The sequence below is a fragment of the Ruminococcus sp. 1001136sp1_2201st1_G3_2201SCRN_220225 genome (assembly GCF_040924365.1).
In the GTDB taxonomy this organism is placed as follows: Bacteria; Bacillota; Clostridia; order Lachnospirales; family Lachnospiraceae; genus Blautia_A; species Blautia_A faecis.
This window is the reverse complement of the sequence record NZ_JBCOME010000017.1, coordinates 1-41,968: the sequence shown is the minus strand read 5'-3', so window position 1 is coordinate 41,968 and position 41,968 is coordinate 1. Positions and strand designations below refer to the sequence as shown.

General features: G+C 43.8%; 29 protein-coding genes, 3 pseudogenes and 1 riboswitch. Of the genes and pseudogenes, 6 read left to right on the top strand and 26 right to left on the bottom strand.

Going from position 1 to position 41,968, the window contains the following annotated elements; genetic code table 11:
• The coding region (locus AB5642_RS07630; RefSeq protein WP_368371523.1) for a protein kinase at positions 1 to 647 on the bottom strand (647 nt) is incomplete at its 3' end.
• Positions 648 to 878: 231 nt separating this feature from the next.
• Here AB5642_RS07630 and AB5642_RS07625 point away from each other — a divergent pair.
• Together AB5642_RS07625 and AB5642_RS07620 are read left to right on the top strand one after the other, a co-directional pair.
• Positions 879 to 1,304, top strand: coding sequence for a helix-turn-helix domain-containing protein (locus AB5642_RS07625; protein ID WP_148463803.1), 426 nt, complete (start codon positions 879 to 881; stop codon positions 1,302 to 1,304).
• Positions 1,305 to 1,617: 313 nt separating this feature from the next.
• Positions 1,618 to 1,690, top strand: a riboswitch (Fluoride riboswitch).
• Positions 1,691 to 1,743: 53 nt separating this feature from the next.
• Positions 1,744 to 2,967, top strand: coding sequence for a sodium:proton antiporter (locus tag AB5642_RS07620; protein WP_173718530.1), 1,224 nt, complete (start codon positions 1,744 to 1,746; stop codon positions 2,965 to 2,967).
• Positions 2,968 to 3,035: 68 nt separating this feature from the next.
• Here AB5642_RS07620 and AB5642_RS07615 read toward each other — a convergent pair whose 3' ends face one another.
• Complete coding sequence (locus tag AB5642_RS07615) at positions 3,036 to 3,917, bottom strand: Rpn family recombination-promoting nuclease/putative transposase (RefSeq protein WP_173718531.1); 882 nt, start codon at positions 3,915 to 3,917, stop codon at positions 3,036 to 3,038.
• A gap of 276 nt (positions 3,918 to 4,193) precedes the next feature.
• Between AB5642_RS07615 and AB5642_RS07610 the strand changes: the two genes are divergently transcribed.
• Positions 4,194 to 5,390, top strand: a complete 1,197-nt coding sequence (locus AB5642_RS07610) for an iron-containing alcohol dehydrogenase (RefSeq protein WP_173718532.1) — start codon at positions 4,194 to 4,196, stop codon at positions 5,388 to 5,390.
• 66 nt (positions 5,391 to 5,456) lie between these two features.
• Here the strand turns inward: AB5642_RS07610 and AB5642_RS07605 are convergent, their stop codons facing one another.
• The 5 genes from AB5642_RS07605 to AB5642_RS07585 all read right to left on the bottom strand — a co-directional run bounded on the left by AB5642_RS07605 (position 5,457) and on the right by AB5642_RS07585 (position 12,550).
• Complete coding sequence (locus AB5642_RS07605) at positions 5,457 to 6,452, bottom strand: D-alanyl-D-alanine carboxypeptidase family protein (protein ID WP_226821653.1); 996 nt, start codon at positions 6,450 to 6,452, stop codon at positions 5,457 to 5,459.
• A 255-nt stretch (positions 6,453 to 6,707) separates the two neighbouring features.
• The gene (locus AB5642_RS07600; protein WP_173718533.1) at positions 6,708 to 9,215 is read right to left on the bottom strand and encodes a glycoside hydrolase family 3 N-terminal domain-containing protein; all 2,508 of its coding nucleotides are present in this window, start codon (positions 9,213 to 9,215) and stop codon (positions 6,708 to 6,710) included.
• A complete protein-coding gene (locus AB5642_RS07595) occupies positions 9,215 to 10,060 on the bottom strand; it encodes a carbohydrate ABC transporter permease (RefSeq protein WP_148463496.1) in 846 nt (281 codons plus the stop codon). Before AB5642_RS07595 ends, AB5642_RS07600 begins: the two co-directional genes overlap by 1 nt.
• Positions 10,057 to 11,019, bottom strand: coding sequence for a carbohydrate ABC transporter permease (locus AB5642_RS07590; RefSeq protein WP_148463497.1), 963 nt, complete (start codon positions 11,017 to 11,019; stop codon positions 10,057 to 10,059). Before AB5642_RS07590 ends, AB5642_RS07595 begins: the two co-directional genes overlap by 4 nt.
• A gap of 163 nt (positions 11,020 to 11,182) precedes the next feature.
• Positions 11,183 to 12,550: an ABC transporter substrate-binding protein gene (locus AB5642_RS07585; RefSeq protein ID WP_173718534.1), complete on the bottom strand. Its 1,368-nt coding sequence runs from the start codon at positions 12,548 to 12,550 to the stop codon at positions 11,183 to 11,185.
• A gap of 161 nt (positions 12,551 to 12,711) precedes the next feature.
• On the opposite strand from AB5642_RS07585, the gene AB5642_RS07580 reads away from it, so the two are divergent.
• Positions 12,712 to 13,452 carry a helix-turn-helix domain-containing protein gene (locus tag AB5642_RS07580; protein WP_148463499.1) on the top strand — a complete coding sequence of 247 codons (741 nt, stop codon included), beginning with the start codon at positions 12,712 to 12,714 and terminating at the stop codon, positions 13,450 to 13,452.
• On the opposite strand, the pseudogene AB5642_RS07575 reads toward AB5642_RS07580, so the two are convergent.
• Positions 13,434 to 13,553, bottom strand: a pseudogene (locus tag AB5642_RS07575) (DUF6783 domain-containing protein); the annotation flags it as partial. The gene AB5642_RS07580 and the pseudogene AB5642_RS07575 overlap by 19 nt on opposite strands.
• Between AB5642_RS07575 and AB5642_RS07570 the strand changes: the two are divergent.
• A pseudogene (locus AB5642_RS07570) lies at positions 13,503 to 13,631 on the top strand (DUF6783 domain-containing protein). The pseudogenes AB5642_RS07575 and AB5642_RS07570 sit on opposite strands and share 51 nt — an antisense overlap.
• Before the next feature lie 118 nt (positions 13,632 to 13,749).
• Here the strand turns inward: AB5642_RS07570 and AB5642_RS07565 are convergent.
• From AB5642_RS07565 to AB5642_RS07490, 16 genes are all read right to left on the bottom strand, one after another.
• Positions 13,750 to 16,593, bottom strand: a complete 2,844-nt coding sequence (locus AB5642_RS07565; RefSeq protein ID WP_173769695.1) for a cellobiose phosphorylase — start codon at positions 16,591 to 16,593, stop codon at positions 13,750 to 13,752.
• Between the two features lie 50 nt (positions 16,594 to 16,643).
• The gene (locus tag AB5642_RS07560) at positions 16,644 to 19,061 is read right to left on the bottom strand and encodes a N,N'-diacetylchitobiose phosphorylase (protein ID WP_173718536.1); all 2,418 of its coding nucleotides are present in this window, start codon (positions 19,059 to 19,061) and stop codon (positions 16,644 to 16,646) included.
• A gap of 155 nt (positions 19,062 to 19,216) precedes the next feature.
• Positions 19,217 to 19,909 carry a 50S ribosomal protein L1 gene (gene rplA / locus AB5642_RS07555; RefSeq protein WP_118577943.1) on the bottom strand — a complete coding sequence of 231 codons (693 nt, stop codon included), beginning with the start codon at positions 19,907 to 19,909 and terminating at the stop codon, positions 19,217 to 19,219.
• A 56-nt stretch (positions 19,910 to 19,965) separates the two neighbouring features.
• A complete protein-coding gene (gene rplK / locus AB5642_RS07550) occupies positions 19,966 to 20,391 on the bottom strand; it encodes a 50S ribosomal protein L11 (RefSeq protein WP_117852954.1) in 426 nt (141 codons plus the stop codon).
• A 68-nt stretch (positions 20,392 to 20,459) separates the two neighbouring features.
• A complete protein-coding gene (nusG, locus tag AB5642_RS07545) occupies positions 20,460 to 20,975 on the bottom strand; it encodes a transcription termination/antitermination protein NusG (protein ID WP_173718537.1) in 516 nt (171 codons plus the stop codon).
• 16 nt (positions 20,976 to 20,991) lie between these two features.
• A complete protein-coding gene (gene secE / locus AB5642_RS07540) occupies positions 20,992 to 21,216 on the bottom strand; it encodes a preprotein translocase subunit SecE (protein WP_173718538.1) in 225 nt (74 codons plus the stop codon).
• A 25-nt stretch (positions 21,217 to 21,241) separates the two neighbouring features.
• On the bottom strand, positions 21,242 to 21,391 hold the full coding sequence (gene rpmG / locus AB5642_RS07535) for a 50S ribosomal protein L33 (RefSeq protein WP_117853039.1): 150 nt from the start codon (positions 21,389 to 21,391) through the stop codon (positions 21,242 to 21,244).
• A gap of 222 nt (positions 21,392 to 21,613) precedes the next feature.
• Positions 21,614 to 22,204: a 4'-phosphopantetheinyl transferase superfamily protein gene (locus AB5642_RS07530; RefSeq protein WP_237925824.1), complete on the bottom strand. Its 591-nt coding sequence runs from the start codon at positions 22,202 to 22,204 to the stop codon at positions 21,614 to 21,616.
• A 273-nt stretch (positions 22,205 to 22,477) separates the two neighbouring features.
• On the bottom strand, positions 22,478 to 22,780 hold the full coding sequence (locus tag AB5642_RS07525; RefSeq protein WP_118577945.1) for an STAS domain-containing protein: 303 nt from the start codon (positions 22,778 to 22,780) through the stop codon (positions 22,478 to 22,480).
• A gap of 28 nt (positions 22,781 to 22,808) precedes the next feature.
• Positions 22,809 to 31,799, bottom strand: a complete 8,991-nt coding sequence (locus tag AB5642_RS07520; RefSeq protein WP_368371522.1) for an amino acid adenylation domain-containing protein — start codon at positions 31,797 to 31,799, stop codon at positions 22,809 to 22,811.
• 12 nt (positions 31,800 to 31,811) lie between these two features.
• Positions 31,812 to 33,557: an MATE family efflux transporter gene (locus AB5642_RS07515; protein ID WP_180006282.1), complete on the bottom strand. Its 1,746-nt coding sequence runs from the start codon at positions 33,555 to 33,557 to the stop codon at positions 31,812 to 31,814.
• 302 nt (positions 33,558 to 33,859) lie between these two features.
• Entirely contained in the window at positions 33,860 to 34,846 is a 987-nt protein-coding gene (locus tag AB5642_RS07510; RefSeq protein WP_148463505.1) for an ABC transporter ATP-binding protein, read from the bottom strand.
• On the bottom strand, positions 34,843 to 35,814 hold the full coding sequence (locus AB5642_RS07505; RefSeq protein ID WP_173717009.1) for an ABC transporter ATP-binding protein: 972 nt from the start codon (positions 35,812 to 35,814) through the stop codon (positions 34,843 to 34,845). Before AB5642_RS07505 ends, AB5642_RS07510 begins: the two co-directional genes overlap by 4 nt.
• Positions 35,815 to 35,959: 145 nt before the next feature.
• Positions 35,960 to 37,540, bottom strand: a complete 1,581-nt coding sequence (locus tag AB5642_RS07500) for an ABC transporter substrate-binding protein (RefSeq protein WP_148463506.1) — start codon at positions 37,538 to 37,540, stop codon at positions 35,960 to 35,962.
• A gap of 143 nt (positions 37,541 to 37,683) precedes the next feature.
• The gene (gene opp4C, locus AB5642_RS07495) at positions 37,684 to 38,553 is read right to left on the bottom strand and encodes an oligopeptide ABC transporter permease (RefSeq protein ID WP_173718543.1); all 870 of its coding nucleotides are present in this window, start codon (positions 38,551 to 38,553) and stop codon (positions 37,684 to 37,686) included.
• Positions 38,554 to 38,572: 19 nt separating this feature from the next.
• Positions 38,573 to 39,529 carry an ABC transporter permease gene (locus AB5642_RS07490; protein ID WP_118577950.1) on the bottom strand — a complete coding sequence of 319 codons (957 nt, stop codon included), beginning with the start codon at positions 39,527 to 39,529 and terminating at the stop codon, positions 38,573 to 38,575.
• Positions 39,530 to 39,561: 32 nt separating this feature from the next.
• On the opposite strand from AB5642_RS07490, the pseudogene AB5642_RS07485 reads away from it, so the two are divergent.
• A pseudogene (locus tag AB5642_RS07485) lies at positions 39,562 to 39,621 on the top strand (hypothetical protein); the annotation flags it as partial.
• Between the two features lie 5 nt (positions 39,622 to 39,626).
• Here AB5642_RS07485 and AB5642_RS07480 read toward each other — a convergent pair.
• Entirely contained in the window at positions 39,627 to 40,907 is a 1,281-nt protein-coding gene (locus tag AB5642_RS07480) for a serine dehydratase subunit alpha family protein (protein ID WP_173718544.1), read from the bottom strand.
• 191 nt (positions 40,908 to 41,098) lie between these two features.
• Complete coding sequence (locus AB5642_RS07475) at positions 41,099 to 41,836, bottom strand: SDR family NAD(P)-dependent oxidoreductase (protein WP_173718545.1); 738 nt, start codon at positions 41,834 to 41,836, stop codon at positions 41,099 to 41,101.
• Positions 41,837 to 41,968 lie beyond the last annotated feature (132 nt).

Sequence of the window (41,968 nt, the reverse complement as noted above, 5' to 3'; positions counted from 1 at the left end):
GTACAACGCTGGACGATCCTGCCCATTCTTCCGCTGGCAAGTTTCCTGGAGGGATGTTCCCCAGTCAGCATAATGTTCAGCAGAACTCCCAGTGCATAAATATCCGCACGCCCATCAGACTGGGAGAGCCCATACTGTTCCGGTGCTGCAAAGCCTGTGGTTCCAAGAATCTGTGTATCTTCTCTGTTTTCATTTTTATAAATTCTGGAAGCATCAAAATCGATAAGAACCGCTTCGGTTCCACGTATGATCACATTATCTGGCTTTACATCTCTATGTACAACTCCCAGGGAATGGAGCACCCACAAAGCCATGCACAGCTGGCGGGTGATCTGCTTTGCCTGTGCCGCTGTCAAAAGTCCACCCTGTAAAATCTCCCCCAGCGTATCACCTTGCACATATTCTTCCAGAAGAGCTGTTTTTCCCTCCTTTTCCCCCACCTCCATGATCTGGGGCAGATTGGGACAGGATACCGTAAGAAGCTTCCGGTACACTTCACTGCTGCCGGAAAAATGTCTGAAAATATAGCGGTTTCCGCTTGCCCTGTGGCGTATCAAGGTTACTTCGCCCCGCTCGCTTTTTTTGATCAATGTGACCCTGTCATATTCGTCACAAACTGCGCCTAAAAGACTGTCATAAATTTCCATATTTCTCCTTATCACCAACTATCATTCCCCAAATGGACATATCACCTGCACGCTATGAAAATCAGATGTTCCTCGCCAATGGCACTCCCACAGCTATGGAATACTGCCAGAGGGCAGCAACCACTATGCTGACTGCATATTGTTTTTCAGAATTTTTTATAGTATAGTTTTATTTGATTGTATTGTTAAAATTATTTTAACTTATTGACAAATTATTGTAAAGGCGCGAATATGAAAAAGAAAAATACAGATGGTTTACAGCAGGAGCTTATGGATTCCCCGGATCTGAGCCAGTTTCTGTCCCAGAACCAGGAGCAATTTGAAAATAAGAGTGTGGCAGAATTATTAAACCGTCTGTTCGAAAAGAAGCATATCTCTAAGGCAGCGCTTGCCAAACAGGCCGGTATGAGCGAAATATATCTCCATCAGATTTTCGCAGGCCGCCGTAATCCATCGCGGAATCGTCTTCTGTGCCTGTGTTATGGGCTTGAAGCGACGGTTGACGAAACCCAGGAACTGCTGAAGCTTTGTGGAATGGCACAGCTTTATCCGAAATTAAAGAGAGATGCCATTATTTATTATGGATTGCTTCATAGGCTTAAGTTGTTTGAAATTAATGATAAACTATTTGAGGAGAATGAAGAGACGTTGTTTTAATTCTCTTCCCCCAACGCCTAATGATACAAAACTTAGATTCTACATGTTACAAAGCACGTTGTTGTGCACAGGTTACTGTTCACTGGTAACATTCCGCGAGGTGTTTTTCGTGAACAAAGTTCATAGAAAACCCGAGAATTAAGTTTGCGCAGCAAACGCTACTTCTTGTGCTTGTCACAAGAAGGTTCGTCTTTCTGTGCATCGCGGAGCGGTTACTGGTCACAGAGTGAGCAGTAACGTGCACAGCCGAAGTTGTTATTTGATTTATAATTTCTTCTTGCCACCACTTTTATAATGTGCTATTATACCACCAGAAACAAAGGGGAATGAATGTCTCCCCGGGATCATCCCGAACCGCTTATTAAGCTGATGACTTCTGTGATAACAATTGTCGCAGGAAGCATCAGCTTTTCTGCGTAAAAAGGAGGAATTTATAACAATGTTAACATCTCTGGCTTTTATTTTTCTTGTGGGACTTTCCTTGGCTGCTATTTGCCAGGCACTGAAACTGCCGCGTATTATCGGTATGTTGATCACCGGTATTTTACTGGGACCTTATGTGCTGAACGTATTGGATCCGTCGATTCTGTCCATCTCATCGGAGCTGCGGCAGATCGCGTTGATCATTATCCTGCTGAAAGCGGGACTTTCCCTGAATCTTGCCGATCTGAAGAAAGTGGGACGTCCTGCCATCATGATGGCCTGCATTCCTGCAACTTTCGAAATCCTGGCTTACTTTTTGCTGGCACCGTATTTTCTGGGAATTACCAGACTGGAAGCGGCTGTGATGGGCGCTGTAATGGGTGCGGTATCCCCGGCTGTAGTTGTCCCAAGAATGGTACAGTTGATGGATGAAAAATACGGCACAGCCAAAAGCATTCCCCAGATGGTCCTGGCAGGCGCTTCCTGTGATGATATTTATGTGATCGTGCTGTTTTCCACATTTTCTACTATGGCACAGGGCGGCAGCGCACATTTGAAAGATTTTATCAACATTCCGGTTTCCATTATCCTGGGTATTGCACTTGGAAGTGTGGCTGGTTATCTTCTTTCCTTGTTTTTCGAAACTGCTTATGCGCACAGTCATATGGTGCGAAACAGCATGAAAGTGATCGTAGTAATGGGCGTGGCTTTCCTGCTTATGTCCATTGAGACATGGCTGAAGCCTGTGGTTTCCGTCTCCGGACTTCTGGCTGTGATAAGCATGGCTTGTGTTTTGAAGCTAAAATGCACCGCCTCCGTTTCTGCCCGCCTTTCCCAGAAATTCGGGAAACTATGGCTGGCTGCTGAAGTCCTGCTTTTTGTACTTGTAGGTGCTTCTGTAGATATCCGCTATACCTTAAAAGCCGGTCCTGCTGCCCTGGCCATGATCTTTGCAGCACTTCTGATCCGTACCCTGGGCGTTTCTCTTTGTGTTACCGGAACAAACCTAACATGGCGGGAAAGACTGTTCTGTTCCATTGCCTACCTTCCGAAAGCAACCGTACAGGCAGCGATTGGGTCTGTTCCAATGGCTATGGGACTTTCCTGCGGGCAGATCGTGCTTTCTGTGGCTGTACTGGGAATTCTGATCACTGCACCACTTGGAGCAATCGGGATGGATTGCAGTTATAAGAAGCTGCTTTCCAGGGAAATCGATAAAAGCCAGATATTCTCTAGCTAACATATAACGATACAGGAAAAGTGGAACATTCTGTTTATTAATTTTAAAGAATGTTCCACTTTTATTTTTTACTCTATTCCAAATTCTTCCATCAGATGTTGACAAAATTCTGGGTCTTTTGCTATTCTTTTACAATCTTCTATGCGATTTTCTTCTAATAATTTATCTATCAATCGTGCCATAGAACTTCTTCCCTCTGCTCTTCCCTCCGCAAGACCCTGGGTTCTGCCCTCAGTAAGTCCCTGGGTTCTGCCCTCTGCGAGTCCTAATTCACGTGCCGCCTCTTTTTCCATTTCCATTTCTTCCCATCTCTGCATATATCTCACACTCACTTCCTCACTGGATTTGATACTGCATATACGCTTCTGCATCTTATGTATTCTTTCGCTTTTACAGCCATCTGCCATGTCCTGAGTGGTATGTTCAATATAATGAAGCAATTCTACCAGCTCCGGACTTACTTCATCTGGATTTTCCCCATGGGTATTCAGAAAAATGCGGGTAGCGCCATCCTCAAGCGATACAGATGGATCCTCTTTACAGGTCATCTCAAATGTATACATATATTTTCTCTTCCCAAACAAATCAAACGGAGCTATCAGAATAATATAGATATCATTCATTTTGTTAAAATCACGTTCACCGGGTTTTAATAATTTCGCATCAATAATACTTTCGTAATATCTGCTTCTTTTGGGAAGATTCTTCGTATTCGTCCCCTGTACCTCTGTATCATATACAACTTCATCTGTATCCTTTGCCCACACATCCACTTTAGCAAAACGATACGCTGGTGAAATCCGTGCTTCTTTTTCTGTCTGGGGTAGGTGCTTCAAAACTACATCTTTTCCAAGAATAATTTCCAATACATCCCGCATATTCTGCGGATCTTCCATCGCCTCAGCAAACAGAAAACGGTCCAGCAGGTTCAAATCCTTTAGATCTTTCATCTATCAGTTCTCCTTTTATTATATAGTTTTCTATATTGGAAGTAAAGAATAACTGTGCACCGTTTTTCTGTTTTTCCTCTATAACCATACCTTACAAAATCACAGCTTAAAAGTAAAGTTTTATCGTTCGAAAAATTATCCCATAAAATTACAAAATCCGCTCTGGTCATTTACATTTCCAGCATATATAATGATGTCAGATGCATAAGACCGCTCACAGAACACTTTTTGCAAAGAATCGCAAATTTATTTTCATATTTTACGGAGGCATTTCCCATGATAAATTTTGATTTTTACACTCCTACCAGAGTTCTTTTCGGTGCAGACCGGGAAAACGAGGCTGGCAAACAGGTTGCCGCATTTGGTGGGCATAAAGTTATGATCATTTATGGAAAAAAAGGAGGACATGTTGAATCATCAGGATTATTGGAACGTGTACATCAGAATCTGAATGGAGCCGGACTTTCCTATATAGACTTTAGTGGCGTGGTTCCCAATCCTCGCCTTTCCCTGGTAAAAGAAGGGATCCGCATTGGACGGTCGGAAGGTGTTGACTTCCTTCTGCCAATTGGAGGCGGCAGCGTAATTGATACAGCAAAGGGAATCGGTTACGGAATCGCCAATGATTTTGAAATAGAAGATCTGCTTTACGGTCGTGTAAAAACAGATAAAAATCTGCCAATCGGTGTTATCCTTACAATTGCAGCTGCCGGTTCTGAGATGTCTTCCTCCATGGTTCTCACCATTGAAGACGGTATGATGAAACGTTCCTATGGGCACGACTGCTCACGCCCCAGATTTGCTATTATGAATCCTGAGCTGACTTACAGCCTTCCGGCGTATCAGACAGCCAGCGGCGCAGCTGATATTATGATGCACACTATGGAGCGTTATTTTACCCCTACAGACACAGATACCAGCCTTACTGACCGGATTGCAGAGGGACTGATGATTTCCGTTCGTGATGCCGCCCAGGTTGCTGTAAAAGATCCTGAAAACTATGAAGCCCGGGCTACTCTCATGTGGGCCGGAAGCCTTTCCCATAACGGTCTGACCGGTGCCGGAAGGGTATCTGATTTCGCCACACATAAGATTGAGCATGAACTCGGCGGTATGTTTGATGTAGCTCACGGAGCCGGACTTGCATCTGTCTGGGGAAGCTGGGCGAGATATGTGTATAAGACAAATCCGGGAAGATTTGCACAGTTTGGTGAGAAGGTTTTCGGAATTGATGCTTCCCAGACCAGCGATTCTGATATTACGGATACTGTTCTCGCATCCATCACTGCCTGGGAGACTTGGTGCCACTCTATAGACATGCCAACCACCCTCACTGAACTTGGCATTTATCCAACCGATGCCCAAATCGAGGAAATGGCTGAGAAATGCGTTTTCGGCAGAAACGGACACATTGGCTTCTTCCAGCCGTTGACGAAAGAAGATATTGTGGCAATCCTGCAAATGGCGAAATAACACCAGCCTGACTCGAAACACAGCATAGAAAAAGAGCATTCACTTCCTCACTGGATTTGTCATTTCTTATTTCTGTGCCACCGCTTCGCCCAGCCGGTTATATATTGTTTTCGCGTCCAGAATATGTGGTACTCCCGTAGCGTCCGCCGCGGCGCCTGCAGTTACCAGAATGTACTCCCTGCCATATATCTGTGCAAAGCTTGCCAGACAATGCCCTGCCTCAGAGGTATACCCGGTTTTGCCACCTAGAATTTCCCCGCCGGTTACCGATGTATCCGACATATTTTTAAACATGGTACTGTAATAGGTAATTCCATCCGGATGTACATTGGTAGCTGGCGTAGAATGGAAATGGCTTTCTGCCACTTCACGGAAAGTATCATTATGTAACGCATACTTAAGTAGCAGCGCAATATCATATGCTGTACTATAATGCTCTGGATCATGTAATCCCGTACAATCCATAAAATGGGTATCCTTCATCCCAATGGACTTGGCCTTCTTATTCATCTTTTCCACAAATGCTTCTTCTGAGCCGGATGCTTCATCTGCCAAAGCCAGACAACATTCTGCTCCGGAAGGCAGCATTACGCCGTAGACCAGATCACGCACTCTCACGCTCTCCCCTGGCTGAAAGCCTGCCTGTGTGGCATCCTGTCCATCCAGAGCATAAAAAATATTCTCACTTAAAGTAATCTCATGATCCAGATCTGAAAATGCTTCCAGCGCCACAATTGCAGTCATGATCTTCGTCATGGATGCCGGATAAATCCGCTCTTCCCCATTTAGATTTCCAATGACCTTTCCGCTTTTTACATCCATTAAAAGCACATTTGAGCTGTTCACTCCCGACACATCCAGTTCCGTCGCAGGCGGTCTGTCGAAAATCCCGAGCACTCCCGACACTTTAGCACTAAGTCCTCTATCCCAACAAAACGCCAAAGCCAACACTGCCAGAATCAAAACTTCCACCAGCGCACTAATCAAAACCCGACGTCTCTGTTTCTTTCTACGAATTCTCCTCTTCCGCTCCATCTGCGCCCGTTTGCTTCGCTCATCCATTTAGACTCTCCTTCCATTTTCCACTGCTTTTATACGCTCTTCTTACTTTCGTCTATTTCTATACTCTGCCACAGCAAAGCACCATCTTTCACCTCAAGCTCCATTCCAGATTTTCTTTTTGTATCGCTGGTATTTTCCATACTACCACATCTCTCTTTATAATTTCTATAAAAATGAAAAAAAATAAGAGCAAAGTACACATACGCATACCTTGCTCAGTCCTTTTAGTCAAGCGAATATTCGCAATCCGCTTCACTACTTGCTCATAACCAAATAACTGCTTCGCAGTTTATCAATTAGTTTCAATACCCTTCTGGCACAGATACGAATTTCTTCTTCTGAAAGCTTCCCACTTCTGTAACCATCCAGAATACTTTTATGATCATTCTCACTTCCTGGCATGATAATATCATTTCCGGCAGCTGTGCACTTCCATGGAATACTTCCGTCCTCGGGTTCCGTAGTATTCCAGTCCGACATGATCACGCCCTCAAATCCCCACTCATCACGCACAATTCTGGTACACAGATCCTTGCTGTTTGCGGCATGTACCCCATTTACCAGATTATAGGAGGACATAATTGCCGCAGGTTTACTCTCCTTTATGGCAATCTCAAATCCACGACAATAAATCTCACGAAGGGCCCTTTCAGAAAGATGAACATCTACTCCCATACGATTATCTTCCTGATTATTGCATGCAAAATGCTTAATCGTTACCCCGCATCCTGCTTTACTCTGAACCCCTTTGGTAACTGCTGCGGCCAGACTTCCTGCAAGCAGCGGGTCCTCTGAATAGTATTCAAAGTTTCGTCCGCACAGGGGATTTCTGTGAATATTCATTCCCGGTGCCAACCAGAGATTGACGCCAAATTTCTCCATTTCCTCAGCTATCATTTCTCCAAACTCTTTCAACAGCTGCCGATTCCAGGACTGCGCCAAAGCTGTACCAACCGGAAAAGCAGTACAGTACTGATAATACGTATCTGCATTTTGGTGAGGCTTTTCTGTTACCAGAAATCCATTTTCCAAAGAACCAAGAACACCGATTCCATAAACAGAATCATTCTCGCGATTTACCTCATAACTTCTTTGCAGTCTGATACCAGCTGGTCCGTCTGCCATGATCAATACCGGAACTCCATATTTTTCATAAAGAGCTTCTGAAGTTTCGCCAGCTGAACCAGGCACTTTAATCCCTGCTGCTCCAAGATTGCTGCTAATACCACCAGTATTTCCGTATAAAAGTGGGATCAATTCTTCTACAGGCAGCTCTTCTGCCAGAATTTCCAGCGAGTTTCCCATGACCAGAGACTCTCGGTCAACATTTCCAGCCTTTTGTTTTCTCTGCAATGCTTCAAACTGTATGGTGGGAAAATCAGCATTTCTACTTTTCTCCAGCTGCTTTTCTGCAGCCTTTACATTCTTTGAAGCTTCCAGTTTTTCAGATAATTCAACCAATGCTTCCAGTTTCTGCGTCTGCTCCAGAACTACATCCTGGTTCACATTTATAAAAGCCTCCAGCTTCAGATTGGCTGAATTATTTCCAATCCAGAGACCATACTTTCCTGTTTCCACGATCCAGGCATTTGCATCCTCAAAAAAGCTTGCAATAGTTTTTCCATCAAACAGGATCTTTAACTCCTGTTTTTCTCCCGGCTTTAATACATTTGTCTTTGCATATCCAACCAGGCGATGGTATTCTTTCTCTATCCTGCCCCGGGGAAGTGATACATACACCTGTACAACTTCTCTTCCTGCAAAAGTATTTCCAATATTCTCTACAGATACATTTACTGCAATCTTATCCTTGTCAATTTCAATACTGCAAAACTGAATCTTAAAATCTGTATAAGAAAGACCGAAGCCAAAAGGAAAAAGTGGCTTTACACCAAAACTATCGAAATACCGATAGCCCACATAAATTCCTTCTTTATATTCTTCCAATTCCAGATTTCCATTCAGATAACTAAAATTCTCTGCAAATGGCACATCCGCATATTTTTTTGCCCAGGTTGTTGTAAGCTTTCCGCTTGGAACAGCTTCTCCAAGAAGGATCCTTGCAACCGCACGTCCCCCCTCCTGTCCAAGCTGGGAAATATTGAGGATACCTTTTATCCACTGCGCTTTTTCCAGAATATCTGTAAGCTCCACAGGACCACCGGCATTTATAAGCAGAACAATAGGCACACTTCTGCTGTTTAGAAAAAGAATATCTTTCTCTTCTCGTTCACTAAGATAATAGTCACCTTTTTCAAGACGACGATCTTTTCCTTCACCAGAAATACGGCTGATTACATAAACAACAATTTCAGCTTCCTGGATATCCATTTCAGAAACAGGACGCCCCTCCGGCATGATAAATGGATTGGATGCATAGGCATCAAAAGGATTATTTACATGCTTTGCTTCTTCAAGAATTTTCTCTTTCCATATAAGTCTCGCTTTCTGATAGCGATGTTCATAATCATCCAGCCAGTCCCTGCTGGTGATCCGAATTCCGGATTCTTCCATTCCTTCGTAAATGGTAATATTCTGCCTGTTATTTACATCTCCGGAACCAATCCCCCCTTTTACAGTTTTATCCGCACCGATGCCCAGAAGGGCAACCGATGCAGATAATGAAATGGGAAGAATATTTTCATTTTTCAATAGAACAATGCCTTCCTCTGCCGCTTTTTCTGCAAAAGAGCTATGCTTTTTCTCGCAGACAGATATTTCCGGATTCAAAGTCCCACTGTGCTTAAACTGTGTAAACGCCATTACTCTTTGACACCACCAAGGGTAACACCTGCAATAATATACTTGGAAAGAAGCAGGTACACAACAATGATCGGCACGATCGCAACTGTGATCATCATGTAAATTTTACCCATATCAAAATTCATATAATCAGCACCACGAAGAGTAGCGATCAGAATCGGCACCGTCATTTTACTCTTGGACTGGATGATCAGGGCCGGTACAAAGTAGTTGTTCCAGGAACCAACAAATGTAAAAATCGCCTGAACTGCAATTGCAGGCTTCATAATTGGAATCACAATGCGATTAAAGGTATGGAATTCTCCGGAACCATCGATTCTGGCAGCCTCCACAAGAGAAAGCGGCAGAGACGACTGCAGATAACTGTACATAAAATAAAATACAGCTGGAGATGCAATGGAGGGAATGATCAGCGGCAGAAGGGAATCATATAATCCCATCTTCGTAACCAGACGAAGGAATCCCATTGCAGTAACCTGCGTTGGCATTACAAGAATTGCCATGATAAATGTAAAAGCAACCTTTCTTGCCTTAAACTCATAAGCATAAAGACCATATGCCGTAAGGGATGAAAAATATGTACAAAGTGCGGCACTACAGGAAGATACGATCACACTGTTCAAAATTCCCCGAAACATTGGAAAGCTTCCGTCGTTTGCCACGTTTTTCAGATTCTCAAGGAAATATTTTCCTGGAAGTGCTGAGAAACCTTTCTGCAGATCCCCATGAGATCTGGTTGCATTAATTATCAATACGTAAAAGAAGAACAGGCACATAAAAGACAGAAGAATCAGTACGATATGTGCGAAAACTGTTCTGAATTGGCTTCCTGCTTTCTTCTTCATCTTCTTAATCTTCTCCTTTCTTCCTTAGCACGTTTTTTTGCAGCCTTTTTGGAACCATCCGGATCATTATCATTGGTCATGCGATATACGATGAAGCATAAAATACCACTGATAATAAACAGGTAAACAGATAATGCACCAGCCATACCATAGTTCTTACTCTTCAGATGACTGTTCAGGAACATGATCAGCGTCATAGACGTTCTATCTGGATTACCCTGTCCATTTGTCAGGATCTGTGGTACATCAAACATCTGAAGACCACCAATTATAGATGTGATCAATGTATATGCAAGAATCGGTCTGATCAGCGGCAATGTAATATAATAGAAACGTTGAATACTATTGCAGCCATCCAGGTCAGAAGCCTCAAAAATATCCATACTGATACCCATAACAGCCGCCATCAGCATAATCGTTGTATTTCCAAACCACATAAGGAAGTTCATAAAGCCAATTAATGATCTTGTTCCAACTACAGATCCCATAAAATCAATAGGGTCTTTAATCCATCCAAGAGACATCAGAATAGAATTTATTGGTCCGTTTGTAGAAAACATAGTAAAAAATAAAAGTGCAAATGCAGATGCCATAATCAGGTTCGGCAGATATATTACCACTTTAAAAAACTGTTTTCCTCTTATTTTCAAACGGGCATCTGTAAACCAGGCTGCCAGAACTAACGCAACCACAATCTGCGGCACAAATCCGATCAGCCACAGAATCAATGTGTTTGCTCCATATTTAAACATATCGGATTTCAGCAGACTGATGTAATTTGCCATTCCAATAAAATTGGGTCCGATTTCTTTAATTCCAGAACGGAAATATTCAAAAAAGCTGTAACGGACCGTATCAACCAATGGAATCAAAGAAAAAATCAAATAGATTATAAAAAAAGGAAGGATAAACAGGTAGCCCCATTTTCCATAATTAATGCTTTTCTTGTTTTTCTTCATAACAGTTCTCCTTTACACACATCTTACAGAACAGGAGAGAATCCTATGTTACAGGATCCTCTCCACGTTCCTTATACCAATTTTCAAATGTCACATGGACATTATTTTTTTAATAGTATTCTGCAAGATGTTTTTGCAAACAAAATCCTCAGAACTATCTACATTATTCCGGCCATTTAACCTCAGAGATCTCAGGATAACGCTCTTTAATAGCAGTCTCGAAGTTTGCTTTTGCTTTATCAAAGTCAACATTTCCCTGGAAATAATCACTGAAGGAATTCTGGATCAGTTCTACGCATCCCTGGTCATAGGCAGAAAGCGGAGCAATCTTAATGTTCTCTGCAACAGGTGCGAAATATGTAAATGGATTCTGTCCGCCAAGGAACTCAGAAGAGAAGTTTGCATCATCTGTAGCAGCCTCTGCCATACCACTCTTTGTATTTGTGAAATCTGAATAATCCTTAGAAATCTTTAACAGGTTGTCTTTGTCTGCAGTCATAGCAAGGATAATGTCTTTTGCATGCTCTGGATTATCAGTACCTGTTGCTGCATGAATGTAAGAACCGCCCCAATTGTATTCCTGTGGAGGATTTGTAACTGCCCATGAACCTGCATCGCCATCCCAGTTTGGACTTAATGTAAAGTCGATTCCCCATGCCGGGAACAGAAATGCAAATACTTTTGACTGAGAGCCCATAGCTTTGTTCCAGTCATCGTTCCACTGTCCTTTTACAGTCGGGTTAAGGAAACCTGCATCCAGCCACTCTTTTGAATCATTTACCCAATCCATAATCTTCTGGTCAACTGTAATGGTTGTCTCACCAGGCTGTACCCAGGACTGTGTGATGCTGTTTCCATATAAACGGAAGGTATCTGCATAAGAAGCAAATGTGTAGTAACCTTTCTCCTTCAGTTGAGCAGCAGTCTCTTTCATTGTATCCCAGTCTTTTACTTTCTCGCCTACTTCTGCCGGATCATCTGTTCCAAAAACTTCTTTTGCAATATCACGACGGTATACCAGGGTTCCTGGGCAGCACTGCCATGTAGAACCTCTCTGTACTCCGTCAGAGTCAGAAGCAGTTGTTCTTGTGAAATCGTACTGATCTGCAAGATCTGTATCCGGGTCAATTCCAAGATCTGTAAGCGGCATTGCTACATCTGCATCTTTGTCTGTATATTTGAAAACATAATCGGTCTCAGTTAAGAAAATATCTACTTTATCATCATCAGATGCATCAGCCTGATTCAGAAGCGCCTCATCAAGCTTCTGCTGGTAAACACCATCCTGGTTTGGGTTGATGATCCAATGGATCTCAGTTCCGTCTTTTAAGGTTGTAACAGTTCCATCGCTGGAAGTGGACTCAACTTCTGGATAAATAGCCTCCAGACGTGTACGGAACTCATCGTTCCAGGAATAGATGTTAATAACCTTTCCCTCTTCTCCTTCTGCATGTGCTACGGTTGCTGTTGCAGCCATACCGGTAACTGCCATAACAGCTGTAAGTAACATAGATACTGCTCTCTTCTTCATATAAAAGATCCTCCTTTTTTGAGCATTTTCTTAATGCTGTATCTCTTTGGTGCAATAAATATACCATTTTTATTTTTGACATTATATTATTTCTCTTAACAAAATATCAGATTCATGTCATAATATAAAAAATGACACATTTTTGTTTTGGAGGGGATTACATGGCAATATCAAAAGACTGGTACAACACAGAATTTGAAGAAAACGAAACTGAATCCAAGCACAGGCCGCCTTCTGTTGAATATTCCTTTTATACGGCAGTAAAAACCGGAGATATGGAAACTGTCATACAGAACTGTAATGCAGATTCTTTTACGAATCTGGAGGGAACCGGAGTCCTTTCCAGAAACCCTGTCACGAATCTGAAATACCACTTTGTGGTTACAGCTGCGATGCTTACCAGATATTGCATTGACGGAGGAATGGAGGCAGAGCAGGCCTACCGGCTTAGTGACTTTTACATTTTAAAAATGGATTCCTGCACTTCCCTGCGACAGATTGCAGACCTTCACCACACTATGGCAAAGGATTTTACCGGAAAAATGATCCTGCAAAAAAAATTATCCGTACTTTCCAAGCCAGTTATGCAGTGCATTGATTACATCTATGCTCATATAAAGGACCGTATCACCATAGAAGACCTTGCCTGCCACACCGGTCTTTCCCAGAATTATCTATCCAGGGTATTCAAACAAAATCTTGGAATTTCCATCAGTGACTACATAAGGGAGAAAAAAATAGAAAAAGCCACACATCTTCTTCGCTACTCGGACAAAGCAGTAGTTGACATCGCCAATTACCTATCCTTCTCTTCCCAGAGTCACTTTATTCAGGTATTCGAAAATTTCACTGGTCTGACTCCAAAAAAATACAGGGATAGGTATTATAAATCCATGTGGTAAGCTGACCTAGAGCGTGTTTGAAAAAAGCTTTCTGCATGATGTGCGTTACAATTTGTGGAAGATTTTGTCCGGATGAAGGCGCCGTAGCGGGCTACGGCAACTGAATTCGGGCAAAATATACCGCAAAGTGGGGCGTGCAGATTGCGGGAATGATTTTTCAAACAGGCTCTAGCACGTAAGGCTCCTGCAATGCATAATTCTCCGCCTTACATAAAAAGACCGGATATTCAGGAATAACCTTTATTTATGCATTGTTATTCCTGAATATCTGGTCATTTTTCTAATTCTTTATCCAGATTAGTTCAAAATAATATTAATTTCATGTACTTTTTCCAAAGTCAGTTTTTCTATTTCAGAGCGCTTCAGGCGAGCCTGCCTGCCGCCTTCTGCCGACAGCAAAGTACCATCACAAAAGGCTTCTTTTATCTGCACTTTATTCCATTCTTTTTTCTCCCTGTTAAAAATATGAATGGAAAATTTCCTTCCGGCAAATTCTATTTTCAAGGAAGCTTTTCCTTCCTGATCGTACTGCTCAGGCATAAGTGCAGGTGCTATCACCATATCGCCCAGCTGGCCTTTTACTCCAAAAACTTCTGTTATCATGGTCAGCATATACCAGCTTGCAGCTCCGGTCAGATATGCGTATAAGCCTCTTCCCTGATTATCGAAATATTCCGGGATTCCCGGGTACATTTTGCTGCGTTCAAAATCCATTGCAGTATCAAGCAGAGTCTGAAGAACTTTGTATCCTTCTTTGGCGTGACCGGTTTTGTACAATGCATTGGCATACATAACTGCCATATGGGAAAAGACGGCACCATTTTCCTTTTCTCCATATGCAAATCCAAACATTCTTCCCAGGTCAAATTTTTCCTCTTTGAAATCTGTATTCAGGCGGTAGCCGCCGGCTTTCCTGTCATACAGATATGCATCTGCACTCCTGCAGATTGCCTGTATCTGTTCCTCTGTAGCGGTACCACTCATGACAGCAAATACCTGTCCGGTAAGCATCATTCGGGTGTTACACTCTGCACCAGCTTTATTGTCGGTTTCATCTGAAACCGCGCTATATTCTACTTTTCTTCCATGATTATCATAATATCCATTAAACCAGCCTTTATCCCCATCCTGGATCCATTCATTTTTCCGAATATTTTCCACGAGCCAGTCTGCTTTTTCTTCCAGATTGCTGCATACCATTTTCAGAGAAAGCACTACTTTATTTCCACTGAGATTATGGGCACTCAAATCAGTATATTGCTTCAAAACCTTCTGTTTTTTCTCAGGGTTTTCATATAACTGTTTTCCACAGGCAAACAGACATTCCATTTCTTCTGCAAGCTCAATCCTGTTAATTCCCTGAACACTCTCTATTTCTCTAAGCACATAAGCGATATCCTTCAAATTTCCGGCATAAGCACAGGTAAAGGCCACACTCTCACCTTTTTCCCAGGCCATGTCTAAGGCATCATTCCAGTCTGCTCCATGCAGACACATTTCATTATGATCTCCCACATCAAAAAATGCGCACAGATTTTGAAGAAGAATATGTTCCAGAACAGTTCCATGATATATTTCATTAGCATCTGTTTTCTGTAAATTACCATAACTGCTGTTCCATTCTTCATCATGAGCTGTTCCGCGTTTTGACTGAAGATCCTTAAAATATGGAATCTTCTCAAATAAAACATCAAGATCCCCGGTCTGATCCAAATAAAGCTTCGTAGTTACAAACGGCCAAAAGCTATGATCCATCCATACACGGGTAATATTATTCCTGTCTGCAATAAATTCTCCCTGACCACTTCCTATAATTGTGGCATTTGTTCCATCAATACGAACACCTCCATAATTATCAATGATCATCTGTCTTACCTCAGATGGCTCCATGATCAACAAGGCAAGGCAATCCTGCCATAAATCGCGCCAGCCGCGTCCCCCTTTTCCATAATCATGATAGGGGAGAAAAGAACATCCATAAATTCTTCTGAGGATTGGCTGGAAACAGATCCATTTCAGATAATTATCCGCATCTTCGCTTCCAGTTTCAAACGCTACATTAACCTTCCGAATCCAGTGTTCTTTTACTTCTTCCAGCATATTCCGTACCTGGGAGCGGGTCCTGCAGCCAGAAGTCAACGACTCTATCCATTTAGAAGCTTTTGCCGGATCTATTGCCTTTTTATCTGTATTCTCCTTTCTTGGGAACTGCTGCTCACCGGCATCTGCAATCCCACATAGTAAAATATAACCAGCTGTTTCCCTTGGTTTCAGTGTTTTCCGGCTGAATCGGATGCCTCCAACAGCCTCTTTTCCCTGAAGTTCTGTTCCAGAGGGTTTTCCGGGCTTATTAATTCTTACTGCCTCTGGATTCAGAAAGGTTCCGCCTTCTCCTATAAACTCCTCCACTGTAGGATAAAATGACTCTGGCTTCTCTCCGTTTTCATCTGAACCGTATACAAAATATGTAGTATTATTTTTCTGATGTCCCCGCTCGTCAAAGGACAAAACCGGGGTTACTTCCACACCATAATCGGTGGTCCGAATTCGGTGAAGAAGGGAGGTAACATGGCGGTGATCTCGAAGATTATCTGCACTTCTTCCATATACCGGAATTGCACCTGTTGGCACAATTTCCACTTTTTTTTCGGAAATATTTGTGATTTCCACATATTCTACTTCCATGTCCCCGGAAATTGTAACAAAAGAAGTTACTTCTGCCTGAAGACCATATTTTTGTGACTTTCGAGAAATCTTCTGCCACATAAAACCAGCTTCCAGTGTGCTTTCGTCCTGCTTATCTGTAAATTTCTGAAATTCCTGTTCTGCGGAATTTCCACAGACAGACCAACAGCCCAGAAGCTTCGGATCTGCTCCAGACAGAGCAGTATCACCTGCTTCTGTGTTTTTATATACCTGACACCAGAAATTTCTGGTATTTCGGTTATTATGCAGGTTTTCAATACTTACAGGCTCAAGAAGGAAATGATTCTGATCTGTTTTGCTGTCACCTCCCAGATTAGGGGTGATACTGGATTTCAGTCCTTTTTCTCCCGCCAGAGGCAGATACAGACCGCTATAATTTTCCGGATCATGTATAATAAAGCTTCCGTTTTTATCCTGAAATTCTATATGTTTCATCAATGTTTCTCGCTTTCTGCCTGCGTCCACCCACCAGGCCTACTAAATTTTTATGACAGATACAATTCAACCTCAGTTTCAGCAGTCAGCTTATCCTGTGGGATATAATTATCTTTTAACTCTTCACCGTTTACAGTAAGTTTCTTAAATCCACTCTCTGCATGTCCCGGATTTTGCACTTTAATGTGCAGGTGACAGCCGCGGAAATCTTTTTCGACTTCAAATCCATCCCATTCCTTCGGTATGGACGGTGCGATACGAAGACCATAGAAATCAGGACGCATTCCAAGAATACCTTCCACACATCCTACCATAACAGTAGACGCAGTTCCAGTAAGCCAGTGTACATGAGAACGGCCAAAATTCGGACTTGCTTTCCCCTCTGTAAACTGACCATAGCAATATGGCTCAAGTCTGCGGATCTCCGCCTTATCATTCTGTGCAGCCGGAGCATTTTCCATAAAGTAGCCAAATGCTCTTTCTCCATGTCCCATTAATGCTTCTGCCAGAATGATCCATCCCTGTGACTGAGAAAAAATCCCTGCATTTTCTTTTGTTCCTGCATTATAAATTACAGCCAGTGCACCGTCAAAAGCATGTGCGTGGTATGGGGGATCCATGAGAATAGCACCATACTCTGTATTCAGTCTTTTATAAACCTGCTCAAGTGCCAGTTCTGACTGCTCCTTTGTTGCAAGCCCACTGATCACAGCCCAGCTCTGGGGATTCAGCCACATATTTGCTTCCGGATCTGTACGCTGTCCGATTATTTCTCCTGCTTCTGTAAAACCGCGGATAAACCGGTCTTCATTCCAGCAAAGCTTTTCAATCAGTTTCCCAAGCTCTTCCTGGCTTTTTTCCAGATATGAGATATATTCTTCATCTTTTTCGTAAGCCGCAAACTCCTTCAAAATGGTCATTGCATAATAAAACTGCAAAGCTACAAAAGTAGATTCTCCATCTTTTCCAAGCCTCAGGCAGTCGTTCCAATCTGCATAAAGTCCCGCCGGCATTCCATGTTTTCCAAGATGTTCCATCGAGAACTGGATCGCACGTTTCAGATGCTCATATACTGTTCCTTCATCTTTATTTGCAAATGGGATTACCTCATCAATAAAATCTACATTTCCTGTCTCTGACACATACTTATATACAGTTGGAAAAAGCCATAAAGCATCGTCAGCGCGATATGCCGGATGCCCTGTTTCCTGTACATAGGAAGCATCGTCTGGCGTATCCTCATGTCCTGGATTATGGGTGAATTTAACAAGAGGCAGACCACCACCATTATCTACCTGGGCAGACAACATGAAACGGATCTTATCCGCTGCCATTTCAGGTGCCAGATGGATCACGCCCTGAATATCCTGCACAGTGTCGCGGTATCCATATCCATTGCGCAGACCACAGTAAGTAAAGGATGCTGCTCTGGACCAGATAAAAGTCATAAAACAGTTGTAAGCGTTCCATGTGTTGATCATGGTATTAAATTCATTACTTGGAGTTTTTATCTGAAAATGTGAAAGCTGTCCATGCCAGTAACTGATCAGTTCTTCCAGTTCCCTTTCGCAAACCTGCTGGCAATTTTGGTCATAACGCGCAACAATCGCTTCTGCCTCGTCATTCTTTTTCATACCTACAAGAAAAGCCATCTCTTTCTTTTCTCCCGGGGCAAGCTTTAACACTGCTGTCAATGCACCACAGCTGTTTTCATTATAATTTCCCTCACAATTAAGCTTGCCGTCAATTACTCCTACCGGGTTTCCATAACCGTGATATCTCCCCAGAAATGCTTCTTTTTCACCGCACCAGGAATCCACTGGCACGCCGGCCAGACCCAGGAACCGATTTGTCACATCTTTGTTATCTACCTTTTCCCCTTCATCAAGACGATCCAGATTTGCATGGATCATCTGGCGTACACGGTTTCCTCTGAAAACAGTTTTGGTAATATACTGGGAATACTGCAGATTTACCTGATCCTGCTCATAGTTGCTGTTGTTGGTAAATTCCGCATATCCGGTTACATTAATTTCTCTTTCCTTATCAGAACAGTTCTCCACACAAAGGCTCCACACCTCATAAGACTGTCCCAGAGGTACATAATACCGAACCTCAGAATGAATACCGCTGTAATCTGCCATCATCCTGGTATAAGCAGTACCGTGGTGACATTCACTTTTATATTTTTCAAGATCCTTTCCTACAGGCTGCCATGACGCTGACCAAAAATCTTTCGTTTCATTGTCCCTCAGATAAATATATCTTCCCGGCTCGTCAAACTGATTAAAAACATAACGTAAAATTCTTCCGTTAGCACCAGACTTTACAAAGCTGTATCCGCCTGCATTATTGGACACAATGGCACCATATTCAGGATCTCCCAGATAGTTTACCCAAGGCGCTGGTGTATCTGGTCTGGTAATCACATATTCTCGTTTCTTATCATCAAAATATCCATATTTCATCCCTGCACACTCCTCCTGGTCTTTATATTGACCCGATTTTCCCATATGATATCTCATATGATAAAAAACATATACCAAAACTCACTATAAAATATCAAAATTATGACATGAAAAAAAGCACCCACCTCGCGGTGAGTGCTCTTCATTTTCATCTATTAAGCTAACTTGATCGGGTTGATCTTCACTCCAGGACCCATTGTCGGAGCAATAACAACGCTCTTTAAATACTGTCCTTTCAGTGTGCTAGGTCTAGCCTTTACAATAGCTCCAATCAGCGTCTGGAAGTTGTCGCTTAACTGCTCCTCAGTAAAGGAAGCTTTACCGATCGGCACATGGATAATGTTTGATTTGTCAAGACGATACTCAATCTTACCAGCTTTGATATCATTGATAGCTTTTGTAACATCCATAGTTACTGTACCAGCCTTCGGGTTAGGCATTAAACCTTTCGGTCCAAGTACACGACCAAGACGTCCAACAACACCCATCATATCTGGAGTTGCAACAACAACGTCGAAGTCAAGCCATCCCTCGTTCTGGATCTTCGGAATAAGGTCCTCAGCGCCAACGAAATCAGCACCTGCAGCCTTAGCTTCCTCAGCTTTTGCATCCTTAGCGAATACAAGAACGCGAACAGTTTTACCTGTACCGTGTGGCAGAACTACTGCACCACGGATCTGCTGATCTGCATGACGTCCATCGCAGCCTGTGCGGATATGAACTTCGATAGTCTCGTCAAATTTGGCAACAGCAGCTTTTTTAACTAAGCTGATAGCTTCATTAGTATCGTATAATGTTGCGCGGTCAACTGCCTTAGCAGCCTCCACGTATTTCTTTCCTCGTTTCATTTCTATAACCTCCTGTGGTATTTGCGGGGAAAAGCCCTCCCACTTACTATTTGTGATTAATCAACTACTTCAATTCCCATACTTCTTGCAGTACCAGCAATCATGCTTGCTGCTGCTTCGATGGATGCTGCATTTAAGTCTTTCATCTTAAGCTGAGCGATCTCCTCAACCTGAGCTTTTGTAACTTTAGCAACTTTTGTTTTGTTCGGTACGCCGGAACCGGATTTGATATTTGCAGCTTTCTTAAGAAGAACTGCAGCCGGCGGAGTTTTGGTTATGAAGCTGAAACTTCTATCTGCATAAACAGTGATTACTACAGGAATGATCATACCATCCTGATCTGCTGTTCTCGCATTGAACTCTTTTGTAAACTGAACGATATTTACACCGTGCTGTCCAAGAGCCGGACCTACAGGTGGTGCTGGAGTTGCTTTACCAGCGGGAATCTGTAATTTGATATATCCTGTTACTTTCTTTGCCATTTTCGGCACCTCCTATGTGGTATTGGCGGGGGTATGTCCCTCCCACGATATTGTGTTACCTTTGTCTGTTACATTTTCTGAACTTCTGCGAAACTGATTACAACCGGTGTTTCGCGTCCAAACATCTCTACATTGATCGTTACAAGCTGCTTCTGCGGATTGATGGCAGTCACAACACCTGTAGTCTCTTTCCAGGCTCCGCCTGTTACAACAACGGTATCGCCCTCGACGAAATCAACGCGGACAGTCTCATCTTTGATGCCCAGCGGCTTCATTTCTTCTTCTGTGAGCGGTACAGGCTTGGATCCCGGACCAACAAACCCAGTCACTCCACGGGTATTCCGGACAACATACCAGGTATCGTCGTTCATGACCATGTTGATAAGAACATAGCTTGGGAACATTTTTCTCTGGACCTGCTTGGAAACACCATTACGCATCTCCACAACGTCTTCCAGAGGAACCCGTACTTCCAGAATCTGATCCTCAAGATGTCGGTTTTCAATTGTCTTCTCAATGTTGGCCTTTACCTTGTTCTCATAACCGGAATAGGTATGGACAACGTACCATTTTGCTTCTGACATACAATCACCTTTGTCCTTATTTGATTAAAAGATTAATGCATTCCAGAATGCCTGCATCCATCACACTGATGATCACACCGAGAATTACGGTTATGACAATAACAACAACTGACTGTTTCATCAGTGTATCGCGGTCTGTCCAGACAATTTTGTTGAACTCTGCCTTCAGCCCCTGGAACCAGGATTTCTTCGGCTCCTTAGCCTTGGCGGTCTTGCCTGCAGATTTTTCTTTTTCTTGCATAGCCTAACCTCACAATCTAAAGTGACTATTTTGTTTCCTTGTGCATTGTGTGTCTCTGGCAGAACTTACAATATTTCTTGGTTTCCATTCTCTCAGGATGGTTCTTTTTCTCCTTGGTCATATTGTAGTTACGCTGCTTGCACTCTGTACATGCTAATGTAATCCTAACGCGCACAACTTCCACCTCCAGTGTTTTCATTTGCATGGTCTTAAATCAGCCTTTTCGGTGTATCCGCCACCGTTTTTCGGCATAAAAAAAAGACCTAACTTCCATGTCGCTTGTACAGTTTACCACACAGCGGACATATCCGTCAAGTCTTTTGCATATAATTCTTAAGGATTTTTTGACTAAAAATAAGCTCCAATCCATGCTGGATAGCAGCAAAAGGCAGTAGTGTCACAGAAGCTCTGTAAAGCCCTTGGGCGGCAAAGAAAAATCACTTTCCATGCACACTGAGAAAATATAATTCTCAAATTCCATTGTCCTGAAAAAGCCTGGTCTTTTCGGTGATTTTCCCAGAACAAAGCCCTGATCTTTTCGAATGATCTCGAAAGAATCAAGCGGAAGGCTCATCCCCCTGCCTGTCATTTTCATATAACTTTCCTTTAAGGTCCAAAGTGTAAAAAAAGCTTTGCCCGGGTCAGAAGCAGCTTCTATATATTCCCGCTCTGTCGAATGGAAATAATGCTCCGCAATTTCCAGAGGCGCATTGACATTCCGCTCAATGTCGCATCCCACTTCACCATCCGACACTACTCCTACCACATATTCTCCAGCATGGGAGATATTAAAATGGAAATGGTCCGCCAAAGGCTTCCCATTTTCGGAATATTTCAGGCTGCTTTCGGAAAGTCCGTTCCCATTCAGGATCTTTCGGATCATAATTCCTGCTCCCAGACTCCTTTTGCGGTCATCCGGCTGAAGATACCGGATGACCTTCTTTCTTCTCTCTGGTCCAACTTGTTCCAAAAGGCTTTCATTCTGCAAGGGATCCTCAAGAGTATTGATATTGATTCTATATAATTTTATCATTTCTTACTATAAAAGAACCGGATAGTAACCGTGGATTCCCTATGTCTACTCCAGACAGATTACTGTTCACTCTAATCACAGCAATACGCTTCGCCATGCACAGAAATCATGCATTCACATGATTTCGCGCCGCAATTCTCGGGTTTTCTGTGAACTTTGTTTACAAAAACACCTCGCGGAATGTTACCTGTGACCCGCAATACGTTTCGCCATGCACGAATTCAACCTTTATTTTTTCTCAATATTGATCTTCTGGTCAAATCCGGTAAGACTGAAAACATCGTACACTTCATCAGAAACATTTACAATCCGGAAGCCTTCCTTGCCTGCCATCTTCTTATAAGCGGCGATTACCAGACGAAGTCCGGCGGAAGAGATATATTCCAGGTTTGCAAAGTCAAATACCAGGCTGGTTGTACCAGGATCAAGTGCTGACAGCTCCTTTTCCAGCTGCGGTGCAGTCTGGGTGTCAAGCCATCCTGTGATCTCCATAGTTACCTTGCTGCCCTCTGTCTTACTTACAATTTCCATTACAATTTCCTCCTTTAAGTTGCGTAAATCAATCAAAGAATGCAAGTCTGTCAAGTGCCTCAATAGCGCTTTCCAGATATCTGTCATCTGTAACCGGCCATTTGTAATCCAGTCTGTAAAGAACCTGTGCTGTAAACCGGTTGCTGTAATCCAGGGTATAGATCTCATTTTCATTATGAGCCGTATACGCGATCAGTCCGGAAACAACATCCGAATCATCACTGTTCTTTGCAAATTCTTTTACTGCAGCCTCAAACTCTTCATCACTTACAATGTCAATGTCAAATCCATGGCTCCGCATTGCATAGATCAGATCCGCCATATAGATATGGTGGCTGTTGCAGGCGTGGAATACGGTAAATCTCCGGTCTGTCTGCACCAGTTTCAACACTGCAAGTGCAGTAGAATCAATTGGTGAAAATTCTGTAACTTCGTGCATAGCCCCAATTGGGAATTTACCAACTGCCTCATATCCTCTCAGGCTTCGCAGGAATCCGTTTGTAATAAAGTTGATCTGGAATTCACCATCTGAATTTCGGCTCATCAGATTTCCTACACGGATAACCTTTCCGTCAAGCCCACTGGAAACAGCTTCCAGTACAGCTCTCTCTGCAAGGAATTTTGTGCGGATATATTCATTTGTGATGTTCTGTCCAATATACAGATCGTTTTCATTAAAGACTCTGGACATTGGCGGAACACCATCGGAACCTTCTCCGGCAACAGAAACAGTAGAAATCTGGATCAGTCTGCGTCCACTATTTTTACAGAATTCAATCAGATTTTCCACTCCGTGTACATTTATCTTCTCCAGTACATCACCAGCTGCAAAATGCTTTACGCAGGCTGCGCAGTTAATAATGGTGTTAAATTTGTAATCTGCAAATTTCTCCACCTGTTCTTTCGAGGTAATATCGCCATCCACACAGATAATACGCTCTCCAAACAGTTCCTGGCACGGATTATCGAAGTAATACATCAACATATGCATCATTCGTTTCTCCATGGACTCATATTTACCCTTACGTACCAGACAGTAAACCTTACCGTCATAATTATCCAGGTAAGCCTTCAGAACATGAATTCCCAGGAAGCCGGTTGCACCTGTGATCATGATATCACCAATTTCTTCCTTTGTCACCTGGTTTACGTTTTCTTCCACATTTCCGCTGATCACGCTCTGAATCCGGTTATAATTGTAGCTGGAGAATTCGTTCTCACTCTGCGGATTTTCAAATGCCTCACTGTTATCCACGATTGCAGAAAGCTCACGGATGGTCGGATATTTGAAAATGTCTGCATATACAATGGAAATATTCTTGGAAAGGCACATAACAGCAACTTTTGATGCAGTAAGTGAGGAGCCTCCAAGTTCGAAGAAGTTATCCTCAATTCCTACTTTTTCAATGCCAAGTGCTTTTTCAAATATCTCGCAAAGTTTAATCTGGACAGCGGTAACAGGCTCCACATAGGCTGTGCTTGCTGTGGTGGTTACTTCTGGTACCGGAAGCGCCTTTTTGTCTATCTTTCCGCCAGGAGTCACCGGCATTTTCTCAAGATGGACAAAGAAGGATGGCATCATGTAATCCGGAATCAGCGGGTTCAGGAACAGTTTCAGCTCATCTTCCGGAATGATTTCACCAGTATAATAAGCTGTGATATATTTGTTTCCGCCTTTTTCGATCACTATAACAGCAGCATTCTTCACCTTATCGTGCTTCAGAAGAGCTCCTTCGATCTCACCAAGTTCAATACGATATCCTCTTATCTTTACCTGGGAATCGATTCTTCCGATATATTCAATATTTCCGTCACCTTTCATGCGGACCATATCACCGGTTCTGTAAAGACGTTTGTCCTCGTCACATACGGAGAACGGATTTTCCACAAATACGGAAGCCGTCTTCTCAGGAAGATTGTGATATCCTCTTGCAATCTGACGTCCGGCATGGCAAAGCTCACCAGAAGCGCCTACCGGAAGCCGTTTCATATTTTCGTCCACAATGTAGCTGCGGATATTCCGCTGTGACTTACCGATCGGGATGTTGTCGTACTGTTTGTCAACCCAGAACTCTGTGGAGGAAACAGTATTCTCCGTTGGACCGTAGCCATTGATCATCTGGTAAGTTCTATCCCGGTAATATTTGAACTTCTCACCACCCAGGGTGACAAATTTCAGGCTCGGAGCATCGTCAAGAAGCTCTGCAACCAACTCGCCCATCTGAGTTGGGAAGGTAGCTGTGGTAATTTTTTCTTCTTTTATGAATTTTCCAACAGCAACCGCATCTTTTCGTATGCTCTCTGGCAAAATGTACAGTACTGCGCCTGCAGTAAGCGGAGCAAACAGGTCGATCACGGATGCATCGAAGCAGAAGCTTGCAAACTCTGCCACAATATCATCTGGTGTCAGTTTTCTTGTCATAAGGATATACTCGATCAGGTTCAGCAGGTTCCGCTGTTCAAGCATAACACCTTTTGGTTTTCCGGTGGAACCGGATGTGTAGATCATATAAGCCAGGTTCTCTGGTTTCGGAGCTGTGAGCTCTACAGAAAGTGCAAAGTCTTTGGATTCTGCTGCCACGTCATCCAGGCTGATCACATTCTGGTCGTAGAAGCCTACCAGACTGCGGTAACGGTCTATTACAAGCAGGTTTTCTGCCTCGGAATCCTTCAGCATGTACTCAATTCTACTCTGCGGATATTCCGGATCCAATGGAACATACGCACCGCCGGCTTTCATAACACCGATATAAGCTACGGCATATTCCTTTGTTCTTCCGCACAGAATACCTGCAACCTTTTCCCTGCCAAAGCCATTTTCCGTAAGCTTCTGAGCAACATAATCTGACATATGGTCCAGTTCTTTATAGGTAAGCTCGCCCATTCCGTCTTTTACCGCCGGTCTGTCCGGATATTTTGCAACAGCTTCCCTGAACAGGTCTACAAAGGTCTTTCCGGCATGGGAAGGATCATCTTCCATTTTGGTTTCTTCCTCAAACATCAGTCTGATGTCTGCCGGCTCGTATTCTCTCAGGATTCCATCTGCCGTTGTTTCCAGGTTATCTGCAAGGTATTTGATGGTTTCCTCGTTGTACATGTCGCCTCTGTACTCAATCTCAAAGACAAACTTATTTCTCTCAATTGAAATACTGATGGAAACAGGTGCCTTTGCCGCATTCAGCTGAACAGGTTCTTCCTGCGCATATTCCCCGCCGATATTATCAAAGGCGAAGTTGTCGCCCTGATAGATCACCATGGCATCTGCCTTGATGTTGAACTCATGGCTGATCTGGGAGAACGGATAAATATCGTTGTTCATGGAATTAATCAGCTGCTGCTGGACAGCATTCAGGCAATCCGCAGTGCTTCCTGAGAAATCACAGTAAACGGGAAGAGTCTTTACCAGCATACCCACGGTATCGGAAAGTCTGGAATCGTTTCTGCCGTGGTAAATAGTGGTAAATACCGCATCCTTCCTGAAATTGTATTTTCCAAGAGTAATACCAAAAGCAGAGATAAAGAATACATTCTCTGTAATTCCGTGCTTCTTACAGAATGCCTTCACGTCCTGTACGGAGAACTCACTGGTCTCACGATGATACATCTCTGCGGTTGGAGCTGCTCCGCTCTTGTCTGGATAGAAGTTGATGCTTCCGCCCGCATTTTCAAAAACGGATTTATAGTAGTTCTCTGCATTCTTATAAGCATCACTTGCCAGAGCATCCCTGTTATCAAGGGCCAGATCATAGGAAGTATACTCTTCCACTTCCAGCTTTTCTCCGCTGTAAGCCCTGTTAATGTCGTTCAGGATAATGCCCAGGGAGGTACCATCTGCAACAATATGATGAATGTCAAGGAACAGATAATTTCCATCACAGGTTCTGTGAATCTCAAAGCGGAAAAGCTGTTCATTAAACAGCATGTACGGACGAACCAGAGTTTCCCGGTTCATTCCATTTATAATCTGCGTCTTATAAGTGAAAGCATCATTACGTTTCTGAAGGACTTCTCCTTCGTCGCTCATAAAGAGACGGGTTTTCAGGTAAGGATGAGCTGCAACGGTGCTGTCAATTGCTTCTGCCAGCTTATCCAGGTCAACCTTTTTGTCAAGCTTCAGAAGATATGGAATGTTGTAAATGGTGGATCCCATATTGGCTGTACACTCGATGAAAATTCCCTCCTGAGTATTGGTGAGAGGATAATTTTCCTGGATTTCCCTCTTGGTTTCTTTTCCGGCAGTCTTCACAAAGCTCTCTAACATCTGAATGGTTGGGTGATCCTTGATGTCAGATGTTTTTATCACAATGTCAAAAGCTTTGGAAATAAGGATATTCAGCTTAATAGCAGTGATAGAGGTCAGTCCTGCCTCGTAAATATCTGTGGTAATGCCGAATTCGGTATAGCCAAGAACCTCAGCAATACAGTCAAACAGCTTCTGCTGAGTCTCATTCTCCGGTTTCACGATTTCTTCCACTTTTCGCTCTGGCAGTGGAAGGGCTTTTTTGTTTACCTTCTGATTCTGGTTCAGCGGAATCTTGTCGATCTGCATGGTAACTGCCGGAACCATGTATGGAGGCTTGGTTTCTTTGATGAAATCATTTAACTTATTTATGTCAACCTGACCGTCAGATACTACATAAGCTGCAATATATTTTCCGCCGCCATTTGGATCGTCAAAAGCCACTACGGTTGCATCCTTTATGCCTTCGTATCTTCTTATGACCTCCTCAACCTCGGAAAGCTCAATTCTAAAGCCTCTGACCTTAACCTGGGAGTCTTTTCTTCCAATGATCTGGATGTTTCCATCCGGAAGATATCTGGCAACATCACCGGAATGATACAGGACTTCATAACCTTCTGCATCGTCATAAATATTCTTCGTATAAACTTCCGAAGTTTTCTCCGGTTTATTCAGATAGCCTCTGGAAACCTGCCATCCGGAGATCATCAGTTCACCGCAGGCACCGTATGGAAGCAGATGACCAAACTTATCGGCTATATAAAGCTTGAAATTATCAAGCGCTTTTCCGATTGGAATATTTGAATAATATTTATCCACTTCAAATACAGTTGTAAAAATTGTGCACTCTGTAGGACCATACGCATTAAAGAATTTATAATCCTTCGGCGGTTCCATAGGAACAAGCTTCTCTCCACCTATGGAAAGATATTGCAGACTCTCGCAGCTCATTTCCATCGCAAACTGTCTTCCCACCTGTGTAGTCATAAAGGAATGGGTAACGCCATTCTCTTCAAAATAACGCTGAAGTGCAATAAAATCAAGACGGATTTCTTCCGGAATAATGTGAAGCTCTGCACCGTTTGCAATTGCACCGTAAATATCCATCATGGAAGCATCAAATCCAAAGGACGCATAAGCTGCTATTTTGGAGCTGTGATCTACCTGGTAATACTTTTTGTACCAGTGGCAGAATGCAGTGATATTTCCATATTCCAGCATACAGCCTTTCGGCACGCCGGTGGAGCCGGAAGTGTACAGTAAAATAAACAGATCATGAAGCTCTGGCTTCTTAAGTTCCACATCACGCTCTTCCAGCTGTGGGATCTCATCTGTAAATAAAACAGGTCCCTGATAGCCGTCTACCAGCGGCAGAAGCTCTCTGTCTGCGATCAAAAGCTTAGCAGCAGAATCCTCCAGCATGTACATCAGGCGGTCTTTCGGGTAAGTAGGGTCAAGAGGCTGGTATGCCGCACCGGCTTTGATCACGCCCATTGGTGCGATGGCCATGTATTCGCAGCGGGGGATCAGAATGGAGACTACATCCTCCCTGCCGATTCCCTGGGATGCAATATATTTTCCAAGTCTGTTGCTGAGCTCGTCCAGTTCTTTGTATGTATATTTCCGGTCTTTAAATACCACTGCGGTGTGGTCTGGAATGGTCTCTGCCAATTCAGCGAACATGTCAGAAATGGTTTTGCTTCTGTCAAATTCGTTTTCTGTATGATTGAATTCTGCGATCTTGTTTACCCCACTCTGAGAGATCACAGAGATTTCAGAAACATATTTTGTTTTCAGCATGGAGCTCATGGCAGCTTCATAGGAATCCAGGATTCCGTCAATAAAGGCCTGGCTGTACATGTCGCTGCGGTATTCTGCTGTAAGCACATAAGTGTGGTTGTACTCTCTTACCTGGATCAGCAGAGGCATTTTGGCCATATCCAGGGAAAGGTCGTGGCCTCTGGCAATGGTGTCTCCAATTGGATAATCGTCGCTTAACTCTGCCTGGTATGCAAAGGTAAGATCCGAATTCAGCCCGTATTTTGCACAAATATCGGAAAATGGGAAAATATCGTTTGCCATGGAGGACAGCATCTGCTCGGAAAGCTCTGCCATATACGCCTGTACGGTGGTCTTCGGGTCGAATTTGCAATAAACAGGAAGGGTTTTTACCAGCATGCAGACTGTGTTTTCAAGCCTGGAATCGTTTCGTCCATTATAAATAGTAGAAAACAGACTGTCCTCTGCATTGGAGTATTTTGCCATAAGGATGCCGAACAGACCTGTAAATAAAATATTCGGGGTAACACCCAGCTTCTCGCAATAGGAAAGAATGGCCTCTTCTTTCAGGCCCATGGTCTTCTCCAGATAACCTTTTTCAGGAGCTTTTCCATTCAGGTCTGGCATAGGGAGGGATTCCGTTTCAATTCCTTCAAAAATACTGTCATAATATTTCTCAGCTTTTTTGTATTTGCCCTCTTTCATCTGCTGTTCTTCGTCAAGGGCCGCATCAAATCCGGTATAGGACTCTTTTTCCAGTTTTTCACCCATATAGGCCTTATTGATATCCTCGAAAATGATATCATAGGAGTTGCCGTCAGCAATAATATGGTGAAAATCTGTAAAGAGGTATTTCTTATCTTCTGTCACATAAATTGCCACACGAAGGAGACGTCCTTTTTCCAGCTTGAACGGACGTACAAGGCTTTCTTTCTGGCTGGCAAATTTCTCATTTGTGGTCTCGATTACTTCCGGCGCAAATGTCTCATTTCCAGGGCGCTGTACCATCTCCCCATTATCGTCAAGATATACCTGTGTGAGCAGGTAGGAATGGGCACTTACCATTCTGGCAATTGCATCGGATAATTTCCGGGTATCCACTGCAGGATCCAGTTCAAAAAGGAAGGGGATATTGTATACGGTACTCTCAGGATTTTTGCTGCATTCTGCAAAAATACCCTTCTGGGAACCGGTAAGAGGATAAACCTCTCTCTTTTCGTAGGTTCTGAGCTTCGGCGCCAGCATGATATATTTTTCCAGCTTCTCCACGGTATTGTTCTCGTGGATATCGCTTGTTTTTACGGTAACACCAAATTCCTCTGAGATCAGAACACAGAGCTTCATTGCACTGATGGAGGAAAGGCCGGCCTTATAAAAGCTGGTGTCGATTCCGAAGAAGTCGTTTTCTACTACTTTTGCCACAATGTCAAAGATCTTCTTCTGCATTGGAGTTTCCGGCTCTTTCAGATTTCTGGGCTGCGCCACAGGCTTGGGCAATGCTTTTTTGTCAATTTTTCCATTCTGTGTTAAAGGCATTTTTTCCAGCTGGATGAAAACATCCGGAACCATGTAATGAGCCAGGGATTCTGACGCATAAGCGGTAAGCGCTTCAACATCGATCTCACGGTCTGCCATAAAGTAGCAGCAAAGATATTTATTATCCACCGGTACTGTAATACTGGTGATAATTCCTTCGAAGCTGTTAACAACCTCCTCGATCTCACCAAGCTCGATTCTGAGACCACGAAGTTTGATCTGATTGTCAATTCTTCCGAAAAATTCGATCTCGCCATCTGGAGTAATCTTTGCAAGATCGCCTGTTTTATAGGCTCTTTCTCCGTTGAGAGTGATGAAAACCTCCGCTGTTTTCTCCGGCAGATTGATATAGCCCCGACCTACACCAAGACCTGCAATTACAAGCTCTCCTGTCTCTCCGTCCGGAAGGATCCTGTTCTCTTTATCAACCACGTACACCTGAACATTGCCGTTTGGCTCTCCGATGGTAATATTTTTGCTGTCGGTGATCACCTTCATGGTACAGCTGATGGTGGTCTCGGTTGGTCCATAGCCGTTCATAATATAAGCATCTGGGTTTACTGCATGAATCTTGTCAAAAAGTGCAGGCGGGAATGCTTCTGCTCCTACGTCAAATACCCTGATCTGGGCTGCTGCTTCCTGAAGCTGAGGCAGATCGATCATATTGGAAAGATAGGTAGGAGTTGTGGTCATAATATCCACTTTATTTTTTACAATTAAATCTCCGAGCATAATGGGATTCAGGATCTCTTCATCGCTTGCGATCACTGCGGTCATTCCATTCGTGAGAGGAAGAAATTCCTCCAATACCGAAACATCAAAAGTCATGGCTGCCATGGAAAGGGAAACGCTTCCCCTGCTTACATAGCCATAGGTTTCTGCATTCTTTGGATTGGGATTTACAAAATTGACAAGGTTGATATGCTCGATCATAACACCTTTTGGTTTTCCAGTGGAACCGGAGGTGTAAATACAGTAGCAAAGATCATGTTCCTTAATCCTGGTATCCGGGTTCCCGGCATTTGGATTTTCCAACAGTTCTTCAAGCAGAAGCACCGTACAGGAAAGCCTAGAAAACAGCTCCTGGCGCTCCTTCGCGATCTCCCTTGTAGTGATAATAAAAGGAACTCCTGCATCTTCAAAAATGAACTGTACACGGTCATCGGGATAATCCGGAGCTGCAACAGCAAATGCGCCACCAGCCTTCAAAATACCCTGACGGACTGCGTAAAAGTCACAACAGCGCTCCAGTACCACACCTACGATTTTTTCACAGCCAACGCCTTTTTCAATAAGAGAATTCGCAATTCTGTTTGCTCTTTCATTCAGCTGTGCGTAGGTAAAGCTTTCCTTGCTGGAAGCTACAGCACATTTGTCAGGATGAAGCCGCACCTGCTCTTCAAACAGCTTTGTCACAGGCTGAAATTCAAAAACAAAATTGCTCTTTTCGTTAATGTCAGACATTTCCTGTACCTCCTAAAATGATATTATAGTATTATTCATATCAATTGCGCGGATATAATCCATTGATTTTGAAATCTTTTTCACCAGCTCAATTCCATGGATATCAAACTCCTCATGGTCATAGCTGTATTCCAACGGATTAAAATTCACTCCGTTGTCTCTTATCCTTAACTGGCAAATGTCATCCTCCAGGCAAAGATTGATGTCGATCCAGTTGGAAGTTTTTCCACCAAATTTAATGATATTCACAGTCATTTCTTCTGCACACACGGCAGCAAGATTGGCTCTGTTTCCGGATACACCGTTTTCCTTGCAGAACTCCAGGATTTTTCTGTTAACCGCGCCAGCTTCTTCCATTGTGCTCTTAATGGAAAAATCAAGATTGGTTCCGGGATTTTGATCAGGAACAATATAAAAGGTAGAGTTTTTGTGTTTGATCTTTCGGAAAATCCAGGCTGCGATCAGGGTTATGACCTCTGTGGCAACAAATGCAACACCAATTCCATTTGTACCGATTCCATCAATCTGTTTCCAGATAGAAATTCCTATAAATGTTGCAGGAAGAACTGCCACTGCGTTTTCAAGGAAGGTAACAAAGCTTGCAATTGCAGTCTCTTCAATAGACTCATAATAGCTTACGGTAAATTTATTCCAGAGATAAGGCACTACACATAAAGCAAAAATACGCAGTGCATGAACCATCTCCCGTCCCAGCTCTCCGCCGCCTCCGAACATAATGGTGATCTGTTCTGTAAACAGCATGATCAGAACGAATATGACTGCCAGCACGATGTAGCTGTATTTCAGCATTTTTTTGCACAGGACACGGATTCCCACATAGTCTTTTTCTCCAAAAAGAATTCCTGCAACATTAGGAATTACACCAATAATTCCGCCTGTAAGCATTTCCACGATCAGCAAAACATTGTCGCAGACCGTAAATACTGCCATTCCGTCTTCCCCGATCTGATTCATAATAATGGTATTCAGGCCAAGGGCTTTTACAAAATTGGTTGCCATAAAAACAAGCATGGGCACACCTGTAACCACCGCTTCCTTCACTATTCCGAAATCCTTTGCATTCAGCCGCACGAAACTGATATTCCTCTTATCTGAGCGAATGTAGAAAAGAAAAACCACCATGGCAAAAAGGAAGCCAAGTACCGTTGATAAGGATGCACCTGTGACTCCAAGTGGTGTAAATCTAAGAAATATGTAATCCAGCACAAGATTTATCACATTGGCTGCGATCAGATAAACAGAAGCAAGCTCCGGATGATTTTCCACCCCAAGGTAGTTTACCATCATCAGACCAATTCCGATTACCGGTGCACCTAACATGCTGATGCGGATATAGTCTCTTGTATAAGTTGTCAAAACTCCGTCTCCGGATACCAGAAATCTGGCAATAGGTCCTGCAGCAGGAAATGCAATAAGAGAAAACAGCAGTCCCACTACGAGTGTAACAATGAAAGTGGCCGAAAACAATCTCGAAGCCCCTTCTTTGTCACGTTTACCAAGCATATTTCCTGCGGCTATGGAACCTCCCACACCCAGACAGTAACCGGTAAGCTGAACTATCGTTTCAACCGGAAGACTCATTGTGACTGCGGACATTGCTTCTACACCAATTAAATTACTTACAAAGATAGTGTCCACAATGTTTCCAAGCTGAAGTGCCAGCGACATCATAATACCTGGAACGATATACTTGTTTAATTTCGCATTCAGCAACCTGTTATTTCTGTTTTCCACCATTCCATCCCCTTTCGAAATTTTGGAGTATTTCTAAACAAAATCAGAATACTCCATATTTATATATAATTTAGCAAAAAATGAAATATTTTTCAATAAAGCAACGAAAATAACGTCAAATTAAACAAAAATAGCTTAAAAAAATACCGGTTTCCCGAAGATATCCCTTTAATGGAATTCTATGGAAACCGGTAGTATCCTTCCTGATATGTAATTATTAGCAGACTCCAGAACATGTTTAAAAAGGCTTTCTACAAGATGTACGTCACAATTTGCAGAGCCTGCAGATTGCAGGAAATAAATTTTCAGGCAAGCTCCAAAGCCCTGTGACAGGCTGCTTTATGCCCCTTTTCCACCTCCTGAAGTACAGGAGCTTCCTGCCTGCAGCGGTCTGTTGCGTAGGGACAGCGAGTGTGGAATTTACATCCTGACGGTGGATTGTAGGCACTTGGCACGTCACCTTCCAGAATGATACGCTGACGTTTCTTCTTCACATCCGGGAGCGGGATTGCGGAAAGAAGAGCTTTTGTATAGGGGTGCATCGGATTGGAATAAAGCTGGGCTTTTTCTGCAACCTCAACCACACTTCCAAGATACATAACTGCGATTCTGTCACTGATATGGCGGACTACGCTCAGGTCATGGGAGATAAACAGGTAGGTCAGATTTTTCTTCTGCTGCATATTTCTCATAAGATTCAGCACCTGCGCACGGACAGATACGTCCAGTGCGGAAACCGCCTCGTCACAGACAACAAATTCCGGATTCAGGATCAGTGCCCTTGCAATTCCGATTCGCTGCCTCTGACCGCCTGAAAACTCGTGAGGAAAACGATTCAGATACTGTTTATCCAGTCCAACCTCCTGAAGGATCTCTTCCACCATTTCCCTGCGTTCTTCCTTCGTCCCCACTTTATAAACCTCAAGAGGGGCACTGATCAGATCATAAACGGTCATTCTGGGATTCAGGGAGCTGTATGGATCCTGGAAAATAATCTGCAGCTTCCGGCGCATTTCCCACATTTTTTTCTTATCATAGGTAAGGATATCTTCCCCATTGTACATAACCTGGCCCTCTGTTGCCGGAATCAGGCGGAGAATAGTTCTTCCCAGAGTGGATTTTCCGCAGCCGGACTCTCCGACCAGGCCCAGTGTCTCACCCTTTCTCACAGAAAGACTTACATGGTCTACTGCTTTTACTACAGATGGATTACGGTTCAGAAGCCCTTTTTTTGCCGTAAAATATTTGGATAAATCCTTTGTTTCCAATAAGATTCCTGTGTTCTCACTCATTCTTTCTCACCCTCGTATCTGAAGCAGCTTACCAGAGAATTTCCAGCATGGTAAACGCCTGGTTTTTCTTTCATGCAGCGGTCTTTTCCGTAAGGACATCGGGGAGCAAATCTGCAGCCTGCAGGCATGGCGTCCGGTGCCGGAACGGTGCCCTCAATGGTATTCAGCAGCTCTACATCCTCATCAAGACGTGGAATGGAGTTCAAAAGTCCCTGTGTGTAAGGATGCTTCGGTCTTTCAAAAATGTCCTCAATGCTGCCGTATTCTACTGCTTTTCCTGCATAAAGAACAAGCACATCGTCTGCGGTCTCTGCTACTACCCCCATATCATGGGTAATCAGCATAATAGCCGTTCCCATTTTTTCCCTAAGCTCACACATCAGCTCCAGGATCTGTGCCTGAATGGTTACGTCCAGGGCGGTGGTAGGCTCATCTGCGATAAGAAGTCTTGGCTCGCAGGATACTGCCATGGCAATCATCACTCGCTGGCGCATACCGCCTGAAAGCTGGTGCGGATATTCCTTCATCCTCTTCTCCGGCGCTGCGATTCCAACTCTTTTCAGAACGTCCACAGCTCTTGTCCAGGCTTCCTTTTTGCCGCAGTTCTGGTGGAGCATAATTGGTTCCATCAGCTGGGTTCCAATAGTCAGAGTCGGATTCAGGGCAGTCATTGGATCCTGAAAGATCATGGCAATATCATTTCCGCGGATCCTGCACATCTCTTTCTCCGGAAGCCCTATCAGTTCTTTTCCATCCAGTTTGATGCTGCCGCCGGAAATCCGGGCGTTGCTTCCAAGAAGCTGAAGGATAGACATGGATGTGACACTTTTTCCGCATCCGGACTCTCCTACAATTCCGAGGATCCTGCCTTTTTCTACAGAAAAGCTTACACCGTCAACGGCTGTGTTAATGCCTTTTTTTGTCTGAAACTGTACCTGTAAATTCTCTACTGAAAGTAAAGATGCCATAGCTGTACTCCTTTTTCTCTTAATTAACTCACTGTGATTCTTTCACAGCTCCTGAAATCCGCCAGACATGAGAGTCTTTTCTCTCATATTTGGCGGGTTCCAGGATCAAAAGCTTTATCCGCTTTTGTCCTGTTTCCCATTTTTATTACTCTTTATCCCACTCCCAGGAAGACCAGTTCAGACAATTAAAGTCTGCAACGTTCAGGTTCTTCATGCTCTTGTTGTAAGCGGTAAGAAGGTTCTTTGTATATAAGTAGCCCATAGCTGCTTTTTCTACAACCTTTTCCTGATACTCATCGAAGTATGGTTTTCTTGCTTCAAAAGTAAGCTCTGCGTTTCCTTTGTCGATCAGGTCAGAAAGCTCTGTATCCTGAAGCTGGCAGAAGTTGCAGGAGCTTTCCGGATAAATCATTTCACGGCTCTCACTTGGGTCAAGAGTTCCGCCGGAACCAATGATTCCAAGATCATGCTCGCCGTCAAGCATACGGCTCATCAGAGTTGCAAAGTCCATCTGCTCAATTTCTACATTTACACCGACATTTGCAAAATCCTGTACGATCAGGGCTGCACATCTCTCGGTAATGCTGCTTCCAGAGGAGATGAAGAATTTCAGTGTCTGTCCAGCCGGGAAGCCTGCTTCTGCAAGCATCTCTTTTGCCTTTTCAGGATCGTACTGAACCTGAACTTTGTCATTGTAGTATGGGCTTACCGGTGCGATCGGGGTCATGATCGGAGTTCCCTCTCCCATAAGAAGACCATTTACCAGTACGTCACGGTTGATTGCCATATTCAGTGCCTGGCGAACTTCCTGAGTAAGATATTCCTTCTGAGTATTGAAGATCAGAGTGGTATAGGAAGTGGTAGGAACAGACTCTGTTACCAGGTTATCCTGGGACTTGGCTGTTTCCCAGTCATCAGTCAGTACGGAACCGAATCCGATCAAATCAAGCTCGCCGTTCATAAGACCGGAAAGAACGTTTGCGGACGGTACTACACGGATGATCAGACGGTCAATATTTGGAGTTCCAAGATAGTAGTTTTCATTCTTTGTGAACTCCATACGCTCACCATTGATCTCACTGTCATAGATGAATGGGCCGGAACCTACCGGATTTGCCCAAAGGTCAGGAGCATTGATCTCTTCTGCTGTTTTTCCTTCAAATATATGTTTCGGGATGATGAAAACAGTGTCGATATCCTGCAGGAATGTATCAGGATACATAGCCTCTTTTAATTTGAAGGTTACTTCATAATCGCTGTCTGCAGTTACTTCGATGGAATCCTCGGAAAGCTCTGCTCCGGAATCATCCACACCGGCAATGTACTCCAGGTGATAACGGCTCTTTGCCTCTACAGACGGATCAGAATACATCTGGTAGCTGAATACAACGTCCTCTGCTGTAACTGGCTCACCATCAGACCATACTGCGTCTTCATGAAGCTTAAAGGTAACTGCGTCACTGGCATCGTTTACAGTCCAGGACTCAGCAAGGCGTCCCTCAATGGAACCGTCTGCGTTTGTCTGTGTCAGGCGGTCATAGATCTGATCACAGATAAAACGGGTGTAGTTGCTTGTGGTGTTCAGCGGCATCATGGTATCCCATGCCTGGTCCATGGCAGCTGTTACTACTTTTTCCTCTGCCTCAGCAGCAGCCGGAACAGCATAGCCTGCTACCATGCTTCCTGCAAGCAGGAGCGCTGCAGCCTTTTTCATGTTGAATTTCATAGGTCTCCTCCTTTTTTCTTTTGTCAGGGATGTTTTTTCTCTGACAGGTTTTGTGAAGCAAATCAGTCCGGGAAACTCCCGGAACCAATCTTATGTCAACGGACTGTCCGGTCTTGCATCAAGACCTTCATGATCCTGAGACATTACAGTTTGATTTTCGGATCCAGCGCATCGCGGATGCCGTCGCCCAGAAAATTAATACTTAACACCGTGATCAGAAGTGCAAGTCCCGGCGGAAGCCAGATCCACAGCTTCTGGGAAAGCACAGTAATGGACTGCGCATCGTAGAGCATATTTCCCCAGCTTGCTCCCGGCGGCTGTACACCCATGCCAAGGAAGCTTAAGGATGATTCGGAAAGGATGGCACTCGCCATCTGGAATGTGATTGCGATCAGGATCGGGGCAAAAGAGTTTGGAAGAACATACTTTGTCACGATCTTGAAATTGGAGGTACCAATTGCCCTTGCAGATTCTACATATTCTTTCTCGGATACGGAAAGTACATTTGCATAGATCAGTCTGGCAAACTGTGTCCAGCCGAGCACACCGATGACACAGGTTACAGACCAGACAGACGGTCCCAGAACAGCAACCAGCACCAGGATCAGCACAATTGATGGAAAAGACATAAAAATATCTGCAATTCGCATAATAACTGCTTCCGCCTTTCCTCTGGCATAACCAGCAACCAGGCCAAGAGGAACTCCGATTGCGCAGCTGATCAGTGTGGAAACAAAACCAACCAGCAGAGAGGTTCTTCCGCCATACATCAGACGGGCAAAAACATCACGTCCGATAGCATCTGTTCCAAGGATGTGCGCTCCTCCCGGAGCTGCAGAAAAGGCAGTGTAATCTGAAGTATAAGGATCCAGCTTCAGGATCATGGGAAGAAAAACCACCATCAGGATTTCCACGATCAGGACTACCAGACCTGCCATAGCCATTTTGTGTTCTTTCAGTTTATCAAGTACCTCGGAAAGATAGCTTACATTTTCGTTTTTCTGTTTTTTCATTTCTGTCTTCTATCCTCCCTTATTTATAGCTGATTCTCGGATCCAGAATTCCGTATGCAACATCAGTGAGAATATTCGCAATAAGAACCGCTGCCGCGATCATAACCGTGATTCCCATAATAACCGGGTAGTCTCGTCCGTTGATCGCTGTTACCATAAGAGAACCAATTCCCGGCCATCCGAAAACCTGCTCAGTTACAACTGCGCCGCCTACAATAGAAGGAATGGACATTCCCACAACTGTAACGACCGGTGTAAGGGCATTTTTCAAGGCGTGCTTCATGATCACTTTCCATTTGGTAAGACCTTTGGACTTGGCGGTACGAATGTAGTCGTCCTGCATAACTTCAAGCATACTGCTGCGCATGTGCCTTACCCATCCTCCGATCTGCTGAAAGGAAAGGACCAGACAAGGCAGGATCATATGCTTCATCAGATCTCCGAATGTATGAGCTCCGCTTGAGCTGTACATTCCTCCTGATGGCAGAATGTTAAACACAATGGCGAACAGGTAAATAAATACCAGTCCTACAAAGAAGTTCGGAGTCGCCATCATCAGCATAGACAGACCGCCGGAAAAGTAATCTCTTCCTGAATTCGGCCTGGAGGCAGCAAAGATTCCAAGAGGAATGGATACGATCAATGACAGTACAATGGAGCTTGCTGCCAGAATCGCAGTAGCCGGAAGACGCTCCAGTATCATCGCTGCCACCGGTCTCTGGGTGCTGTAGGAAAATCCCAGATTTCCCGTAAGCAATTGTTTCAGCCAGGTAAAATACTGAATGATCACCGGCTGATCCAGTCCAAGTGCCACTCTCTTACGTTCCAGCTCTGCCGGAGTAATTCCCGGATCTGCCAGAAGTGCATCCAGCGGTGAACCAGGCGCCATATTCAGAATAAAATAGGCCAATATGGTAATTCCGAAAAAAGTGGGAATGGCGATCAGTATTCTTTTTAATATGTATTTCCACTTCATAGTGTTTTCCCTTCATCTCCTTTTCCTAGAACCTGTTTAAAAAAGTATTTCCGCAAGCTCCCGCAAATTGTGGCGCACATCTTGCAGAAAGCCTTTTTCAACCACGCTCTACCATAATCCGGATAATCTCTTTATCCGTTTCGCACATACCTTCCTTCGCCAGCTGTCCCACGTTCCGGATGGTATTTTCCACACCGTGGGTAACGATTCCATCACCTCCGTAGAACTGCTGTCCCTGTATGTACATTTCATAGCCCATGATTCCGGCATCGACTGCTGCTGAAATCTTGGCTGCGCAGGAGGCTTTCGCTCCGTCACAGATGATTCCGGAAACAATTGCCAGGGAATTCACGATTGTATGTGCAATTACTTCATAATCGCCGCCGTAGAGATAAGCAATTCCCGCACCGCTTCCGCAGCCTGCACTTACTGCACCGCAATAGGCAGAAAGAGTTCCGATTCCAGTCTTCAGATGAATGGTTACAAGATTGGAAAGCACCAGGGCGCGAAGCATTTTGTCATGGGAAACCTGCAGTTCTCTGGCAAATTCAATGACCGGAATGCTGGCAGTCATACCCTGGTTGCCGCTTCCGGAGTTAATCACCACAGGAAGCTCGCAGCCATTCATTCGGGCATCGGAACCGGCTGCTGCCTTGGCTCTGGCACGGATCTTAATATTGTCGCCGTAGGTGTGAAGAAGGACTTTTCCGATGTTCGCTCCATAGTTTCCGCGAAGTCCCTCCTCAGAAATGGCTATATTGTAACGGATCTGACGCTCCAGAACCTCCTTTACATCTTCTGTGTCCACAGTGTTGGCAAAGTCGATAATGTCTTCTATGTTTAATATGGAATGGTCGGTCTTTTTCTCTTCCTTACCTGAACAGACATCTTTCTGGAAAACAGGCTGGCCGTTTTTCTCAATAAGGATGATGTTGGTGTGAGTATCTACAATGCGGACACGGGCCGTTTCGGTACCTTTGGTTACGGTCAGATCAATTTCAAATACATGCCCGGTGGATGCCGGAGTGATCTTGGGTTTCACCTGATCCATGTAGGACTTGATTTCCTCCTTCTGACCGGGTGTTACTCTTGCAATTACTTCAAGGAGCGCTTCCGCATCGCCTGCGATCACACCCGCGCACAGAGCAGCTGCAATTCCCCTCATGCCGCCTGTATTGGGAACGATGACGCTTTTTACATTTTTAATAATATTTCCACTTACTTTAATATCCAGCTGTTCCGGCAGATTGCCCAAAGTTTTTCTCGCCACTGCTCCTGCATAGGCAATGGCAATGGGTTCGGTACATCCCATTGCAGGAACCAGTTCTTCCTCCAGGATTTTTACGTAAGCCTGGTATTTTTCATCACTTTTGTGCAATGTTTTCTCCTCGCTTTCGCCCAGCAATATGAATACTTTAGCACACTATCCTCTTAAAATCAATTAATTCCGGAAATTTGGCATTTAGGAAAATCCTGGATTATATTTGTGAATTTTGTTTTTGTTAATCACTTCACGAATATAATCCGGGTGCAGATTTTTTTATTTAAAATCAGATCACTGGATTCTTTTTAGAAATAGTCATATCCGCCATGAATGTCTACAACGCTTCCATTCATATAGCCATTTTTCAGGACTTCGTATGCCATGTCTGCCACTTCGGAGATCTCGCCAAAGCGGTGAAGCGCAATCTTACGGTTAATACGTTCATAACTTTCCGGGGTGCGGTTCTTATGCCAGCTGGTTTCAATGAATCCCGGGGCAATGGCATTGACCCGGATCTGTTTTGGTTCCAGTTCTTTTACCAGGGATTTGGTGAGGAAGTGGATGGCGGATTTGGTGACACCGTAAACCAGGGATGAGGAATAAGCCTGCTGTCCTGCGTAGGAGCCTGTAAAAAGAATGCTGCCGCCTTCGTTCATAATGGGGCGAAGTTCTTTCACCAGAAATACCGGGACAGACAGGTTGGTATTCACAATTTTGGTCCATTCGTCGAAGGTGTAGTCTTCATATTTCGCATAGGTGCTGATTCCTACGTTGTTTATCAGCCAGTCTACATGGCTCGCTTCTTCTTTGACCCGGGATACAAATTTCATCATTTCATCATAGGATGACATATCAGCCTGGAGCAACCGGATTTTTTTCTGATTTTCCTCTGTTTGTGCATGAAGAAATTCCTCCGCCTGCTCTGTGTTATGTCCATAGCTTACATATAAAATATCGTCTGACGCAGAATTTTCCAGAATTTTCTCCGCAATCCCTCTTCCAATTCCAGATGTACCGCCGGTGATTATGGTTACTTTGCTCATGGGGTGTCCTCTTTTCTGTATATTTTATTACTATTTAGTGTGTTGAAAGTTGTTAAAGGCGGACGCATTCGGACAATGGTGATTGCTCACTCGCCGGCGCAACGCTCCAGCGAACTAACTGCTAACTGCGAC

Coding starts and splice junctions, on each gene's coding strand:
- AB5642_RS07510 (WP_148463505.1), bottom strand. CDS start 34,846: ATGAGTGAGAACACAGGAATCTTATTGGAAACAAAGGATTTATCCAAA.
- AB5642_RS07615 (WP_173718531.1), bottom strand. CDS start 3,917: ATGAAAGATCTAAAGGATTTGAACCTGCTGGACCGTTTTCTGTTTGCT.
- AB5642_RS07595 (WP_148463496.1), bottom strand. CDS start 10,060: ATGAAGAAGAAAGCAGGAAGCCAATTCAGAACAGTTTTCGCACATATC.
- AB5642_RS07585 (WP_173718534.1), bottom strand. CDS start 12,550: ATGAAGAAGAGAGCAGTATCTATGTTACTTACAGCTGTTATGGCAGTT.
- secE (WP_173718538.1), bottom strand. CDS start 21,216: ATGCAAGAAAAAGAAAAATCTGCAGGCAAGACCGCCAAGGCTAAGGAG.
- AB5642_RS07560 (WP_173718536.1), bottom strand. CDS start 19,061: ATGAAATATGGATATTTTGATGATAAGAAACGAGAATATGTGATTACC.
- opp4C (WP_173718543.1), bottom strand. CDS start 38,553: ATGAAAAAACAGAAAAACGAAAATGTAAGCTATCTTTCCGAGGTACTT.
- AB5642_RS07500 (WP_148463506.1), bottom strand. CDS start 37,540: ATGAAATTCAACATGAAAAAGGCTGCAGCGCTCCTGCTTGCAGGAAGC.
- AB5642_RS07600 (WP_173718533.1), bottom strand. CDS start 9,215: ATGGCGTTTACACAGTTTAAGCACAGTGGGACTTTGAATCCGGAAATA.
- AB5642_RS07580 (WP_148463499.1), top strand. CDS start 12,712: ATGGCAATATCAAAAGACTGGTACAACACAGAATTTGAAGAAAACGAA.
- rplA (WP_118577943.1), bottom strand. CDS start 19,909: ATGAAACGAGGAAAGAAATACGTGGAGGCTGCTAAGGCAGTTGACCGC.
- AB5642_RS07610 (WP_173718532.1), top strand. CDS start 4,194: ATGATAAATTTTGATTTTTACACTCCTACCAGAGTTCTTTTCGGTGCA.
- AB5642_RS07505 (WP_173717009.1), bottom strand. CDS start 35,814: ATGGCATCTTTACTTTCAGTAGAGAATTTACAGGTACAGTTTCAGACA.
- AB5642_RS07625 (WP_148463803.1), top strand. CDS start 879: ATGAAAAAGAAAAATACAGATGGTTTACAGCAGGAGCTTATGGATTCC.
- AB5642_RS07490 (WP_118577950.1), bottom strand. CDS start 39,529: ATGAAGTGGAAATACATATTAAAAAGAATACTGATCGCCATTCCCACT.
- AB5642_RS07515 (WP_180006282.1), bottom strand. CDS start 33,557: ATGGTGGAAAACAGAAATAACAGGTTGCTGAATGCGAAATTAAACAAG.
- AB5642_RS07475 (WP_173718545.1), bottom strand. CDS start 41,836: ATGAGCAAAGTAACCATAATCACCGGCGGTACATCTGGAATTGGAAGA.
- AB5642_RS07520 (WP_368371522.1), bottom strand. CDS start 31,799: ATGTCTGACATTAACGAAAAGAGCAATTTTGTTTTTGAATTTCAGCCT.
- AB5642_RS07565 (WP_173769695.1), bottom strand. CDS start 16,593: ATGAAACATATAGAATTTCAGGATAAAAACGGAAGCTTTATTATACAT.
- AB5642_RS07525 (WP_118577945.1), bottom strand. CDS start 22,780: ATGGAAATTGTAAGTAAGACAGAGGGCAGCAAGGTAACTATGGAGATC.
- AB5642_RS07605 (WP_226821653.1), bottom strand. CDS start 6,452: ATGGATGAGCGAAGCAAACGGGCGCAGATGGAGCGGAAGAGGAGAATT.
- nusG (WP_173718537.1), bottom strand. CDS start 20,975: ATGTCAGAAGCAAAATGGTACGTTGTCCATACCTATTCCGGTTATGAG.
- AB5642_RS07620 (WP_173718530.1), top strand. CDS start 1,744: ATGTTAACATCTCTGGCTTTTATTTTTCTTGTGGGACTTTCCTTGGCT.
- AB5642_RS07590 (WP_148463497.1), bottom strand. CDS start 11,019: ATGAAGAAAAACAAGAAAAGCATTAATTATGGAAAATGGGGCTACCTG.
- rplK (WP_117852954.1), bottom strand. CDS start 20,391: ATGGCAAAGAAAGTAACAGGATATATCAAATTACAGATTCCCGCTGGT.